Origin of the sequence: Streptomyces sp. Y7 (assembly GCF_043195415.1) — a bacterium.
Taxonomy (GTDB): Bacteria; Actinomycetota; Actinomycetes; order Streptomycetales; family Streptomycetaceae; genus Streptomyces.
Genome location: NZ_JBIDDQ010000005.1, coordinates 172337 through 230007, shown reverse-complemented (window position 1 = coordinate 230007; position 57671 = coordinate 172337). Strand labels below are relative to the sequence as shown.

Annotated in this window: 39 protein-coding genes (2 of these 39 running past the window's edge); 15 read left to right on the top strand and 24 right to left on the bottom strand. The window is 70.8% G+C overall.

Features of this window, described 5'->3' with window-relative positions; genetic code table 11:
• On the bottom strand, positions 1-3032 hold the start of the coding sequence (locus ACGFW6_RS16515; RefSeq protein WP_393509365.1) for a polymorphic toxin-type HINT domain-containing protein. Its footprint begins 3826 nt before the window's first position; 3032 of the gene's 6858 nt are visible here — the first part of the coding sequence; it begins with the start codon at positions 3030-3032; the stop codon falls past the left edge of the window.
• A 169-nt stretch (positions 3033-3201) separates the two neighbouring features.
• Positions 3202-7626: a LamG-like jellyroll fold domain-containing protein gene (locus ACGFW6_RS16510; RefSeq protein ID WP_393509363.1), complete on the bottom strand. Its 4425-nt coding sequence runs from the start codon at positions 7624-7626 to the stop codon at positions 3202-3204.
• 321 nt (positions 7627-7947) lie between these two features.
• Between ACGFW6_RS16510 and ACGFW6_RS16505 the strand changes: the two genes are divergently transcribed.
• Both ACGFW6_RS16505 and ACGFW6_RS16500 read left to right on the top strand, forming a co-directional pair.
• Positions 7948-8838, top strand: a complete 891-nt coding sequence (locus tag ACGFW6_RS16505) for an NAD(P)-dependent oxidoreductase (RefSeq protein ID WP_393509361.1) — start codon at positions 7948-7950, stop codon at positions 8836-8838.
• Positions 8839-8881: 43 nt separating this feature from the next.
• The gene (locus ACGFW6_RS16500) at positions 8882-9253 is read left to right on the top strand and encodes an NTP pyrophosphohydrolase (protein ID WP_393509359.1); all 372 of its coding nucleotides are present in this window, start codon (positions 8882-8884) and stop codon (positions 9251-9253) included.
• 226 nt (positions 9254-9479) lie between these two features.
• Here the strand turns inward: ACGFW6_RS16500 and ACGFW6_RS16495 are convergent, their stop codons facing one another.
• The 9 genes from ACGFW6_RS16495 to ngcE form a co-directional block, all read right to left on the bottom strand.
• A complete protein-coding gene (locus ACGFW6_RS16495) occupies positions 9480-11003 on the bottom strand; it encodes an amino acid permease (protein WP_393509357.1) in 1524 nt (507 codons plus the stop codon).
• 143 nt (positions 11004-11146) lie between these two features.
• Positions 11147-13075: a 1-deoxy-D-xylulose-5-phosphate synthase gene (gene dxs / locus ACGFW6_RS16490; protein ID WP_393509355.1), complete on the bottom strand. Its 1929-nt coding sequence runs from the start codon at positions 13073-13075 to the stop codon at positions 11147-11149.
• A gap of 223 nt (positions 13076-13298) precedes the next feature.
• Positions 13299-14591 (bottom strand): sugar ABC transporter permease, encoded by a 1293-nt coding sequence (locus ACGFW6_RS16485; RefSeq protein ID WP_393509353.1) that lies wholly within the window; start codon positions 14589-14591, stop codon positions 13299-13301.
• Positions 14588-15379 carry an ATP-binding cassette domain-containing protein gene (locus ACGFW6_RS16480; protein ID WP_393509351.1) on the bottom strand — a complete coding sequence of 264 codons (792 nt, stop codon included), beginning with the start codon at positions 15377-15379 and terminating at the stop codon, positions 14588-14590. Before ACGFW6_RS16480 ends, ACGFW6_RS16485 begins: the two co-directional genes overlap by 4 nt.
• Positions 15380-15576: 197 nt before the next feature.
• Positions 15577-16680: a substrate-binding domain-containing protein gene (locus ACGFW6_RS16475; RefSeq protein ID WP_393509889.1), complete on the bottom strand. Its 1104-nt coding sequence runs from the start codon at positions 16678-16680 to the stop codon at positions 15577-15579.
• 133 nt (positions 16681-16813) lie between these two features.
• A complete protein-coding gene (locus ACGFW6_RS16470) occupies positions 16814-18013 on the bottom strand; it encodes an ROK family protein (RefSeq protein ID WP_381465243.1) in 1200 nt (399 codons plus the stop codon).
• A gap of 217 nt (positions 18014-18230) precedes the next feature.
• A complete protein-coding gene (locus ACGFW6_RS16465; RefSeq protein ID WP_393509348.1) occupies positions 18231-19154 on the bottom strand; it encodes a carbohydrate ABC transporter permease in 924 nt (307 codons plus the stop codon).
• Between the two features lie 3 nt (positions 19155-19157).
• Positions 19158-20084: a carbohydrate ABC transporter permease gene (locus ACGFW6_RS16460; RefSeq protein ID WP_393509345.1), complete on the bottom strand. Its 927-nt coding sequence runs from the start codon at positions 20082-20084 to the stop codon at positions 19158-19160.
• 58 nt (positions 20085-20142) lie between these two features.
• Positions 20143-21606: an N-acetylglucosamine/diacetylchitobiose ABC transporter substrate-binding protein gene (gene ngcE / locus ACGFW6_RS16455; RefSeq protein ID WP_393509342.1), complete on the bottom strand. Its 1464-nt coding sequence runs from the start codon at positions 21604-21606 to the stop codon at positions 20143-20145.
• Positions 21607-21959: 353 nt separating this feature from the next.
• Here ngcE and ACGFW6_RS16450 point away from each other — a divergent pair, with 353 nt between their 5' ends.
• Entirely contained in the window at positions 21960-25760 is a 3801-nt protein-coding gene (locus ACGFW6_RS16450; RefSeq protein WP_393509339.1) for a GH92 family glycosyl hydrolase, read from the top strand.
• Between the two features lie 97 nt (positions 25761-25857).
• On the opposite strand, the gene ACGFW6_RS16445 is transcribed toward ACGFW6_RS16450, so the two are convergent.
• On the bottom strand, positions 25858-29124 hold the full coding sequence (locus ACGFW6_RS16445) for a GH92 family glycosyl hydrolase (RefSeq protein ID WP_393509337.1): 3267 nt from the start codon (positions 29122-29124) through the stop codon (positions 25858-25860).
• Positions 29125-29508: 384 nt separating this feature from the next.
• Positions 29509-30615: a lytic polysaccharide monooxygenase gene (locus ACGFW6_RS16440; RefSeq protein WP_393509334.1), complete on the bottom strand. Its 1107-nt coding sequence runs from the start codon at positions 30613-30615 to the stop codon at positions 29509-29511.
• 678 nt (positions 30616-31293) lie between these two features.
• On the opposite strand from ACGFW6_RS16440, the gene ACGFW6_RS16435 reads away from it, so the two are divergent.
• A complete protein-coding gene (locus ACGFW6_RS16435; RefSeq protein WP_393509331.1) occupies positions 31294-32088 on the top strand; it encodes a hypothetical protein in 795 nt (264 codons plus the stop codon).
• Positions 32081-32536: a GntR family transcriptional regulator gene (locus tag ACGFW6_RS16430; protein ID WP_393509328.1), complete on the top strand. Its 456-nt coding sequence runs from the start codon at positions 32081-32083 to the stop codon at positions 32534-32536. Before ACGFW6_RS16435 ends, ACGFW6_RS16430 begins: the two co-directional genes overlap by 8 nt.
• Positions 32537-32612: 76 nt before the next feature.
• Here the strand turns inward: ACGFW6_RS16430 and ACGFW6_RS16425 are convergent, their stop codons facing one another.
• Positions 32613-33155, bottom strand: coding sequence for a GNAT family N-acetyltransferase (locus ACGFW6_RS16425; RefSeq protein WP_393509325.1), 543 nt, complete (start codon positions 33153-33155; stop codon positions 32613-32615).
• Between the two features lie 291 nt (positions 33156-33446).
• Positions 33447-33821 carry a VOC family protein gene (locus tag ACGFW6_RS16420; RefSeq protein WP_393509322.1) on the bottom strand — a complete coding sequence of 125 codons (375 nt, stop codon included), beginning with the start codon at positions 33819-33821 and terminating at the stop codon, positions 33447-33449.
• Between the two features lie 143 nt (positions 33822-33964).
• On the opposite strand from ACGFW6_RS16420, the gene ACGFW6_RS16415 reads away from it, so the two are divergent.
• From ACGFW6_RS16415 to ACGFW6_RS16405, 3 genes are all read left to right on the top strand, one after another.
• Entirely contained in the window at positions 33965-34456 is a 492-nt protein-coding gene (locus tag ACGFW6_RS16415; RefSeq protein WP_393509319.1) for a GNAT family N-acetyltransferase, read from the top strand.
• 169 nt (positions 34457-34625) lie between these two features.
• Complete coding sequence (locus tag ACGFW6_RS16410) at positions 34626-35372, top strand: GntR family transcriptional regulator (protein WP_393509316.1); 747 nt, start codon at positions 34626-34628, stop codon at positions 35370-35372.
• On the top strand, positions 35373-36644 hold the full coding sequence (locus ACGFW6_RS16405) for an MFS transporter (protein WP_393509313.1): 1272 nt from the start codon (positions 35373-35375) through the stop codon (positions 36642-36644). It abuts the gene before it with no gap.
• Positions 36645-36665: 21 nt separating this feature from the next.
• Here the strand turns inward: ACGFW6_RS16405 and ACGFW6_RS16400 are convergent, their stop codons facing one another.
• The 3 genes from ACGFW6_RS16400 to acnA all read right to left on the bottom strand — a co-directional run bounded on the left by ACGFW6_RS16400 (position 36666) and on the right by acnA (position 41733).
• Positions 36666-38162, bottom strand: coding sequence for an ATP-binding protein (locus ACGFW6_RS16400; protein ID WP_393509310.1), 1497 nt, complete (start codon positions 38160-38162; stop codon positions 36666-36668).
• Entirely contained in the window at positions 38159-38884 is a 726-nt protein-coding gene (locus ACGFW6_RS16395) for a response regulator transcription factor (RefSeq protein ID WP_393509308.1), read from the bottom strand. The genes ACGFW6_RS16400 and ACGFW6_RS16395 overlap by 4 nt, the downstream gene beginning before the upstream one ends.
• A gap of 134 nt (positions 38885-39018) precedes the next feature.
• Positions 39019-41733 (bottom strand): aconitate hydratase AcnA, encoded by a 2715-nt coding sequence (gene acnA, locus ACGFW6_RS16390; protein ID WP_393509305.1) that lies wholly within the window; start codon positions 41731-41733, stop codon positions 39019-39021.
• 271 nt (positions 41734-42004) lie between these two features.
• Here acnA and argG point away from each other — a divergent pair, with 271 nt between their 5' ends.
• From argG to ACGFW6_RS16375, 3 genes are all read left to right on the top strand, one after another.
• Positions 42005-43459 carry an argininosuccinate synthase gene (gene argG, locus ACGFW6_RS16385; protein ID WP_393509302.1) on the top strand — a complete coding sequence of 485 codons (1455 nt, stop codon included), beginning with the start codon at positions 42005-42007 and terminating at the stop codon, positions 43457-43459.
• Between the two features lie 147 nt (positions 43460-43606).
• The gene (locus ACGFW6_RS16380) at positions 43607-43804 is read left to right on the top strand and encodes a DUF4236 domain-containing protein (RefSeq protein ID WP_093747609.1); all 198 of its coding nucleotides are present in this window, start codon (positions 43607-43609) and stop codon (positions 43802-43804) included.
• A 65-nt stretch (positions 43805-43869) separates the two neighbouring features.
• Positions 43870-45399, top strand: a complete 1530-nt coding sequence (locus ACGFW6_RS16375; protein ID WP_393509299.1) for a helix-turn-helix domain-containing protein — start codon at positions 43870-43872, stop codon at positions 45397-45399.
• 489 nt (positions 45400-45888) lie between these two features.
• Here ACGFW6_RS16375 and ACGFW6_RS16370 read toward each other — a convergent pair whose 3' ends face one another.
• Genes ACGFW6_RS16370 through ACGFW6_RS16360 form a run of 3 tightly spaced genes read right to left on the bottom strand, consistent with a single transcriptional unit; the run spans position 45889 to position 49474 of the window.
• Positions 45889-46902, bottom strand: coding sequence for a VOC family protein (locus tag ACGFW6_RS16370; protein WP_393509296.1), 1014 nt, complete (start codon positions 46900-46902; stop codon positions 45889-45891).
• A complete protein-coding gene (locus tag ACGFW6_RS16365; RefSeq protein ID WP_393509293.1) occupies positions 46899-47771 on the bottom strand; it encodes an alpha/beta fold hydrolase in 873 nt (290 codons plus the stop codon). Before ACGFW6_RS16365 ends, ACGFW6_RS16370 begins: the two co-directional genes overlap by 4 nt.
• Entirely contained in the window at positions 47768-49474 is a 1707-nt protein-coding gene (locus ACGFW6_RS16360) for a bifunctional 3-(3-hydroxy-phenyl)propionate/3-hydroxycinnamic acid hydroxylase (protein WP_393509291.1), read from the bottom strand. The genes ACGFW6_RS16365 and ACGFW6_RS16360 overlap by 4 nt, the downstream gene beginning before the upstream one ends.
• A 367-nt stretch (positions 49475-49841) precedes the next feature.
• Between ACGFW6_RS16360 and ACGFW6_RS16355 the strand changes: the two genes are divergently transcribed.
• Positions 49842-50888 (top strand): amidohydrolase family protein, encoded by a 1047-nt coding sequence (locus ACGFW6_RS16355; protein WP_393509288.1) that lies wholly within the window; start codon positions 49842-49844, stop codon positions 50886-50888.
• 35 nt (positions 50889-50923) lie between these two features.
• On the opposite strand, the gene ACGFW6_RS16350 is transcribed toward ACGFW6_RS16355, so the two are convergent.
• Complete coding sequence (locus tag ACGFW6_RS16350) at positions 50924-53254, bottom strand: SpoIIE family protein phosphatase (protein WP_393509285.1); 2331 nt, start codon at positions 53252-53254, stop codon at positions 50924-50926.
• A gap of 357 nt (positions 53255-53611) precedes the next feature.
• The gene (locus ACGFW6_RS16345) at positions 53612-54334 is read right to left on the bottom strand and encodes an IclR family transcriptional regulator (RefSeq protein ID WP_393509886.1); all 723 of its coding nucleotides are present in this window, start codon (positions 54332-54334) and stop codon (positions 53612-53614) included.
• A 205-nt stretch (positions 54335-54539) separates the two neighbouring features.
• Here ACGFW6_RS16345 and ACGFW6_RS16340 point away from each other — a divergent pair, with 205 nt between their 5' ends.
• From ACGFW6_RS16340 to dmpG, 3 genes are read left to right on the top strand one after another with little or no spacing between them, the layout of a single operon-like run.
• On the top strand, positions 54540-55382 hold the full coding sequence (locus tag ACGFW6_RS16340) for a 2-keto-4-pentenoate hydratase (RefSeq protein WP_393509282.1): 843 nt from the start codon (positions 54540-54542) through the stop codon (positions 55380-55382).
• Positions 55379-56353 (top strand): acetaldehyde dehydrogenase (acetylating), encoded by a 975-nt coding sequence (locus tag ACGFW6_RS16335; RefSeq protein WP_393509279.1) that lies wholly within the window; start codon positions 55379-55381, stop codon positions 56351-56353. Before ACGFW6_RS16340 ends, ACGFW6_RS16335 begins: the two co-directional genes overlap by 4 nt.
• A complete protein-coding gene (gene dmpG, locus ACGFW6_RS16330; protein ID WP_393509276.1) occupies positions 56350-57369 on the top strand; it encodes a 4-hydroxy-2-oxovalerate aldolase in 1020 nt (339 codons plus the stop codon). Before ACGFW6_RS16335 ends, dmpG begins: the two co-directional genes overlap by 4 nt.
• A gap of 135 nt (positions 57370-57504) precedes the next feature.
• Here dmpG and ACGFW6_RS16325 read toward each other — a convergent pair whose 3' ends face one another.
• A protein-coding gene (locus tag ACGFW6_RS16325; RefSeq protein ID WP_393509273.1) for a DUF6299 family protein crosses the window boundary here: on the bottom strand, positions 57505-57671 show its 3' portion. Its footprint extends 298 nt past the window's final position; 167 of the gene's 465 nt are visible here — the last part of the coding sequence; its start codon lies off the right edge, out of view; it ends in the stop codon at positions 57505-57507.

Sequence of the window (57671 nt, the reverse complement as noted above, 5' to 3'; positions counted from 1 at the left end):
CGTACGGGTGCGGCGGTGCCGGTGACCGTGACGTTCGCGGTGAGGTCGGTGCTGGTGAGGACCCGGCCGTAGGAGTCGAAGGTCGCTCCGGACTCCAGGTAGGTGGCCGTGGTGCCGTCGTGCTTCTTCAGCAGGGCCGTCGCCGTGACGTCGCCCTTGGTCGGGGCCGCGCCGTAGCCGCCGCCGTCGTAGGCCGAACGGACGTCGGAGATGACGTCCTTGGCACGGTCGACGGGGTCGTCGCACGCCTTGGCCACCGTCTCGACCCGGGCGGGCAGGTTGAGGATGTTGTCCGTGGTGTTGGTGGCGTACGTGGTGCGGGTGCAGCGGTTGTCGGCGGCGGTGGAGGTGTCGCCGAAGTCGTCGATCCGGGTGGCGCGGCCGGCCACTGTGTCGTACGAGGTGGCGGTGGAGGTGGTCCGCCAGGAGCTGCCCGCCCCGTCGTCCAGGGATGTCCAGGTCCTGGTGTCGGCGATGCCGGTGAAGTTGGCGGTGACGGTGCCCCAGTCGCGGGTCTTCTTGGCCGTCTGGTGGTACCAGGGGCGGTTCACGGTCTTCGTGAGGACGCGGCCGCCGTTGCCGGAGTAGCCGACCGTCTTGTACGCGGTCCCGGCGAGCGCCTCGTGGTCGGTGATCGGGTCACCCTCGCCCTCGCCGAGGGTGACGCTGACGTTCTTGGTGCCGCCGGTCGGGGACTCGCGGTCGCCGTCCATGCCGCGCAGGAAGTAGGTGTCGGACTGCGACTTCATCGCCGCGTCGCCACCCTGGCCGCCGGTCTTGACCCGCACGTGTCCGTAACCGCGCCACTGGGACCAGGTCTTGGTCTTCTCCTTGGTCAGACCGTCGTCATCGTCGTAGTGCCAGGCCGCGCCGCCCAGGTACTCGTACCGGGTGACCTGGTCCGGTGCCCCGCCGGTGCGGTCGGTGCCGGTGACGGAGGTGACGACGTACTTGTTGAACCAGTGCCGGTCGGGGTCGTCGGTGGCACTGCCGCCGATGTACTGCGGGAAGCAGCGGGTGGTGTTGGTCTGCACGGCGGGCAGCGCGGCCCAGTCGCAGGCCGGCGCCGAGTAGCCGACGTCGATCTGTCCGCCGTACTCGTCGGCGACCGTCGACAGCCGGTCCTTGATGAACGGGGCGAAGCCGTCACCGGTCCTGTCGAGCCGGTTCTCCAGCTGGGTGTAGCTGAAGGTGGTCTTCGGCAGGGTGATCGCCGGCGTGGAGCTGTGGCCGGTGTGCTGGATCGAGTCCAGCAGCAGCTGGTAGTCGATGTCCGCCATGCCCCAGCGGTGGGTCAGCTTCCAGGAGTCGACCTTCTGGTAGGCGCCGGCGGCGTCGATGACCTGCGTGGTCACCTCGCTGAGGCGCTTACGCGTCCAGAACGTGGGCGAGAGGCGGCCGTTGTCGCAGTCCTTGCCCTCGTCGCAGTTGAGGTCCCACGGTGTGTCGTACCAGTACGCCGAGTCCGTGGAGATGGACGAGCAGGTGGTCCGGGAGTCGGGCAGGCAGCGCTCGGCGTTGGTGAAGTTGACCTTCGCGAGTGCCGGAGTGCCGTACATCGAGGACGACTTGAGGCCGTACTGGATCTCGTCGAGGTAGCCGCCGCGGGTGTAGCGGGTGTCGTCGGCGGCCTTCAGGTTGCGGCCGTAGGAGTTCTTCTCCGGCGTGTAGTAGTAGGCGATCGCGTTGCCGCGCGGGTCGACGACGTAGTCGAGGTTCCAGCGCCAGGCCTGCTGGCACCAGGAGTCGGCGAAGGCGGACGCGTGGCAGGGCTCGCCCGAGTCGTCGCCGAACACCGGCGCGGCCCACGTGGAGTTGGTGGTCTTCTTGCCGTCGGCCCAGCCGGGCAGCCGGTGGTAGCCGAAGTAGTAGCGCACGCCGTCGGGGTCGGTGAGCCGCCAGTACTCGCCGTTGTCGTCACCGTTGCCCCGGTCGGTGGACGTCAGCCGCGCGATGCGGGTGCCGTCGTCCTGGCGGAGCTTGAACTCGCCCGCGGTGCCGGTGGGGACGAGCTCGCCGCCCTTGCCGTTGAAGCTGATGAAGGCGTTGTCGTAGCCCCAGCACAGGTCGCCCGGCTTGATGCCGTCGCCGTTCTCGACGCCGTCCTCGGCACACGGCTTGTAGCGGCGCTCGATGTAGCCCGGCCACATGTCGAAGCCGCTGCCGATCCAGGAGGACTGGTTGTTGGTCTCGCCGGTGCGGCCGTCGACCGAGCCGGAGGAGTAGCCGAGTCCGATGCTCGGCTTCAGCCCGCCGGGCACCTCGGGGACGCCCATGTCGTAGGACCAGGCGAAGTCACCGGTGTTGAGGTTGGTCTGCCAGGTCGAGGACGGGGCGAGCGTGGTCGCCTTGTAGTCACCGGTGGCCGCGCTGTCGTCCGCGACCGCCGCGAGCACCGTCGGCCGCGCGGCCGTCAACCGCACCGAGGAGGCGGTGAGCGCACCGCCCTCCGTGTCGTTCACGGCCTCGACCGGCTTCCGGGTACGGCACTCGGCCCGCTCCGGGGTCTTCAGGACACAGGCGGGCAGCTCGACCAGGGTGAGCCGGGCGCCGTAGCCGCCGCCGTACGCCTGGGCGAGTCCGCGGTAGTCGACCCGGACCCGGGCCGCGCCGGCGGCGAAGCCAGCGCGCTCGGGAGCGAGTGTCACGAGCAGCCCGTCGACCGCGGCCTTCTCGGTCTGTCCCCGCCCGGCGAGCTCGACCCGCACCGCACCGGCGGCGCCGCGCGCCTTGGCCGCGCCGACGGAGACCGGCAGCTTCCCGGCCCTCGCCGGAGCGGGAGCAGCGCTCTTCGCGCCCGCCGGGGTCCCGGTGAGTGTCACCCGGCCCGAACCCGCCTTCGGCCACGCGGACTTCGGAGCGGTGCGCGGGGTGCGCGGCCCGCGCTCCACCGTGCGTGGCTTCGTCCTCGTCACCGCGGCGCCGGCCACCGGCCGCTCCGCCTTCGGCAACGCCGGCCGTCCGCGGCCGTCGTCCGCCACGGCACCCGAGCCCGCGGGTGCGGTGACCCCTTGGAGCACGGTCGCGATCATGACGATCCCGGAAGCCAGCGCTGTCGTCCGTCTCCATCGGGCCGCGCGGCCCGCTCGTGCCGTATCCCTCATCGTTCCCCTCGGATTCACTCGCGGTGAGAGTGGTGCGAAAGTTCGCAGCGCGCTGCCGGCCCGCGCGCCGAAGGCGACGGGCCGGCAGCGTTCCCGGTCAGTCGGTGCCGGGGACCTCGGTGGCGACACCCGGCATGCCCAGCGACAGATGGCCGATCTGCGCGTCGCTGAGGGCGCCCTGGAACGTCCACACGTCCGAGAGGGCGCCCGGGAAGTAGGCGCCGGCCCGGTCGCGGCCGATGCGCAGGGACTGGACGGCCTTGAAGGTCAGCACGTTCTCGGAGTACGACACCTGCTCGGTGCAGCCGCTGACGTCGGGTTCGCCGTCGTCGTCGGCGTCCTGGCAGGCGACCTCCTCCAGCTCGCCGTTGACGTACAGCCGTATCTCGCGGGCGAAGCCGTCGTAGACGAGGGCCAGATGGGTCCAGTCCTCGGGGCCGTAGAACTGCCCGTTCTCCACCTCGACGGTTCCGGCGTCGGCCTTGTCCGCCTCGGCGGTGATGATCCGCCAGCGGCCGCCGTTGGTGTCGGGAGTGCTGCTCGGGACGTAGCGGACCGAGAAGGCGTCCTTGTTCGTGCCCGGCGCGCTCAGCAGCGCGACCTGGCCGGTGGGCCGGGCCGAGGCCTGGGCGAAGGCGGTGACGGTGAAGCTGGCCGCGGTGTCGAGGGGCACGGTGCCGCTCGCGGTGGTGGCGTAGTCGTCGACGCCGTCGAGGTTCAGGCCGCCGTCGACCCAGCCGGATCCCAGCCCGGCGCCGTTGTTGAGGCTCAGCCCCGCGCCGGCGGGACCGGCGTCCGGGGTGACCGGCGGGGTGGCCGTGGACGCGGTCTCGAACTTCCAGCGGCTGGTGACCAGCGGCCGCTGCTTGAACAGCTGACGCACCTCGTCGTCGGAGACCGCCCGGTCGTAGAGGCGTACGTCGTCCATGGCGCCCTTGAGCGGGCTGCCCAGGGTGCCGTCGGCGCGGTAGGTGCCGCCGAGGGTGACCCGGCCGACGGCGAGCCACGGCGTGGTGAAGGTGGCCGTGCCCTCCAGGACACCGTTGACGTACAGCAGGATCCTGCCCGCGTCGACGTCCTGGACGGCGACGACGTGGTTCCACTCGCCGAGGCGTGCCGCGGCGCAGTTGGTGTTGGCCGGGCAGGCGGACTGGGTGACGCGCACGACCGTGGAGGCGGTCGTGTCGCTCTGCTCGCGGATGAAGACCCAGCCGCCGAGCGCGGTGGAGTGGTACAGCTCGAAACCGGGGTTGACGGTGCCGGCCTGGGCGACGGCCGTCATCGCCTTGGCCTCCTTGTCCTTGGGCAGCTTCACCCAGGCGGAGACCGCGAAGCTCTGCGCCGTGTCCATGATCGGACGGCCGGTGGTGGCGTAGTCGTCGACGCCGTCGAACTGCACCGCCCGGCCGTTGACTCCGCCGATCCCGGTGGTGGCACCGCCGATGAGCTGGGCGGGGGCCTGCTGCGCACGGCCGGTCAGCGCGACGTCGGTCGCGGCCTCGTCCATCGGGAGGACCAGCTTGGCCGGGCGGGCGCTGCTCACCGGCTGCCGGTTGTGCAGCTGGGTCACCTGGGCGTCGGTGAGCTGGTAGTCGAAGAACTGCGCCTCGTCGAGGGAGCCCTTGAAGAAGCCCTCCACGGTCCCGTAGTGGGAGGCGGCGCCGAGGATCGTGCGGCCGCGGGCGTCCCAGGGCGTGGTGGTGTACGGGGCGGTGGCGACGAGCGTGCCGTTGACGTACAGCTTCAGCTGCTGGCTGGGGTAGTTGAAGGCGCCGACCAGGTGGGTCCAGGTGCCCGTGCGGGCCGACTGGCAGGCGGTGTCCCCGCTCGCGCAGGCAGGCTGCACGGCCCGTGCCACCGAGGTGCCGGAGGCGTCGGCGGTGTGCCGCAGGAAGACCCAGCCGCCGAGCGCGGTGGAGTAGTAGATCTCGTAGCCGCTGGTGCTGGAGCCGGCCTGGGCGACCGCGACGGGCGCGCCGGTCGGGTTGGCGGGCAGCTTCGCCCACACCGACACGGTGAAGCTCTTGGCGGTGTTCAGGACCGGGGAGTCGCTGGCCGCGTGGTCGTCGACGCCGTCCAGCTCCAGGCCGTGGCCGGCGACGCCTTCGCCGCCCGGCTGCAGACCGCCGTTCAGCGTGGCGGGCCACTCGCCGCCCGCGCCGTTGACCTGGCCCGCGCCGGCGCCCTCGTCCATCTGCCAGGCGAGCCGGTCGGGCTGGCCGGAGCGGACCCGGAAGTAGTAGGTGCGGGTCTCGGAGCCGTTGCCCGCGGCGTCGAAGGCCTGGGCGGTGATGAAGTTGACGCCGGGCTTGGTCGGCATGAACTTCATGGTCTTGGCGCCGCCGCCGGAGGTGGTCAGCGTGTGGGCGCTGCTGGGCGAGCCGTTGACGCCGAACCAGTACTTGGTGACGTCACCGGAGGAGGTGTCGATGGAGAAGGTGCCGTACCGGCCGACGCCGTCCCACCAGGGGTCGTTCGGGTCGGCGGGGTCGGAGCTCGGGTACTGCGACGAGGCGATGGACGGGCCGACGGGCACGGTCGTGTCGTAGACGAAGTGGCAGCTGTGGGCGTTCTGGTAGCTCCAGGCGGACCACTGGCCACCGTCCCACGCCCGCGCCTGCCAGCCGACGGTCTTGTTCTGCGGGATGGAGGTGGGCAGCTGGACGGAGAAGTCCGAACCGGATGCCTTGTCGGTGCTCTTGGCGGAGATCCAGTGCTGCTTCCAGCCGTCGCCCGCGTCCCACACCGCGCGGAACTGCACCTGGACGCGGTCCTTGTCGGGGTCGGTGACGTTGTTGGCGCGGACCGTGGCGCGGGAGCGCACGCGCACCCGCGTCTCGTTCGGTTCGCAGGTGCCGCCGGGGTCCATGGTGAGCTGCGAGGTGGAGATCCGCGGCGGCGGGCGGTTGTAGCGCACGCGCAGGAACGCGTCGTCGGAGAACCGCTTCCAGCTGTAGCGGTCGCTCTCGCCGGAGGCGCTGGCGCGCATGCCGAAGGTGATCTGCGGCCACTTCTTCGACGCGGCCATCGCCACCGCGTCCTTCACGTCGAACTCCGCGTCGGCGGCGGCACAGCCGTCATAGCCGTGGGCGAAGCTGCGGTTCTGCAGGTGGTCGATCCAGAAACCGGAGTCGTCCTGGGTGTTCCAGGTGGTGGAGGAGTTGATCCCCTTGGTCCGCCACAGCTGCACCTCGCGCGCCTCGCAGGAGGACGACCAGGTGTTCCGTACGACGAACTCGGCGGACAGGATGCTGCGGCCCGCGAACTTGGTGGTGGGGATCTGGTAGAAGAGCCGCTTCACGTCCTGCGGGCTGCAGTAGTTCCAGCCGCAGTAGCCGAGCCCGGCGTCCGAGTCGCCGTTGAACTTCCACTGGGGCGAGCCCGCCCAGTACCGCGAGGCCATGGTCCACGCGGTGGCCTTCGGCGAGTACCACTGGGGGTCGATGAAGACGGGGTACACGGTGTCGGACCCGGTGAGCAGGTCCTTGTCCGGGGTGAGGACGAGCTCGTCGCCGCCGGCGGGGATGTCGACGCCGATGGGTTCCACGCGGCCGGAGTCGGCGGCGGTGGGCTCGGCGTCGCCGGAGTCGGTACCGGCGGGCTCGGATCCGGCGGGCTCTGATCCGGCGGCCTCGGTGCCGGTCGACTCACTGCCGATCGGATGGGTGCCGGTCGGCTCGGTGCCGGTGGCTTCGCTGTCGGTGGCTCGCGTGCCGGTGGCTCCCGTGCCGGTGGCTTCGCCCGCCTCGGTGGCCGCGAAGGACGCGGGCTTCACCGCCGTCGCGGCCGGCTCCTGCTGCGCTCCCGCGGTGCTGGAGTCCCACATCACCGGCCGGGGCGCCTCGAACACGACCCCGCCCGACCCCTCGTCGACCGCGGCGAGGCCACCGTTCGCGGTCTCCCGTGTCACGAGCCCCTCGGTCCCCAACTTCAGCCGCAGCTCGGCGAGTTCGTCGCCGGCGGCGGCCTCGGCCGACTTGACGACGAGCAGCTGGGTGAAGCCTTCGGGCCGGGCGGCGAGGCGCAGATCGACGTCCGGGAGGATGTCGGCGTACGTCGCCGTGTCACCGTCGAGCCGGGGCGCCGGAACGCGGCCCGGCCAGGACAGCTCCAGGGTCCGGCCCGCCCGCTCCAGCCGCACCAGCGGCCCCTCGCCGCCACCGGAGAACGCCAGCCCGACCGAGGCAGCCTTCGGCGCGATCATGCCCCCATCGACCTCGGTGAGCGCGGTGTCGATCGACCGCCACTCCCCCTCGACCCGGGTCCGCACCGGACGCAGATACTCGCGCGACTCCAGATCACCGCCGGGCGTGGCGTACACGTCGGTGCTCTCACCACGCAGCGACAGCACCTCGACGTTCCTGCCCAGCCGCTTCGCCCGGGCGAACGCCTCCTCCTCGGTGGCCGCCACCGCGGCCTCCTCCGTCCCGGACGCCGGCCCGGTCGCAGCCGGTGCCTGGGCCGCCGCCCGCCCGGCGGCGACCGCCGGTGTCGCCCCCATCGGCAGCAGGCCGACGGTCACGGCGATCCCCATCCCCACCGCGACGGACGCGACGGATCTGCCCGCCCCCCTGCGGCCCCGCGCATGACGAACCCTCACGGCCCCTCCCCCACCCCGGTCACCATCCGACCAAGATCCGCTATGGACACGTCAAGCTATGGGGATTCGGGAAAGGAGCGGTGAATTCCGAATGCCCGAACGCTGAACTGCCCGACGCCTCGTCAGGTAACCCGCGCCCCACGCCAACTCCCCGGCCGGTTCAGGGGTCCGCGGTATCTCCACAAGTGCGAGGCAAGCTGGATCACAGCAGCAACGTCCGCACGAGAACAGGAAGTCGACGTCATGACCGACAAGCTCACCGTGAGCGTTCTGGGCACCGGCATCATGGGCGCCGCGATGGCCCGCAACCTCGCGAAGGCCGGGCACACCGTCCGCGCCTGGAACCGCACCCGGGCCAAGGCCGAGCCCCTGGCCGCCGACGGCGCCCTCGTCACCGGCACCCCCGCCGAGGCGGTCCAGGGCGCCGACGTCGTCCTGACCATGCTGTACGACGGTCCCGCGACGCTCGAAGTCATGCGGGAGGCGGCACCAGGACTGCGGTCGGGCGCCGTCTGGATGCAGTCGACGACCGCCGGGATCGACGCCGTCCCCGCCCTGGCCGCCTTCGCCGACGAACACGGCCTCGTCTTCTACGACGCCCCCGTCCTCGGCACCCGCCAGCCCGCCGAGGCCGGTCAGCTCACCGTCCTGGCGGCGGGGCCGGCCGAGGGCCGCGGGACGGTGACGCCGGTGTTCGACGCCGTCGGCGCCCGTACGGTGTGGACCGGGGAGGACGGCGGGGCGGGCACCGCGACCCGGCTGAAGCTGGTCGCCAACAGCTGGGTGCTCGCCGTGACGAACGCCGCCGGCGAGGTGCTGGCCCTGTCCAAGGCCCTCGACGTGGACCCGCAGCGCTTCTTCGAGGTGATCGTCGGCGGGCCGCTCGACATGGGCTACCTGCGGGCGAAGACGGGACTGGTGCTGGAGGGCAAGCTGTCCCCGGCCGCCTTCGCGGTGAGTACGGCGGCGAAGGACGCGCGGCTCATCGTGGAGGCCGGCGCACGGCACGGCGTACAGCTGGACGTGGCGGCGGCGAGCGCCGAGCGTTTCGAACGGGCCACGGCGCAGGGGCACGGCGACGAGGACATGGCGGCGGCGTACTTCGCGAGCTTCGAGGAGGGGGCCGCGGAGTGAGCGGGCCGGGCTCCTCCCCGGGCCGCCGTGCGACCCTTGCCGCATGAACGCTGACGTCCCCCTGCTCGTGATCGTCGACGCCGCGAACGTCATCGGGTCGGTGCCCGACGGGTGGTGGCGGGACCGGCGGGGGGCGGCGGAGCGGCTGCGGGACCGGCTGGCGGCGGACGGCGTGCCGGGGCACGCGGGGCCCGTGGAGATCGTGCTCGTCGTGGAGGGAGCCGCCCGGGGCGTGGAGAGCGTGCCGGGGGTGCAGGTGGAGTCCGCCGCAGGGAGCGGGGACGACCACATGGTCGAGCTGGTCGCGCGGGCGGCCGGGCGGTCCTGCCTGGTGGTGACCGCGGACCGGGAACTGCGACGGCGGGTGACGGAGTTGGGCGCGGACGTGGCGGGGCCACGCACGGTACGGCCGTGAGGGTGGCGGACGTGGGAGGGCCACGCACGGTACCGCCGTGACGGTGGCGGAGGGGGCACGGCCGCGCACAGTCCGGCCGATGGGCCGATGGGCCGATGGGCCGATGACGATGGCGGACGGGGCAGGGCCACGCACAGTCCGGCCGTGACGGTGGCGGACATGGCAGGGCCGCGTCCGGTCCGGCCGTAGCCGGCTGCCGTACGCGGCCCTGTGCCGTCGGTTCGGGCTAAGCGGTGCCCGAGCCCTCCCCCTTCTCGACCTCGGCCTCGGTCATCTCCTCGTGCAGTCCCAGGCGGCTGTGGGAGCGGCCGTAGACGAAGTACACGCCGAAGCCCACCACCATCCAGATGGCGAAGCGGACCCAGGTCTCGGCGGGCAGGTTGATCATCAGCCACAGCGAGGCGCACACCGACAGGATCGGGATGACCGGCACCCAGGGGGTGCGGAAGGCCCGGTGCAGGTCGGGGCGGGTCTTGCGGAGGATGATCACGCCGATCGCCACGACCACGAAGGCGAACAGGGTGCCGATGTTCACCAGCGCCGCGAGTTCGGTCAGCGGGGTGAAGCCGGCGAGGATCGCGATGATCACGCCGAGCAGGATGGTCGGCCGGTGCGGGGTCTTGAACCGCGGGTGGACGTGGGAGAAGAACCGCGGCAGCAGTCCGTCGCGGCTCATCGCGAAGAACACCCGGGTCTGGCCGAGCAGCAGGATCATGCACACCGTCGTCAGGCCGACCGCGGCGCCGAAGCTGATGAAGCCCGCGAACCAGGGATGCCCGGTGTCCTTGAACGCGTCGGCGAGCGGGGCGTCCACGGACAGTTTGGTGTAGTGCTGCATGCCCGTGACCACGATGGACACGAGGACGTACAACGTGGTGCAGATGATGAGCGAGCCGAGGATGCCGCGCGGCATGTCGCGCTGCGGGTTCTTGGTCTCCTCGGCGGCCGTCGCCACCACGTCGAAGCCGATGAAGGCGAAGAACACGACCGAGGCGGCGGTGAAGATGCCCATCACGCCGTAGTTGGAGGGGGCCCAGCCGAACATGAGCTGGATCAGCGGGGCGTCGAGATTGCTGGCGGCTTCCACCGTCTGGGTCTTGGGGATGAACGGGTCGTAGTTGTCGCCGTCGATCAGGAAGGCGCCGGCGATGATCACGGTCAGGACGACGGCCACCTTGATGGCGACGACCAGGGACGTGATCCGCGCGGACAGCTTCATGCCGAGTACGAGGATGAAGGTGAGGACCAGGACGAGCGCGGCGGCGAGGATGTCGAACCCGAAGGCGTCGGCGCCCTCCCGGCTGCCCAGCGCGTCCGGCATCGTCCAGCCCGCGTTGTCCATGAGGGACTGGATGTAGCCCGACCAGCCGACGGCCACCACCGCCGTCCCGAGTGCGAACTCCAGGACCAGGTCCCAGCCGATGATCCAGGCGGGCAGTTCACCCAGCGAGGCATAAGAGAACGTGTACGCGGACCCGGCCACCGGGACCGTGGAGGCGAACTCGGCATAACAGAGCGCGGCCAGCGCGCAGGCGACGCCGGACACGACGAACGCCAGGGCCACGGCGGGTCCGGCGTTGTCCTTCGCGACGGTGCCGGTGAGCACGAAGATGCCGGTGCCGATGATGACACCGACGCCGAAGACGGTCAGGTCCAGCGCGGACAAGGACTTCTTGAGCGCGTGCTCCGGCTCCTCGGTATCGAGGATGGACTGCTCGACTCTCTTCGTCCGGAAGAGTGTGCTGCTCACGGTCGTACCTCCCACTTGTCGTCCTCGACATGATCGAGAGGGGGCGTGGTACGCCTGCCCCGGCGTGGGCGGATTCACACAGATGGGCCGGTTTCGCCACCGTCATGGGTGGTGAAACCGGCCCATCCGGCCGTCAGCGGAGGTCAGTCGCGCGCGGGTTCGACCGAGTCGACCTCGGCGGCCGTACGGTCGAACCGGCCGTCCAGCTTGGAGACGAGACCGGTGACCTGGCGGGCGATGTCGGGTGCGGTGAGCCCGATCTCGGCCATGACCTCGGCGCGGGAGGCATGGTCGAGGAAGCGCGGCGGGATGCCGAAGTCGCGCAGCGGGACGTCCACGCCCGCGTCGCGCAGGGCCTGGGCGACCGCCGAGCCGACGCCGCCGACGCGGGAGTTGTCCTCGACGGTGACGACGACGCGGTGGCGCTCGGCGAGCGGGGCCATGGCCTCGTCGACGGGCTTGACCCAGCGCGGGTCGACGACGGTGGTGGAGATGCCCTGCTTGTCGAGCAGAGCGGCGATCTCCAGGCACATGGGCGCGAGGGCACCCACGGAGACCAGCAGCACGTCCGGCGTGTCCGTACCCGGCTCGCGCAGGACGTCCATGCCGCCCACCCGGCCCACGGCGGGCACGGCGGGGCCGACGGCGCCCTTGGAGAAGCGGACGACGGTCGGCGCGTCCTTCACCTGGACGGCCTCGCGCAGCTGCGCCCGCACCTGGTCGGCGTCGCGCGGTGCGGCGAGCCGGAGTCCGGGGACGACCTGGAGGATCGACATGTCCCACATGCCGTTGTGGGAGGCGCCGTCGGTGCCGGTGACGCCGGCACGGTCCAGCACGAAGGTGACGCCGCACTTGTGCAGCGCCACGTCCATGAGGACCTGGTCGAAGGCCCGGTTGAGGAAGGTGGCGTACACGGCGAAGACGGGGTGCACGCCGCCGGTCGCGAGGCCCGCCGCGGAGACGGCGCCGTGCTGCTCGGCGATGCCGACGTCGTAGATCCGGTCCGGGAAGGTGTCCGCGAACTTCTTCAGGCCGACGGGCTGGAGCATCGCCGCGGTGATCGCCACGATGTCCTCGCGCTCGTGGCCGAGCTCGACCATCTCGTCGCCGAAGACGGACGTCCAGTCGGCGCCCGAGGCCTTGATGGGCAGGCCGGTGTCGGGGTGGATGGGGCCGATGCCGTGGAAGCGGTCGGCCTCGTCCTGGAGGGCGGGCTGGTAGCCGCGGCCCTTCTCGGTGAGGCAGTGCACGATGACCGGGCCGCCGAAGCGCTTGGCCCGCGCGAGCGCGGACTCCAGGGCCTCGATGTCGTGTCCGTCGATCGGGCCGACGTACTTCAGGCCGAGGTCCTCGAACATGCCCTGCGGCGCGATGAAGTCCTTCAGGCCCTTCTTGGCCCCGTGCAGGGTCTCGTAGAGGGGCTTGCCGACCACCGGGGTGCGGTCGAGGATCTCCTTGGTGCGGGTGAGGAAGCGCTCGTACCCGTCGGTCGTCCGCAGCGTCGCGAGGTGGTTGGCGAGGCCGCCGATGGTGGGCGCGTACGACCGCTCGTTGTCGTTGACGACGATGACCAGGGGGCGGTCCTTGGCCTCGGCGATGTTGTTCAGCGCCTCCCAGGCCATGCCGCCGGTCAGCGCGCCGTCACCGATGACGGCGACGACGTGGTCGTCGCGTTTGCGCAGCTGGTTGGCTTTCGCGAGGCCGTCGGCCCAGCCGAGGACCGTCGAGGCGTGCGAGTTCTCGATGACGTCGTGCTCGGACTCGGCCTGCGAGGGGTAGCCCGACAGGCCGCCCTTCATCTTCAGCCTGCCGAAGTCCTGACGGCCGGTGAGCAGCTTGTGGACGTAGGACTGGTGGCCGGTGTCCCAGAGCACCTTGTCCTTCGGCGACTCGAAGACCCGGTGCAGGGCGATGGTCAGCTCCACCACACCGAGGTTGGGGCCGAGGTGGCCGCCGGTCTTGGAAACCGCCTCGACGAGGAAGGTCCGGATCTCCTCGGCCAGCTGGTCCAGCTGCTCAGGGCTGAGCCGGTCCAGATCGCGCGGTCCCGTGATGCGGGTCAGCAGCGGCACCCGTGCCTCCTTGCAGTAGAGCTGTTCGAGCTGTTGCCGGGCTTGTCGAGTCTAATGTTCCGCTCAGGCGGAAGGTTCCCGGCCCCGGCGACGTACATCACGCATTCGGCTCTACCCGGTGACGCCCTGTACTACAACACCGGAAAGGGGCGCGGGGAACTGCGCGACCGGCCACAACGGACCGGCACTCGCCAGTTCACCCACGCCCCTACGGCGCTCCGCGCTATGCGCGACCCGCGGTCTTCTGCGTCTTCCGGGTGATCGAGTCGATCACCACGGTCGTCAGCAGAACACCGGCGGTGATCATGTACTTCACCGGCTCGGCGATGGACTCCAGCTGGAGGCCGTACTGGATCGAGACGATCACCAGCACACCGAGCAGCGCGTTCCAGGTACGGCCGCGCCCACCGAACAGCGACGTACCACCGATGACGGCCGCCGCGATGGCGTTCATCAGCAGGTCACCGGTACCGGCGCTCTGGTTCGCGGAGGCGATCTTCGACGCCAGGAACAGACCACCGATGGCGGCGAAGCCACCCGAGATCGCGAACACGGAGATGCGCACCGCGGTCACGTTGATACCGGCACGACGCGAGGCCTCGACGCTGCCACCGAGGGCGAAGATCTTGCGGCCGTACGCGGTACGCCGGAGCACGAAGTCCGTGAGGACCAGGAACACCAGGAAGATCACCGTGGCCAGCGGCAGGCCCTTGTACTGGTTGTACATGATCGCCGCGGCGAAGGAGACGACGGCCAGCAGGCCCGTACGCAGCAGGGTGTCGCTCAGCGGCCGGAACGGGATGCCGGCGGCCTCGCGGCGGCGGTTGCCGAGGAACGAGGTGATGAAGAACACCGCGGTGATCACGGCCGCCAGGCCGTACGCGGCCGCCACGTCCGTGAAGAAGTACGTCGTCAGCTTGCCGATCAGGCCGTCGCTGTCGAGGTTGATCGTGCCGTTCTCGCCCAGTGTCTGGAGCATGAAGCCGAGCCAGAACAGCAGACCGGCCAGCGTCACGGCGAACGCCGGGGCGCCGAGCACCGCGAAGAAGAAGCCGTGCGCCGCGCCGATGACGGCACCCGCCGCGACGGCGACGAGTACGGCCGCCCACTCGGGCCAGCCCTGGTTCACCGCGAGGACGGCCGCGAGGGCGCTGGAGGCGCCGCTGACCGAGCCGACGGAGAGGTCGATCTCGCCGAGCAGCAGCACGAAGACGATGCCGACCGAGATCATGCCCGTGCCGACCATCGTGACGGTGATGTCACTGATGTTCTGCGCGGAGAGGAACGCGGAGTTCAGGCTCTGGAAGATGACGCAGATGACGACCAGGCCGAGGATGACCGGCAGGGAGCCCAGTTCACCGGCCTTCAGCTTGCGCCGGAACTCGGTGACGTAGCCGGCCAGGCCCTGCTCCTGCACCAGCAGGCGCGGGTCGACCGCGGTGACCGCGGCCGAAGCGGCCTCGGTGTTGAGTACCTCGTGGTCCTGCGCCGTGGCGGAGGTCTTGTCGATGCTCACTTGGAAACCTCCCCGTTCGTGCGCGCCGCACGGCGGGTCACGGCGTTCTCGGTGGCGCCGGTGATGGCGGAGATGATCTCCTCCTGCGAGGTCGTCTTGACCTCGAAGACGCCGTTGTTGCGGCCGAGGCGCAGCACGGCGACCTTGTCCGCGACGGCCTTCACGTCGGCCATGTTGTGGCTGATGAGGATCACGGCGTGCCCGCGCTCGCGCAGCCGCTCGACCAGGTCGAGGACCTGGGCGGTCTGCTCGACGCCGAGGGCGGCGGTGGGCTCGTCGAGGATGACCAGCTTGGGCTCGCCGAGCATGGAGCGGGCGATGGCCACGGTCTGGCGCTGACCGCCGGAGAGCGAGGCGATCGGGATGCGCACGCTGGGGATGCGGATCGACAGCGTCTGGAGCAGTTCGCGCGAGCGGCGCTCCATCTCGACCTCGTCGAGGATGCCGCGCTTCTTCAGCTCGCGGCCCAGGAAGAGGTTGCCGACGACGTCGATGTTGTCGCACAGCGCGAGGTCCTGGTAGACCGTCGCGATGCCCAGGCTCTGGGCGTCGTGCGGCCGGTTGATCGAGACGGCCTTGCCGTCCCATTCGATGACGCCCTCATCGATGGGGTGCACGCCGGCGATCGTCTTGACCAGCGTGGACTTTCCGGCACCGTTGTCGCCGACCAGGGCGACCACTTCACCGGCGTGGACCTCAAGCTCTACGTCGGTGAGCGCCTGAACGGCACCGAACCGCTTGGAGACCCCGCGCAACGCCAGCACGGGCGTAGCGGACACGTGAACCATCTCCTTCGCCGCCTGACCCGGCGGAAGGGTTGTGCAAGGAAAAATTGGGGGGTTCCGTCCGGCGCCCCGCGCCGAGCTTGCGGGGCTGACGTATACGCGAGGCGCCGGAGGAGTCTTGTGCAGTCATGTCCCGTGCGGGAATTCAAGGACGAATTCCCGCACTTGGAAAGGGACCTGGGGCTGCGGTACCGCTACGGTCAGCCGGTGACGCCGGCCTTGTCGCAGGCGGCCTTGTACTTGCCGGTGCAGATCTCGTCGGCCGTGTAGACGCCGTCCTTGATGACGGTGTCGTTGATGTTGTCCTTCGTCAGCGAGGTGACGGGGACGAGGACCGCCGGGATGCCCTTCTCGCTGCCGCTGTCGACCTTGTCCTTGGCGATGGAGTCGAGCGACTTGCCCTGGGCGAGCGCGACGGCCATCTCGGCGGCGGCGTCGGCCTCGGGGGCGTACGGCTTGTAGACGCTCATGTACTGCTCGTCGGCGACGATGCGCTGCACGGCGGCCAGCTCGGCGTCCTGACCGGTGACCGGGACGTTGATGCCCGCGGCCTTGAGCGCGGTGATGATACCGCCGGCCATGCCGTCGTTGGCGGAGTAGACGCCGGCGATGTTGTTCTTGCCGACGGCCGAGATCGCGGCCTCCATCTCGGAGTTGGCGTTCTCCGGCTTCCACTCCTTGGTGTCGTACTCCTTGGCGATGGTGACCTTGCCGTCAAGGGCGGAGTGCGCGCCCTCCTTGAACATGGCGGCGTTGGGGTCGGTCACCGAACCGTTGATCATGACGATCTTCGAGTCCTTGGTGGCCTTGTCGCCCAGGGCCTTCAGCAGGGCCTCACCCTGCGTCTTGCCGACCGCCACGTTGTCGAAGGACGTGTAGGCGCTGATGGGGCCCTCGGCCAGGCGGTCGTACGCGACGACCTTGATGCCGGCGTCGACGGCCTTCTGGACCGAGTTCTTGATCGCCTTGGCGTCGACGGCGTCCAGGATCAGGACGTCCACCTTGTTGGTGATCATGGTGTCGACCTGCTGCGCCTGCAGGTTCGCGTCCTGCTTGGCGTTGTTGTAGTCGATCGTGGCCTTGCCGTTCGTCAGCTCCTTGATCTTCTTCTCGATCAGGGGCCGGTCGAACTTCTCGTAGCGGGCCGTCTGGTTCTCCGGGAGCAGGAGACCGACCTTGATGTCGTCGCCCTTGGCCGCGGAGGCGGTGGAGTCGTTGTCGCCGCCCGCTTCCTCGGCGCTGCCGCAGGCAGCCAGCGAGATGGCCATCGCACCGGCGGCAATGGCAACGGCGGCACGACGCATGCGCGTGTTCACTTCAGAAACCTCCCTGACGAGGCCGCGTCCTTGCGGCCGAGGTGGCTGGAAGTCAACTCGGCCGCACGTGCGACGTCAAGAAGTAAATCCTTAACGGGTTGGCAACGGTGCCATCCGTTCTCTAAGTGAAGGCAGGGGCAGCGGCATGCAGGGTGCTGTCCAAAAGGGTCGAATCACCCATCTCGCTGAGCGCGAGCGCGAGTGCGCCGAGCACCTCGGCGCGGCCGCCAAGTGCCCCGGGAAGAACGGACAGTTGACGCGCGGCACTGGGGATGGCGTAGCGGCCGACGGACTCCCGGATGGGCCCGAGGACCAGCTCACCGGCCTCGGCGAGATCACCGCCCAGGACCACGCGGCTCGGGTTCAGGAGGTTGCACAGATTGGCGACTCCGCTGCCGATGTGACGGCCGACGTCGGCGATCACCCGACGGCAGCCCGGATCTCCGTCCCTGGCCAGCCGTACGACGCCTTCCATGGTCAGATCGGTGCCGTGGCTGGACTGGAGCAGCGGGAGCACATAGCGCGCGGCCGCGAAGGTCTCCAGGCAGCCCCGGTTTCCGCAGCGGCAGACCGGGCCGGATTCATCAAGAGTAATATGCCCGATTTCTCCCGCCGTGCCACCCGGGCCGCGGTAGATCTTGCCGTTGATCACCAGGCCGGCGCCGACACCGCTGGCCACCTTGATGTACGCGAGGTCCCGCACGCCCCGCCCGCTGCCCCAGACCAGCTCGCCGAGGGCGCCCAGGTTGGCGTCGTTGTCGACGTGCACGGGCACGCCCAGGCGGCCGCCCAGCTCCTCGGCGGGCTTGGTGCCGGTCCAGCCCGGCAGGATGGCCGTGGAGCCCAGCGTGCCGGACTCCACGTCGATCGGGCCGGGCACACCGAGACCGACCCCGGCGATCTTGGAACGGTCGACGCCGGTCGCCGCGATCAGCCGGTTGACCAGCTGTTCGGCGCGGTCGAACCCTTGCGTCGAGGACGCGTCCACGTCCAGCGGCTCGGACTCCTCGGCCAGTACCTGATGGGCGAGGTTCCCGACCGCGACGCGCAAATGCGTATGGCCGAAGTCGACCCCTATGACGATGCCGGCGTCCCCGCTCAGCGACACGCTGCGGGCCCGGCGGCCACCCGCCGAGGTGGGGGTGACCTCGACCGTTCCGCCGTCCTTGAGTTCACGGACGATATTGGAGACCGTGGCCGCGGACAGACCGGTGGTCCTCGCGATCTCGGCCTGGGTGAGAGATCCGGCCAGCCGTACGGCCCGCACGACCCGCTCCAGATTGGCTCGGTGCAGCGACGACTGCGACCCCGGAGTCTCCACGACGACCTCCTGCGCGCGGGACCGCATCGATGAGGCCCCGTTCGTGTCCAACTAGTGAACTCTAAGCTGAGCCGTTCGGGTTGCCTCCCGTCAAGAGGTTGAACCGGATCCGGGTACGTGCACACACCTGTGCACGCCGCTCCCAGGGAGGGGAACGGCGTGCACGCGAGCGGTTTCGGAGCGCTACGTTCGACTTACGTCACATCGCGGCCCCGGACTACTTCAGAGCTCCCGCCGTCAGCCCCGCCACCACCTGGCGCTGGAAGATGATGTAGGCCGCGAGCACCGGCAGCATCGCCATCACCAGACCGGCGAAGAGGCCGGACCAATCGCCCTTGTAGCCCTGGCTGACGGCCAGCTGCACCAGGCCCTGGGTGAGGACGCGCTTGTCGGGATCGGTGTTGAGGACCGTGGGCAGCATGTACTGGTTCCACTGGCCCAGGAAGTTGAAGATGCCCACGCTGATCAGCCCCGGCTTGGCCATCGGAAGCATGATCTGGAAGAACGTGCGGCTGTGCGAGGCACCGTCGACGAAGGCCGCCTCGGCCACCGATGTCGGCAGCGTGCGGAAGAACGCCGTGAGGAAGAACACGGTGAACGGCAGCGAGTACGCGATGTAGACCAGGATCAGCCCGTGGATCGTGTTGAGCAGTCCCATGTTGTTCACGACGTAGAAGAGCGGGACCAGCGCGAGCATGATCGGGAAGCTCATGCCGCCGATGAACAGGAAGTAGATGAAGCGGTTGCCCGGGAAGTCGAACCGGGCGAGGACATAGGCCGCCATCGAACCGAGCACCAGGGTGCCGATCAGCGAACCTCCCACCACCAGGATGGTGTTGAGGAAGTAGTCGCTCATGTTGGCCTGGGTCCATGCCCGCGACCAGTTCGAGAAGTGCAGTTTGTCCGGCAGTGACCAGGGGGAGCCGAAGATCGAGGCGTCGTCCTTGAAGGACGTCATCACCGCCCACAGCAGCGGCATGGCGACCATGAACGCCCAGATGACGAGGACGCCGTGGGAGAAGACATTGAGGACGGAGCCCTCTTTCTTCTCCTTGGCGGGCGCCTTCGCCGGCACCCCGGTCTTGGTGATCGGCATCCCGGACTCGGCCGGTACGGGAGCGGTGGTCTCGGTCGTCTTCATCTGTCAGAACTCCAGCCGCTCGCGCCGCCCGAGCCGCATGACGATCGCGGCGAAGGCCAGCGTGACGACGAGCAGGGCCACACCGATCGTGGTGGCGTAGGCGGCCTGCCCGTCCCGGAACGCTTTCTGGTACACGTACAGGACCATGACCGTGGTCGAGTAGTCGGGGCCACCGGGTCCGGTCGTCATGATGTGTACGACCGCGAACGACTCGGCGCCGAGGGCGAGGATGCCCATGTAGACCCAGCCGGACTGCACGGTGTCCCACAGCAGCGGCAGGGTGATCCGGAAGAACGTACTGGCGCGGCCGGCTCCGTCGAGCAGTGCGGCCTCGTACAGATCCGCCGGGATGGAGGCCATACCGGCGGAGAACAGGACCACGAAGAAGCCGACCGTGGACCAGACGATCACGCCCATCACGGCCCACAGCGCGAGATTCGGGTCGCCCAGCCAGAGCGGCTGGACGCTGTCGAGTCCGATCCCGCGCAGGATCGAGTTGATCGCTCCGCTGTCCGGGTTGTACGCGAAGGCGAACAGCAGCGCGACGATCGCGATCGACAGCACCTGCGGGAAGAAATAGACGATCTTGTAGAACGAGGACCCGCGGACACCGGTGACGGCCGGGCCGCCCTTTCTGCGCCGGCCGCCCACATTGATCATGAAGGCGAGGAACAACGCGAAACTGAGTGTCACCAGCGGCAGCAACAACGCGAACAAAAGGCTGTGCTGCAACGACTTCCAGAAGATGTCGTCGTCGAGCATCCTTTCGTAGTTGTCGAAGCCGACCATCTTGAATTCGGGGCTCAGCCCCGTCCAGTCCGTGAACGAGTAGTAGATGGACTGGATGAACGGCCAGACGACGAAGAGCGCGTACAGCCCCAGGGGCACCGCGAGGAACCCCACGATGAACTTGTACTTGCCGTGCTGCATTGCTATCGACCCCGATCTGCGCGCGGGTGCAGCCGCTGGTGACGGGTCCTCATGGGACCTACTGGTGCTTGTAGTGCTTGATCGACGTGTCCTTGGCCGCCTCGTCGGCGAAGCCCTGGATCTTCTTGATGGCCTCGGCCGGGGTGAGGCGTCCGGCCATCATCTCGCCGAGACCGGAGACACCGATCTTCTCCTTCTGGAGCTGGACGTACCAGTCCTGCAGGCGCGGGTTCACCACGTTCTGGCCGGCCTTGTCCAGCGCCGCGACGCCGGACTTCAGACCGGGCGTGAGGGTGATGCCGTCGGTGCCGCCGTTGTAGGCGGTGAGCGACTTGACCTTGCTGGTGAAGTTCTTCGAGCTCGCCTCGCTCAGCATGATGCGCAGCTGCTCCATGCCGCCGGCGGTGTTCTTCGCCTTGGCCGGGACGATGAAGGGCTCACCGCCGGAGGCCCAGATCGTGCCGAAGGGCATCTTGTCGGAGGAGTCGATGCCGGTCGGCGCGGACACCGCGAGGTCGAAGTCCTTGGGGATGACGTTCGCCGACTCGTTCTCCACCCAGGAGCCGTTCGGGATGAACAGCGCCTTGCCCTGGGCCCACGCGGTCTGCGACTGGATGTGGTCCAGGCCCGGGGTGCCCTTGAGGACGTAGCCCTTCTTGTAGAGCTCGTAGTAGGCCTCGAAGCAGGCCTTGACCGCCGGGTGCTTCCAGGCGTTCGGCTCCAGGTTGTCGATGGCGTCGAGGACCTCGACCCCGCCGACCTTGCCGATCATGGGGTAGAGCGAGAAGGGGAGGTAGTACGGGTACTTGCCCGCGTACGTCCAGCCCGCCATGCCCTTCTTCTTGGCCTTCTCGCAGACCGCGAGCATCTGGTCCCAGGTCTCGGGGTACTGCTCGTCGAGCGAGTCCAGGGCCTTCTGCGAGTACCAGACGCCGTACACCGTGTAGGCGTAGTACATGATCCAGACCTTCTCGCCGTCGAACTGGCCCATCTCGACGATGCCGGGCCGCAGCGTGTCGCGGACCTTCTTGCTCGGGTCGTCGTAGGACGGGGCGTCCAGCAGCGGCGTGAGGTCGGCGAGCTGGTCCTTGCCGACCAGGACGCCCATGTCCATCTGCTCGGCGCCGGAGTTGTCGATGAGGTCCGGCGGGGTGCCCTGGTTGAAGCGGGGCTGGAGGGTGGACTGGATCTTCTGGGTGGCGGAGAACTTGACCGTCACCTCGGGGAAGTTCTTCTCGTAGATCTTGACGGCGTCCTCGGCGTACTCCTTGCCGAAGCCGCCGTCGAACAGCACGAACTCCATCTGCGCGGTGTCATTGACCGCGAGCGGGTTCTTCGCGGTCTTCTTGCCCTCTTTGGCCTTGTCCCCGTTGCCGCCGCCCCCGCCGCTGGCACACGCGGAAAGGAAGCTCATGGTGGGTACGGAGATCAGGCCGAGCGCGGCGGACCGCTTGATCAGATCGCGACGTCCGACACGTGCGGAGCCGTTGTTCTCGGGGTTCTGGGCGGAAGTGGATCCCATGCTCAAGTCCTCGCCTTCTCCAGGACTCAGGCGGTGCACCGGATCACCGCCGGCACCGCGATCGGGTCAAGCTGGGGTCGTGCAGGAAGTGCGGAATCATGTGAAGTGCCGACAGGTATAGTCCACTTCCCGCCAGCGGAGCAAGATCGAATGCAAGGTTGGCCGGTGGTCTTTTCCGAGTTGAGACCTCACGGAAATATGAGGGGCCTGTGCGCCGCTTGCCCGAAAAATCCGCGACATAAGCCCCGAATGCCACAGCCAACACCCTTGACAATACTTGGCACTTGAGCCACAACTGATCCTTGCGCAGCGAATTGACAACGTTGTCCCGTGCGCAGGGAGGGTACCGGCTTATGCAGCAGAGAGCTCGGCACAGATGGGGTACGGCGGTCGTGTCGGCGACCGCCTTTTGTTTGGCCGTGGGCTCGCAGGGCGCGGCGGTCGCCCTGCCCCAAGCGCCCGCCGCGGCGGACCGGGAGTTCGCGTCGTCCTTCGAGGCGGACGACCCGGCACCCGACTGGCTCAACACCGTCGACACCGCACCGGACGGCGGCAAGCGCGCCTCCGGCGTGGACGGCGGCTACAGCAGTGGCATCCCGGGCAATGTGACCGACCATGTCACGGACGTGCGGGCGAACGGGGAGAACTCCGGCGGCGGCGAGGTGAAGGAGAACCTCGTCGACGGGGAGCCCAGCAGCAAGTGGCTGGTTTTCGAGACCACCGGATGGGTCGAGTTCGACCTGGACAAGCCGGTGAAGATCGCCAAGTACGCGCTCACGTCCGCCAATGACTACGCGGAGCGCGACCCGCGGGACTGGACCCTGAAGGGCTCCTCCGACGGCAAGGACTGGAAGACCGTCGACACCCGCTCGGGTGAGACGTTCTCCGAGCGGTTCCAGACGAAGACGTACGACCTCGCGGAATCGGCCGAATACCAGCACTTCCGCCTGGAGGTGACCGCGAACAACGGCGCCTCCGGCATCCTCCAGCTCGCCGACGTCCAGTTCTCCACGGGCGGCGGCGACGCACCGATACCCCAGGACATGCTCTCCCTGGTCGACCGCGGCCCGAGCGGCTCGCCGACCGCGAAGGCGGGCGCCGGCTTCACCGGCAAGCGGGCCCTCAGGTACGCCGGCCGGCACACCGCGGACGGGCGGGCGTACTCGTACAACAAGGTCTACGACGTGGACGTCGCCGTCGGCCGGGACACCCGGCTGTCCTACCGGGTCTTCCCGTCGATGGCGGACGGCGACCTCGACTACGACGCCACGAACGTCTCCGTCGACCTCGCCTTCACCGACGGCACCTATCTGAGCGACCTCGGCGCCGCCGACCAGCACGGCTTCCCGCTGACGCCGCGCGGGCAGGGCGCGGCCAAGGTGCTCTACGTCAACCAGTGGAACAACGTGGCCTCGCGCATCGGGTCGGTCGCCGCGGGCAAGACCGTCGACCGGATACTCGTGGCCTACGACTCCCCCAAGGGCCCGGCGAAGTTCCGGGGCTGGCTGGACGACATCGCGCTGAAGCAGGTGGCTCCCGAGAAGCCCAAGGCGCATCTGTCCGACTACGCGCTCACCACCCGCGGGACCCTCTCCAGCGGCGGGTTCTCGCGCGGCAACAACTTCCCGGCGACGGCCGTGCCGCACGGCTTCAACTTCTGGACGCCGGTGACGAACGCGGGCTCGCTGAGCTGGCTGTACGACTACGCCCGCTCGAACAACGCCGACAACCTGCCGACGATCCAGGCGTTCAGCGCCAGCCACGAACCCAGCCCCTGGATGGGTGACCGGCAGACCTTCCAGGTGATGCCGTCGGCCGCCGCCGGCACCCCGGACACCGGGCGTGAGGCGCGCGAGCTGGCCTTCCGGCACGAGAACGAGACCGCGCGGCCGTACTACTACGGGGTGCGGTTCGAGAACGGGCTCAAGGCGGAGATGGCCCCGACCGACCACGCGGCGGTGCTGCGCTTCACCTACCCGGGTGACGACGCGAGCGTCCTCTTCGACAACGTGACGGACCAGGCGGGGCTCACGCTCGACAAGGAGAGCGGCACCTTCACCGGCTACTCGGACGTGAAGTCCGGGCTGTCGACGGGTGCGACCCGGCTGTTCGTGTACGGCACCTTCGACAAGCCGGTGACCGAGGGTTCCTCCAGTGGGGTGAAGGGGCACCTGCGCTTCGACGCCGGGGACGACCGGACCGTCACGCTCCGCCTCGCCACCTCGCTGATCAGCGTCGACCAGGCGAAGGACAACCTGCGCCAGGAGGTCGACGGCGCCTCCTTCGAGACGGTGAAGTCGCGCGCCCAGCGCCAGTGGGACAAGCTCCTCGGCAAGGTCGAGGTCGAGGGCGCCACGCAGGACCAGCTGACCACGCTGTACTCCAGCCTGTACCGGCTGTACCTGTACCCCAACTCGGGCTTCGAGAAGGTCGGTTCGAAGTACCAGTACGCGTCGCCGTTCTCGCCGATGCCGAACCCGGACACCCCGACGCACACCGGCGCCAAGATCGTGGACGGCAAGGTGTACGTGAACAACGGCTTCTGGGACACCTACCGCACCACCTGGCCGGCGTACTCGCTGCTCACGCCGAGCCAGGCGGGCGAGATGGTCGACGGCTTCGTGCAGCAGTACAAGGACGGCGGCTGGACCTCCCGCTGGTCCTCCCCCGGCTACGCGGACCTGATGACCGGCACGTCCTCGGACGTCGCCTTCGCGGACGCCTACGTCAAGGGCGTCGACTTCGACGCGAAGTCGGCGTACGACGCGGCCGTGAAGAACGCGACCGTGGTGCCCCCGTCGTCCGGCGTGGGCCGCAAGGGCATGGCGACCTCGCCCTTCCTCGGCTACACGAACACCGAGACGCACGAGGGCCTGTCGTGGGCGCTGGAGGGCTACCTCAACGACTACGGCATCGCGAAGATGGGCCAGGCCCTGTACAAGAAGACCGGCGACAAGCGGTACCAGGAGGAGTCGGCGTACTTCCTCAACCGCGCGCAGGACTACGTCAACCTCTTCGACTCCAAGGCCGGCTTCTTCCAGGGCCGCGACGAGAAGGGCGACTGGCGCGTCGAGTCCTCGAAGTACGACCCGCGGGTGTGGGGCTACGACTACACCGAGACCAACGGCTGGGGCTACGCCTTCACCGCCCCGCAGGACAGCCGCGGTCTGGCGAACCTCTACGGCGGCCGCAGCGGTCTCGCGGACAAGCTGGACGAGTACTTCGCCACCCCGGAGACGGCCTCGCCCGACTTCGTCGGCTCCTACGGCGGCGTCATCCACGAGATGACCGAGGCGCGGGACGTCCGGATGGGCATGTACGGCCACTCCAACCAGGTCGCCCACCACGCGAACTACATGTACAACGCGGCGGGTCAGCCCTGGAAGACCCAGAAGAACGTCCGTGAGGTGCTGTCGCGGCTGTACGTCGGCAGCGAGATCGGGCAGGGCTACCACGGCGACGAGGACAACGGCGAGCAGTCGGCCTGGTACCTGTTCTCCGCGCTGGGCTTCTACCCGCTGGTGATGGGCAGCGGCGAGTACGCCATCGGCTCGCCCCTGTTCACGAAGGCGACGGTCCACCTGGAGAACGGCCGGGAGCTGGTCGTCAGGGCGCCGAAGAACAGCGCCCGCAATGTGTACGTCCAGGGCCTCAAGGTCAACGGGGTGCCGTGGAAGTCGACGGCGCTGCCGCACTCGCTGCTCGCGAAGGGCGGCGTGCTGGACTTCGACATGGGGTCGCGGCCCTCCTCGTGGGGCACCGGCAAGAACGCGGCGCCCGTGTCGATCGCCCAGGACGACGAGGTGCCGACGCCCCGTGCGGACGTGCTGAAGGGTGACGGGGCGCTGTTCGACAACACCTCGGCGACCCAGGCGAGCGTCACGTCGGTGGATCTGCCGGTGTCCGAGGGCGCCAGGGCGGTGCAGTACACGCTGACGTCGCCGTCGGACCGTACGAAGGCGCCGACCGGCTGGAAGCTGCAGGCGTCGAAGGACGGCACCACATGGCGGACGCTGGACGAGCGCTCCGGGCAGTCCTTCGCCTGGGACCGGCAGACACGGGCGTTCTCCGTGGCGTCACCGGGCACGTACGGGAAGTACCGCCTGGTCCTCGACGGTGAGGCGACCGTGGCGGAGGTCGAACTGCTGGGCTGAGCAGTCGGGTGGGACGTGACGGAAGCCGTCGCCCGGTCCGGTGTCGCATGTGACCCCGGGCCGGGCGACGGCGTTTCGTACGACCTGGTTCAGGAGGTCAGCCCAGCGCCAGGGTGAACACGTGAAGGTCGGTGTCGTCCGGCAGTTTCACCCGCGCGATGGTCCTGCCGTCGGGCGCCGTGAACGGCTCGGTGGCGAAGACGTAGGTGTCGACCGGGTCCCGGTCCGCGCCCGCGACGTTCCGGTAGGCGGCCCTGGCGACGACCTCGTTGCCGTACTGGACCGTTCCGGCGCCGCCGCCCACGGTCCAGTCGGTGAAGGCGAGGTCGATCGTGTCGGTGCCGCCGTCGGTGTAGGTGACGGTGGCCTTGGCCTGCTGGTTGCCGTTGACACCGCTGCCGAGGAAGGACAACCGGGCGGCTGGCTCGGCGAGTTCGACGGTCTGCCCCGCCGCCGAGACGTTGTCCGGGCGGCCGTTCGGCGAGTCGGGCCAGGTGAAGGCGAGGCCGCCCACCGTGCCCTGCCCGCCGGGCGTCAGACCGGCGGCGGCGAGGGCCTGCCGGGAGTAGCTCCAGCCGCCCCCGTCGAAGTCGGCCTCGTCATGGTCACCGGCGTCGTCGGAGACCCCCGTGTTGTTGTAGGCGGCGAGGAGCGTGCCCGGTGCCGCGACCGTCAGGGACACCGGCTGGGCGTACGAGGTGCCGTCCGAGGTCACGGTGATCTCGGCGGAGTAGAAACCCTGTTTCGTGCCCTTCGCTGCCCTCAGCTCGATCTTCCGCGAGCCGTCGGTCACCGTGCCCTCGGCGGGCGTCGCGGTGATTCCGTCGGGCGCGTCGACCCGGAAGCGCACCTCGGGGCCCGCTCCCCCGCTCATCGACAGGGCACGGATGCCGACCTCGGCGCTCCCGCCCGGCGCGACGGTCGCGGTGGTCGGGCCGACACCGATCTGGTACGGCTGCTCGCCCGCCCGGAAGGACGGCGGCGCCTCGGAGGCGCCCCAGGCGGGGTCGGGCGTGGCGGACAGGGTGTAGTCCAGCCGGCCGCCGTCGCGCACGAAGGACGCCGGGAGCCAGGGTCGCTCGCCGGCACGGCCGTTGACCGTCAGGGAGCGCACGTACGGGGCGTCCGCCGCGGCGCCCCGTGCCCGCACGGAGATGTCGCCGCCGCCCGGTCGGTCGATCTCGATGCGCGGGAACAGCGGTGAGGCGAGGACCAGTTCGGCACGGGAGGGCACCTGGGGGTACATGCCGAGCGCGGAGAAGACGTACCAGGACGACATGGCGCCCAGGTCGTCGTTGCCGGGGATGCCGCCGGGCTCGGTGGACCACAGCGCGCGCATCGCCGCGCGGACCGTCTCCTGCGTCTTGGACGGGGCGCCGGCGTAGGCGTACAGGTAGGGCACGTTGATGGACGGCTCGTTGTCCATCTCGGACTTGTCGCCACCGCTGCCGGTGAAGGCCCAGCCGCCGTCGGCGTCGTGGAAGAAGGCGTCGAGTCGCCGCACGGCCGCGTCACGGCCGCCCATGGCCGCGAAGAGTCCGGCGGGGTTGTGCTGGACCATCCACGTGTACTGGGCCGCCGTCCCCTCCACGAACCCGTTGCCGGTGGCGGGGGTGAAGCCGGTGACCCAGCTCCCGTCGGCCTTGCGGTTGGCGATGTAGCCGCCGTTCTCCGTGGCGGCGACGTTGAAGTTGTTCTGCCACCACTGGGAGCGGTCGGCGAACGTCTTCGCCGTGTCCTGCTGCCCCGCCTCGGCCGCCAGCCGGGACAGAGCGTAGTCGGCGCCGGACATCTCCAGCGTCTCGGCGGCCCCGCCCCACGCGTTCGACACGGACGGCATGTAGTGGTGCTTCAGGTACTTGTCCAGGGAGGGACGCTGACCGACCGACAGCACCGGCTTCCCGGCCGCCGACAGGTCCTTCTCGGTCGGCACGGTCGCCGCCCTCACCAGGGATCGCAGGGCTCCGCGCAGATCGAAGTCCGTGCCGCCGAAGGCGTGGATACCGGCCAGGGCGATGGGTGAGGGGTCGCCGTTCATGACGTGCGTGCCGCTCGCGCCGTGCAGCCAGCGGTCCCAGACACCGCCGTTCTGCTCGGCCAGCTCGTACAGCGACTGCGCGATGTCCGAGCCGACGCGCGGATCGAGGAGCGTGAGCAGCTGCACCTGGTCGCGGTAGACGTCCCAGCCGGAGAAGGTGCCGTACTGGGCCCGGTGGCCGCGGCCGACGGAGTGGACCCGGCCGTCGGAGCCCCGGTACCGGCCGTCGGCGTCGCTGATGACGTTCGGATGGAGGAGGGCGTGGTACAGCGCCGTGTAGAAGGTGGTGCGCTCGGCGTCGGTGCCGCCGCCGACCCGGATCGCGGACAGGCGGTCGCGCCAGGCGCGCCGCGCGGCGTCCGCGACGGCGTCGAAGGAGCGGTGCGGCGGGTTCTCCGCCGCGAGGTTGGCCTCGGCGCCGGCCTGGCTGACGTACGAGATGCCGACCTTGACGTTCACCGGTCCGGTGCCGGGCGCGAACTCGACGTATCCGCCCGCGCCCTTGCCCGCGACGGGCCGTCCGCCGGTGCCGAACCCGCCCGTGCCGCCGCTCGCCGCGGTGGAACCCGGGCTGAGCTGCTCGTCCTTCCAGGTGCCGGTGGTCTTGAAGGCACGGTCGAAGCGGGCGGTGAAGTGGACCGTGTAGTAGGAGCGTCGGCCTTCCGGGTCGAGGTAGCCGCAGAAGTTGCCGGAGGTCACGGATCCGGAGATCGTCCGCTTCGCCGGGTCGATCCGGACCGTCGAATCGGTCGATCCGACCTCGGAGTTGGCGGTGCGCACGAGCAGCGAGGCGGGCTTGTCGGCCGGGAAGCCGAAGCGGGCCGAGCCGGTACGGGCGGTCGCGGTGAGGTCGGCGGTGACACCGGACGCGAGACGTACGCGGTAGCGGCCGGGCTCGGCGCGCTCGTCGGCATGGCTGAAGTCGGAGGCGTAGACGGCGTCCTTGGTGTCGCTCGCGGGCGACGAGGTGACCTCACCGGCATACGGGAAGAGGGGGATGTCACCGCTGCCGCCCGCGCAGCCGGTGCCGGACATGTGGGTCAGGCTGAAGCCACGGACGCGGGTGGCGTCGTAGTGATAGCCGCCGGGCGCGGCGGTGCGGGTGGCGTCACCTCTGGTGTTCTCGGGGCTGAACGACAGCATGCCGAACGGGGTGACGGCACCCGGGAAGACATTGCCGCCGTTCCTGGTGCCGATCAGCGGATCGACGTACGGCGTCGGGTCCTTGAGCAGATCCGGGGGCGCCGCCGGCGCCGCGAGGGCGGGAGTGGCGCTGCCGACCGCCAGCACGGCGGCGAGCAGCAGGGACATGGGACGGAAACGCATGACGCGGCCCCTCCTCCTTCGGACGGGTCGCGCACCACAGGTCGCACAAGCCGCAGGGACAGTAGCGTGTGACACCGGTACCACGGAAGGGCGCGTCGACGGGCCGGCCACGAGGGGCCGTCACCTGGATGGGGCAGCGGAAGGTCCTGCTCAGGTCCTGATCTGCGGGATGCCGAAGGTCACTTGACGTCCAACTGGCTTGACATCGTTGTCCGTTGAAGCGGTAGAGTCATGCGACAGACCATTTGACAACGTTGTCGCACCGCGACCTCGCACAAGCCACTCCCCCACCGGACGATCCCACTTCCCCCCCCTCGGGCTCGTCCGGCTCGCGGACCCGGTGGACGTCGGCTCACGCCCACCGGGTCCGCCCGGAGCGACGGTTCAGCCCACTCGACAGGGCAGCGCCGTCGCGCTGTCGCCGCCCGATCCGGTGACGACATAGCCGAAGGTCGCGCTCTCCCCCGGATCGAGGGAGCCGTTCCAGTCGGCGTTGTGGACCATCACGTCCTGGCCGGTGTAGGTGGCGTTGCCACTCCAGAGACTGTCGACCTTCTGGCCGGCCGGGAGCGTCCAGTCGACCATCCAGCCGAGCATCGGGACGTCGCCGGTGTTGGTGACGGTCACCTCGGACTGGTAGCCGCCGGACCAACTGCCGGTCGTGCGGCGGCCGGCGGAGCACTGGCCGGGCACCGGGTCGGTCGGGTTGCCGGGCTCCTTGATGCCGGTGACCTCGCCGTTGCCGCCGTCGAAGACGACATCGGAGCACGAGTAGAAGGTCTCCGCGCTGTCCGAGCGCTGCCAGACCATGTAGACGATGTGGCGGCCGGACTTGTTCGCGGGCAGCCGGCCGCTCCAGGAGTAGTTGGCCTCGACCGTGCCCGGGGAGCCGTTCAGCGGCGGGTGGTCGACACTCAGGAAGGGCTGGGCCTCCATGTCGTCCCAGGTGAGGGTGCGGGTCGGGTCGAAGCCGTCCTTGGTGATGTAAACGTGGAACCAACCCGGGTGCGCCGCCCAGGCGTTGTAGGAGAAGTCGACGGTCGCACCCGAGGTCAGATGGGTGAGCGGCCAGTCCTTGCCGGGGGTGTTGAAGCCGGTGAAGTTGGTGTTGCCGCCGCTGCACAGCTCGCCGTCGGGCACGAAGCCGCGGGTGCGGCCGGCGCCGTCGGAGCGCAGCACGGAGAACCAGTTGTAGAACGGCGTGGTCCCGCTGACCTGCTGGGCCGCCTTGCAGGCCGGGTTGACCGGCTTGATCTCACCGGTGTCGGTGAGGCCGTCCTGCCAGCACAGGAAGGTCCGGCTGCCGGGCTTCATGGGGGTGCCGTGCGCCTCCGCCTCGCCACCGGCGGTCATGACGAGGGCGACGGCGGGAATGGTCGCGAGCAGGGAGATCAGAACGAGGAAGAGTGCTCTGGTGCGGGTGGCGAGGGTTAATCGGCGGGGCGGGGGTGTGGGGGCGCCCCCGCGGGACGGCGGTGTTGTCAGGATCATGACAGGAGAGTCCGTTCCTTCGGGTACGGGCCGTACGGCTGCGGGTATGGGTGGTGTGCGTGCGGGCGCGCGAGCCGGCCTTCCGGACTGCGGCCCGCGGAAGGGGCGGGGTGGGAGCGGTTCGAGGTGGCGGGTTCCGGTCCGCCACGGATGGGAGCGCTCCCACCCCGTCTGTTGCGGAAGGTAGCGCCGTGGAGCGTGGTTGTAAACGCCTGGCGCGGGAGCGAGTCGGGCGCGCGGGCTCAAGGGCGTCGCCTTCCCCGGGGTCCAAGGAGGGTGCCGCCACCGCGGGGGTCCAAGGAGGGCGTCATCGCCCCGCGGGCCCATGGGGTGTCATCGCCCCGCGGGCCCATGGGGTGTCATCACCCCGCGGACCCATAGGGCGTCACCACCCCGCGGACCCATAGGGCGTCACCACCCCGCGGACCCATAGGGCGTCACCACCCCGCGGACCCATAGGGCGTCACCACCCCGCGGACCCATAGGGCGTCACCACCCCGCGGACCCACGGGGCGTCACCACCCCGCGGGCCCATGGGGTGTCAGGGCTCCTGGGGTGTCACCACCGGCCCGCCCGAGCCGTTGGCGTTCCGCTTGTATCGAGCGATTGACACAAGATTCCCGGGCAGGGCATCTTGTACCCACCGTTTGGTACAAGATGGCCCTGGGGGATCTCCACGTGCTCGACACCGTCCCGCTCCAGTCCCGGTTGCTCGACCACGCCGACCACTACGCGCGCTGGTCCGGACTGGCCATCGGCATCGTGGCCGCACAGCAGTTGCTCACCATCGAGAGCGGCGACATCACGATCCCCCTCGTGTTCGCCATCACCGCGTTCGGCCTGTGCGCCGTGGGCGGTGTCCTGGTCGGCGACGCCCTGACCCTGCGTCCCCAGGAAGCGGTGCGCACCGCGAGTCTCGCCCCGCGTCTGGTCCGGGACCACGTGCCGCCCCGCATGGCGCCCCTGCTCCTGCTGCAGGCCGGCTCCCTCGTCGCGCTGCTGCTCATGGGCGCCGTCACGGCCTCCTCCGGCCCCGACCGGGCCGGCGGGGCGGGACGTGCCATCGACGTCGTCTGCGAAGGGGTGCGCACGTCCCTCGGGCCGTGGCCCGGCCTGTACTACAGCGGCCCGATGTTCGCCGCCCTCGCGGTCGGAACTCCCGCCTGCGTCTGGGCCCTGCGCCGTATCGCCTTCGGACCCGGCGATCAGCAGCAGCGCCGCGACCGCGCCTGGGCGATCATGGGAGCCTGGGGGCTGCTGGTGTCGAGCCAGGTGCTCCTCGTCGTGCTGATGCTTCTCATCTCGCTCATGGAGGGAGCCTGCGCCGGCCTGCTGGGCGCGGCCACCATAGTGGTGATCTGCCCCCTGGGGCTGCTGAGCGTGTTCACCTTCGGGTGGTCGCTGGTGACCGTGGTGGCGCCGCGAGCGGTGGACGACGACGTGGCCGACGAGGGGAGCTTCGACGATGAGTGACCGCGCCGTCCGCGTCGACACCACCAGCCAGGTGCCCCCGTACGAGCAGATCCGTGCCCAGCTGGCCGCGCTGATCCGCACCGGCCGGCTGACCGAGGGCGAGCGACTGCCGACCGTGCGGCAACTCGCTGCCGACCTCGGTCTGGCACCGGGCACCGTGGCCCGCGCCTACCGCGAGCTGGAGGCCGCCGAACTGATCCGCACCCGCCGTGGCGCCGGCACCCGGGTGGCGGGGCTCCCGTCCGGTCCGCACGCCCACGACGCCCACCGACTCGGCACGCTCGCCCGGGACTTCACCTCCGCGGCCCGGGCCCTGGGCGCCGGCACCGAGGACATCCTGGCCGCCGTCCGCGACGCCCTGAACTCGGATTCCGGCCACGCCGCGGCCACCGACGACAGCGCGGCGGCTGATCCCAGGACGACCGAGGCGACGGTGACCGGACGGTGATCGGTCGGACGGCCCGGCCGCCGTGCAGGCGGACCGGCGGTGTTCGGCCGGGGCGCCCGCAACCGGGCCGCGGGGCCTAGCCCTTCGCGTCGGGCTTCCAGTCCTGGACGAGGAGCCCGAGCAGGACCTCGTCCAGGAACTCGCCCATCACCCAGGCCGAGGAGCGCAGCACGCCCTCGCGGGCGAAGCCGTTGCGCTCGGCGGCGCGCAGCATCGCGGCGTTGTCCGCCAGCGTCTCGATCTGCAGCCGCTGCAGACCGCGCACGACGAACCCGTAGTGGCACAGCACCGCGACCACGTCGGTGCCGTAGCCCTTGCCGCGCGAGGACGGCAGCAGCCCCAGCCCGATGTGCGCGTTCCGGTTGTGGTTGTCGATGCCCCACAGCGTCGCGGTGCCGACCAGCGTGCCGCCGTCCAGTTCCACCACGGAGAACGGGACGTGCCCCTGCTCCTTGTCGTCCACCACGAGGCGCGGGTCCTTCGAACCGGGGCTGATCGGCCGCCACGGCCCGCTCTCGGCCCGCGCGGAGTTGACGACGTCGTCGTAGAGCTCGGCCAGCAGGACCGGTATGTCGTCCTCGTGCCGGGCCCGGAGCCCGACCTTGTTCCCCTTCAGCATGCAGGCTTCCTATCCGACCGGGCCGACCTGCGGCAACCGAATAGCGGGCCGGGGCAACGGCGGCGGTGAACTGGCCCGGAGCAGGCCGGAAGTGTCCTGCTCGGGGCCCGGGCGGACGGTTCGGCGGCGGCCGTGGGGAGGGGGCGGCGGCCGCAGGGAGGGTCTGCGGCCGTACAAAGCCGTCGGCGCCCGTGCGGGAGGGGTCGGTGGCCGTGCCGCGGCCTCGGCGGCTGGTGCGCCGGGGTGGTGGGGCGCCGGGGTGGTGGGGCGCCGTCGTGGTGGGGCGCCGGCTCAGTGGAAGCAGAGGCAGAACGGGTGGCCGGCCGGGTCCGCGTAGACGCGCCAGTTGGCCTCGGGGCGGAGCTGGTCCGTGCGCTCCAGCACGGTCGCGCCCAGGGCGAGCGCCCGCTTTTCCTCTCCGTCGAGGTCGTCCACGTCGAAGTCCAGGTGCAGTTGCTGCGGCCGTTCCTGGCCCGGCCACTGGGGCGGCCGGTAGCCGTCCACCCGCTGGCAGGCCAGCGGTGTCCCCTCGAACCCGTGCACTTCGACCCAGTCGGCGTCATCGGGGTCCGCGACCACCCGGCCGCCGAGCAGTTCCGCGTAGAACTGGGCCAGCCGTACCGGATCGGCACAGTCCAGCGCGACCGCCTGCAGCTTTCGAATCACGTCCGGCACTCCTCGCTCTTCGGGCCCTTTCCCACCCCACTCCCCGAACCGGGCCCATGGAAACGTCCACTCCCGTCCCACGCACCCGTCGTGCCCCTCAAAACCAGTTGGTGGCGGCGTCGCACCCGGGCTATAGCACTCCCATGACCTCCTGGCACCTGGCTCCCGAACCCGTCGGCACAGCGGACGCGACCGGCCTGCGCCGCGACTACTACGACGAGGTCGCCAGCCGCTACTGGAAGCGGCCCGCGACCTCCGAGGAGATCGACGCGGGCCTGCGGGATGACGGTGCCGAACTGCTCACCCCGCCCACGGGTCAGTTCGTCGTGGGCCGTCTCGACGGCACGGCGGCGGCCTGCGGCGGGCTGCTGATGCTGGATCCCGGGCGCGCCGAGCTCACCCGCGTCTATCTGCGCCCCGCCTTCCGCGGCCGGAAGGGCGCCGGTCTCCTGCTGGAGCTGCTGGAAGCCGAGGCACGCCGGCTCGGCGCCTCGCGGATGGTCCTCAACACCCGCCTCGACCTGATCGAGGCCCGCTCGCTCTACGTGCGCAACGGCTACCGCGAGATCCCCGCGTACTGCGCGGGCCCGTACGTGGAGATCTGTTACGGCAAGGACCTCGTCGGGGCCGGCTGATCCGACCTGCCGGTGACTTTTCGGAGCCTCGGCGGAGACGGCCGCCCGCCGCACCGGACCGCGGACGCCGAGCGTAGTGCTGCTCCAGTAGCCTCCGCGCGGTGCAGTAGCTTCCCAACTCCGCCCGCAATCACCAGCTGCCGTGCAGCGGAGCAACGGAGAGTCGCGCATGCCCCGAGAGGCCCCCTACCTGGCAGTGGCCGACGCCCTGCACGCCCGGATCGTCGCGGGCGAGTGGGCGACCGGGGAGCGCCTGCCGTCGCGGGCGATGCTCGCCGAGGCGTACGGGGTCGGGCGGAACGTCACTCAGCGGGCCGTGGACCAACTGATCGCGGAGGGCCTCCTCGAAGGGCGCGCGGGCTCGGGGACCTACGTCCGGGTGCCACGTGAGCGTCTGCGGATGGTCCGCTCGCGACACGGCGCTCACTCGCTCGCCGCCCTGAAGGAGCGGGGCAGGGCCGGGGCCTGGGACGCGCACAGCGAGGTGCGGGTTGCCGCTCCCCCGGCGATCGCCGAGCGGCTCGCGATCGGTCCCGGTGACCTCTGTGTCCGCACCCGGTACGAGTTCCTCGCCGACGGTCAGCCGGTCCAGCTCTCGAACTCCTGGGAGCCGATGGCCATCACCGCGGGAACCCCGGTGATGCTGCCCGAGAAGGGGCCGCTCGCGGGAAGGGGAGTGGTCGAGCGGCTGCGCTCCGTCGGCGTGGACGTCGAGAGGGTCGTCGAGCTGCCACGCCCGGCGCGTGCCACGCGGGAACAGGCGAACCTCCTGGGGATCGGGGTCGGCGATCTGGTGCTCCGGATCGAGCGCACCCTCTACGACGTGGACGGGCGCCCGGTGGAGACCGCCGACATGGTCATCCCGGACGTACGGCGGGAAGTGGCCTACGAGTTCGCGGTGGACCGGGAGCGTTAGATGACGCGCAGCGCGATCTCCTCGCGGCTGGGTCTGCTGGGCGACCGGGACTTCCGTCGGCTGTTCGCGGCCACCGCCCTCGGGCAGCTCGGCGACCGCATCGCCTTTCTCGCTCTGCCGCTGGTCGCCATCACGGCGTTGCACGCCGACGAGTTCCAGGTCGGGCTGCTGACCACGATGACCACCGCGGGCTCGCTGCTGGTCGGGCTGCCGGCCGGGGCGTGGGTGGACCGGATGCGGAAGCAATCGGTGATGATCAGCACCGATCTGGCGCGAGCGCTGGTCCTGCTCACGCTGCCCTTGGCCTGGTGGGCGGATCTGCTGACCATCGGGTGGCTGTACACGGCCGCCCTGGCGCATGGAGTGCTGACCGTCTTCTTCGACGTCGCCCATGTCAGTTACCTGCCGCATCTGGTGGGGCGCGGCAATCTCCTGGAGGGCAACTCGAAACTCTCGGCGATCCGCTCGGTGACCAGTATCGGCGGGCCGGGGCTGGCGGGACCGATGGCCGGCTGGGTCGGAGCCCCCGCGACGGTGCTGGCGAGTTCGGTCGGGATGGCTCTGTCGGGAGTGCTGGCGCTCGGCATCCGCGGACGCGAGCCGGAACCGGCGCCGGGCGGGCGCCCCCGGCTCGGGCGGGACATCAGGGAAGGGCTGAGCTTCGTGCTGGGGCATCCCGGCCTGCGCGCGATCATGCTGGGTGACGCGATCTTCAACCTCTTCCTGATCGTGTATCAGGCCATGCTGCTGGTCTTCCTGGACCGGGAGATCGGCCTCGGGCCCTTCGGTATCGGCGTCGTCCTGTCGGGCATGGGGTGTGGTGCCCTGGTGGGCGCGCTGGTGGCGGCCAGGGTGTCGAGGTGGGTCGGGCAGGGGCGGGTCATCTGGCTCGCGCCGCTCGTGACCTGTCCGCCGACGGCCGTGATGGCGGTGGCCCGACCGGGGTGGAGCGTGTGCCTGGCGGGCGTCGGGCTCGCCGCCCTCTCGCTGGGCGGAGTCGTCCGCGTGATCGCCCAGTCGAGCTTCCAGCAGGCACTCGCGCCGGACCGGCTCCTGGGCCGGGTGAGCGCGACGGCCCGGTTCGTCTCCTGGGGCGGCATTCCGCTGGGCGGGGTGCTGGGCGGCACGCTCGGCTCGGTGTTCGGCGCGGCGGGCACCCTGTCGATCGGCGCGGCCGGCATGACGCTGAGCGCCGTCCCCGCCTTCCTGTCGCCGCTTCGCACGACGCGCACGGTGCCGAAGGAGGAGGCCGCCGTTCCGCTCTCACGCTGAGACCTCCGGGGCACCGGCTCCTCACACCCGCTGCCCCGCGGTCGCCGCGTCCGGTGACAGGGCTGTCGGCAGCGAGTCCGCTAGGGGCAGTCCCACGGTGAACTCCGTGCGGCCCGGGGCGCTCTCGACCTCGATGTGCCCGGCGTGCGCCGCGACGATCGCCGCGACGATGGCGAGGCCCAGTCCGGAGCCGCCGTCGCGCGGGGTGCCTCGGGTGCGGGAGGTGTCGGCGCGGGTGAAGCGGTCGAAGACCGTCGGGACCAGGGCGGGTGGGATGCCGGGGCCGTCGTCACGGACGCGTACGACGCACCGGTCGTCCCCCGCCTCCACGACCACGACGACCCTCGTGCCGGCGGGCGTGTGCACCCGCGCGTTGGCCAGCAGGTTGGCCACCACCTGGTGCAGCCGGGCTGCGTCGCCGAGGACCAGCGGGGTGCCGTCCAGGCGGAGTTCGAGCTGCCAGTCGTGTCCGCTCCCGGCGGCCCGCGCGTCCCAGACCGCCTCCGCGACGAGCGCCGCCATGTCCACCTCGGCGGCGTGCAGGGGCCTGCCCTCGTCGAGCCGGGCCAGCAGCAGCAGATCCTCGACCAGGCCCGTCATGCGCGCGGACTCCGCGGAGACCCGGCGCCAGGCCAGTACCGGCTCGATGCGGTCGGTGCCCCGGTTCATGAGCTCGGCGTAGCCCGCGATCGAGGCGAGCGGTGTACGCAGTTCATGGCTGGCGTCGGCGAGGAAGCGGCGCATGCGTTCCTCGGTGCGCCGGCGTGCGGTGAGGGAGGACTCGACGTGGTCGATCATGCGGTTGAGGGCGGCACCGACCTGGCCTGCCTCGCTGGCGGGGTCGGTGTCCGGGGCCGGGACACGGGTGAGGGCGCTGACCTCGCCCCGGTCGAGGGGGGCACGGGAGACTTCGGCGGCGGTGGCGGCGACCCGGCCGAGGGGCCGCAGCTGGCGTCGTATGACCACGCCGCACAGGCCGCCCGCGACGGCGAGGCCGGCCGCCGCGACGACCGCCTCGACCACGACCATGCCGCTGATCATGTCCTGCACGTCGTCCATCGGGAGGCCCGTCAGGACGCGGATCCCGCCGCTGCGGGCGACGGTGACCCGGTAGGTGCCGAGGCCGGGCACGGTCGCGGTGTGCATCGCGCCGTCCGTTCCGACACCCGCGAGGGCCGTGCGCTGGGCTGCGGTCAGGGCGCGCGGTGGGGCGTCCTGGCGGACGACCTCGGCGCTGCTCACGTCCCCGTCGGCGTCGAGCCGGGCGGCGAGCATGCCGGTCGGATGGCCGCTCTCCATGAGGAAGCTCAGGTCGTCCGACAGCTCGGGGTGGAGGCGCGCGCCGCCCAGGCTGCGCTCGGCGGCGTTGCCGACCCTCTCGTCCAGGTTGCCCAGCAGATAGGCGCGTTGGACGAACACGGTGGTCAGCGCCATCGCGGCGCACACGGCGGCGAGGGTCAGGCCGATGAACACGAGCAGGCGCGTGCGCAGGGAGCGAAGGCGCCGGCGGGCGCTCATCTGCCGTCCTCCACGGGCCTGATGGTGTAGCCGAGGCCGCGCACGGTGTGGATCATCGGCGCCCGGCCCCTGTCGATCTTGCGGCGGAGGCCGGAGATGTAGACCTCCACCAGGTTGCCGCCGCCGTCGAAGGACGCGCTCCACACGCGGTCGAGGATCTGCGTCTTGCTCAGCACCTGCCGCGGGTGGTCCATCAGCAGGCTGAGTAGGTCGAACTCCTTGGCGGTGAGCGGGATCGGTTCGCCCGCGCGGTGCACCTCGCGGCTGTCCGCGGCGAGCACCAGGTCGCCGAGGACGTGCACGGACTCGTCGCCGCGGGCCCGTTGCGCGCCGGCTCGGCGCAGCAGCCCGCGCAGCCGCAGCACGACCTCCTCCAGGGAGAACGGCTTCGTGACGTAGTCGTCGGCGCCGGCGCCGAGTCCGTCGAGCCGGTGTTCCAGGGCGTCGCGGGCGGTGAGCATCAGGACGGGCAGCCGCGGGTCGTCGTACCGCAGGCGGCGCAGCACCTGGAGGCCGTCGAGGTCGGGCAGCATCCCGTCGAGCACGACGGCGTGCGGCGGGCAGCCGCGCGCGCTCCGCAGCGCGCTGTGTCCGTCGGGCGCCGGACAGGCCAGCCAGCCCGCCTCCTCGACGGCCGCGCGGAGGATGTCGAGGAGCGCGGGTTCGTCGTCGACGATGAGCACACGGACGCGTCCGGTGCGGAACCCAGCGGTGCCAGTCATGTCCCGATCCTGTCCCGGCAGGCTGGGGGAACCCTGTGTTCCGGCTGAGCCCCGGCGATGTCACGGGACGGGAACGACGAGGGCCGTATCCCCGGCGCTCGGGGATACGGCCCTCAACTGCCGTGCCGTACCGCTTACTTGCGGATCAGGCTGCGCAGCACGTACTGCATGATGCCGCCGTTGCGGTAGTAGTCGGCCTCACCGGGGGTGTCGATGCGGACGACCGCGTCGAACTCGACGCCCGTGTCGGTGGTGACCTTGACCGTGCTCGGGGTGGTGCCCTCGTTCAGCTCGGTCACGCCGGTGATGGAGAAGGTCTCCTCGCCGGTCAGGCCGAGCGAGTCGGCCGACTGGCCGGCCGGGAACTGCAGCGGCAGGACGCCCATGCCGATGAGGTTCGAGCGGTGGATGCGCTCGTACGACTCGGTGATGACGGCCTTGACGCCGAGGAGGGCCGTGCCCTTGGCCGCCCAGTCGCGGGACGAGCCGGAGCCGTACTCCTTGCCGCCCAGGATGACCAGCGGGACGCCGGCGGCCTGGTAGTTCTGCGAGGCGTCGTAGATGAACGACACCGGCGCGTCGGCCTGGGTGAAGTCGCGGGTGTAGCCGCCCTCGGTGCCCGGCGCGATCTGGTTGCGCAGGCGGATGTTGGCGAACGTGCCGCGGATCATGACCTCGTGGTTGCCTCGGCGCGAGCCGTAGGAGTTGAAGTCACGACGCTCCACACCGTGGTCGGTGAGGTACTTGCCGGCCGGGGTGTCGGCCTTGATGGCGCCGGCGGGCGAGATGTGGTCGGTGGTGACCGAGTCGCCGAGCTTGGCCAGGACGCGGGCGCCGGCGATGTCGGAGACCGGGGTGGTCTCCATCGTCATGCCCTCGAAGTAGGGGGGCTTGCGGACGTACGTCGACTCGGCGTCCCACTCGAAGGTGTTGCCGGTCGGGATCGGCAGGGCCTGCCACTGGGCGTCGCCCGCGAAGACGTCGGAGTAGGACTTGGAGAACATGTCCTCGCCGATGGCGTTCGCCACGACGTCGTTGACCTCGGCCTCGGAGGGCCAGATGTCCTTCAGGAAGACCGGGTTGCCGTCCTGGTCGGCGCCCAGGGCGTCACGGGTGATGTCCACCTTCATGGAGCCCGCGAGGGCGTACGCGACGACCAGCGGCGGGGAGGCCAGGTAGTTCATCTTGACGTCGGGGTTGATACGGCCCTCGAAGTTCCGGTTGCCGGAGAGGACCGAGGTGACCGCGAGGTCGTGGTCGTTGACGGCCTTGGAGACCTCCTCCGGCAGCGGGCCGGAGTTGCCGATGCAGGTGGTGCAGCCGTAGCCGACGAGGTTGAAGCCGACCTTGTCGAGGTACGGGGTCAGGCCCGCCTTGTCGAAGTAGTCGGTGACGACCTTGGAGCCCGGGGCGAGGGTGGTCTTGACCCACGGCTTGCGGGTCAGGCCCTTCTCGACCGCCTTCTTGGCCACCAGCGCGGCGGCGACCATGACGTACGGGTTCGAGGTGTTGGTGCAGGAGGTGATGGCCGCGACGGTGACCGCGCCGTGGTCGATCTCGTAGGTCGAGCCGTCGGGGGCGGTGACGGTGACCGGGTTGCTCGGGACGCCGTTGGTGGCGGCCGGGGCGTCGGAGGCCGGGAAGGACTCCTCGCCCGCCTCGTCGGCGGTGGCGACGTAGTTCAGGACGTCCGTCTTGAACTGCTCGGCGGCGTTCGCGAGGACGATGCGGTCCTGCGGGCGCTTCGGGCCGGCGATGGAGGGGACGACCGTGGAGAGGTCCAGCTCGAGCTTCTCGGAGAAGTCGGGCTCGGCCTTCGGGTCCAGCCAGAGGCCCTGCTCCTTGGCGTACGCCTCGACGAGCGCGACCTGCTGGGCGTCACGGCCGGTCAGGCGCAGGTAGTTCAGGGTCTCGTCGTCGATCGGGAAGATCGCGGCGGTGGAGCCGAACTCCGGCGACATGTTGCCGATGGTGGCGCGGTTGGCGAGGGAGGTGGCGGCCACGCCCTCGCCGTAGAACTCGACGAACTTGCCGACGACGCCGTGCTTGCGGAGCATCTCGGTGATGGTCAGCACGAGGTCGGTGGCGGTGGTGCCGGGCTGGAGCTCACCGGTCAGCTTGAAGCCGACGACGCGCGGGATGAGCATGGAGACCGGCTGGCCGAGCATGGCGGCCTCGGCCTCGATGCCGCCGACGCCCCAGCCGAGGACGCCGAGGCCGTTGACCATGGTGGTGTGCGAGTCGGTGCCGACGAGGGTGTCGGGGTAGGCCTGGCCGTTGCGGACCATGACCGTACGCGCGAGGTGCTCGATGTTCACCTGGTGGACGATGCCGGTGCCGGGCGGGACGACCTTGAAGTCGTCGAAGGCGGTCTGGCCCCAGCGCAGGAACTGGTAGCGCTCCTTGTTGCGGCCGTACTCCAGCTCGACGTTCTGGGCGAAGGCCTCGTGGGTGCCGAACTTGTCGGCGATGACGGAGTGGTCGATGACCAGCTCGGCCGGGGAGAGCGGGTTGACCTTGGCCGGGTCGCCGCCGAGCTCCTTGACGGCCTCACGCATGGTCGCGAGGTCCACGACACAGGGCACGCCGGTGAAGTCCTGCATGATCACGCGGGCCGGCGTGAACTGGATCTCCTGCGACGGCTGGGCCTGGGAGTCCCAGCCGCCGAGGGCGCGGATGTGGTCGGCGGTGATGTTCGCGCCGTCCTCGGTGCGGAGGAGGTTCTCCAGCAGCACCTTCAGGCTGTAAGGGAGGCGCGCGGCGCCCTCGACCTTGTCCAGCCGGAAGATCTCGTACGACTCGTCGCCCACGCGCAGCGTGCTGCGGGCGTCGAAGCTGTTCGCCGACACGACAGTCTCCTTCATTGATGTGCGCGTACCACCACGATCCTGCCGCCACGGCATCTTGGCCGATCCGCTAAGGTAAGGCTAAGTTAGGTAACCCTTACCGCGAGACCGGTGATGCCGCGCGGCTGCGGTGCACCTCGGCAGATATCTCGATGTCGAGATAACTCTAGTACATGGGGCCGGGCTGGTCATGCCCGGGGCTTCGACATGCCCTCATTCCTGGATTCCGCATACCCCCATTGCATGACCATGCGTTCTGATGCATACTCTTCCTATGAGCAAGGTCCTCACCTCCCTCCCGTCCGGCGAGCGCGTCGGCATCGCCTTCTCGGGCGGTCTCGACACCTCGGTCGCGGTCGCCTGGATGCGCGACAAGGGCGCCGTCCCGTGCACCTACACCGCCGACATCGGCCAGTACGACGAGCCCGACATCGCCTCGGTGCCCGGCCGCGCCAAGGCCTACGGCGCCGAGGTCGCGCGCCTGGTCGACTGCCGCGCCGCCCTCGTCGAGGAGGGCCTGGCCGCGCTGACCTGCGGCGCCTTCCACATCCGCTCCGGCGGGCGGGCGTACTTCAACACCACGCCGCTGGGCCGTGCCGTCACCGGCACGCTGCTGGTGCGCGCGATGCTCGAGGACAACGTCCAGATCTGGGGCGACGGCTCGACCTTCAAGGGCAACGACATCGAGCGGTTCTACCGCTACGGCCTGCTCGCCAACCCGAACCTGCGGATCTACAAGCCCTGGCTGGACGCGGACTTCGTGACCGAGCTGGGCGGCCGCAAGGAGATGTCGGAGTGGCTGCTCGCCCACGGGCTGCCCTACCGGGACTCCACGGAGAAGGCGTACTCCACGGACGCCAACATCTGGGGCGCCACCCACGAGGCCAAGACCCTGGAGCACCTGGACACCGGCGTCGAGACCGTCGAGCCGATCATGGGCGTGAAGTTCTGGGACCCCTCCATCGAGATCGCCCCCGAGGACGTCACGATCGGCTTCGAGCAGGGCCGGCCGGTCACGATCAACGGCAAGGACTTCGCCTCCCCCGTCGACCTGGTGATGGAGGCCAACGCCATCGGCGGCCGCCACGGCCTGGGCATGTCCGACCAGATCGAGAACCGGATCATCGAGGCCAAGAGCCGCGGCATCTACGAGGCGCCGGGCATGGCCCTGCTGCACGCCGCGTACGAGCGTCTGGTCAACGCGATCCACAACGAGGACACCCTCGCCCAGTACCACAACGAGGGCCGGCGGCTCGGCCGGCTGATGTACGAGGGCCGCTGGCTGGACCCGCAGGCGCTGATGATCCGCGAGTCGCTCCAGCGCTGGGTCGGCGCCGCGGTCACCGGCGAGGTGACGCTGCGGCTGCGGCGCGGCGAGGACTACTCGGTCCTCGACACGACCGGCCCGGCGTTCAGCTACCACCCGGACAAGCTGTCCATGGAGCGCACCGAGGACTCCGCGTTCGGCCCGGTGGACCGGATCGGCCAGCTCACCATGCGCAACCTCGACATCGCCGACTCCCGCGCCAAGCTGGAGCAGTACGTCGGTCTCGGCCTGATCGGCACCGGCAGCCCCACCGTCGGCGCCTCCCAGGCCGCCGCGACCGGGCTGATCGGCACCATGCCGGAGCTGCCCGAGGGCGGCGCCGAGGCCATCGCCTCGCGCGGCGAGGTCTCCGAGGAGGACGCGCTCCTGGACCGCGCCGCGATGGAGTCCGGCACGGACTGACCCACCGGACCAAGGACCTGCCGGAAGGGCCGGCACGACGCTCACGGCGTCGTGCCCGCCCTTCCGGCATTCCGACATGCCATCAGTTCGCCGAGTCGGGGTAACCGAGGGATACGCACTCGACTCCGGACTCCGGAAGGAGCATCCATGCCTCTGACATTTCGTAAGAGTTTTCGCATCCTGCCCGGCGTGCGCCTGAACATCAACCGGCGCTCCTGGTCCATCACCACGGGCGGCAGGAACGGCCCGCGACACACCCACAGCAGCACCGGACGTCGTACGACATCGATGGATTTGCCCGGACCTTTCGGGTGGCGTCGCACCCGTACCGCCAGGCGGCGTTGACGGCACGTCACCCGAATGGCCCCCCTGAGAATGTGCCATCTCATATCTGAGATAGCCTCAACCTCATGGCAGACGATTACCTCGTACGCATCGGCAAGCTCATCCGTGACGCCCGGCAACACCGTGGCTGGACACAGGCGCAGCTGGCCGAGGCGCTCGGCACCTCTCAGAGCGCCGTCAATCGCATCGAGCGCGGCAACCAGAACATCAGCCTTGAGATGATCGCCCGAATCGGTGAAGCCCTCGACAGTGAGATCGTGTCGCTGGGCTACGCCGGTCCGATGCATCTGAGGGTCGTCGGCGGACGTCGACTGTCCGGTTCGATCGACGTCAAGACCAGCAAGAACGCCTGCGTGGCACTGCTGTGCGCCTCACTGCTCAACAAGGGGCGCACAGTGCTGCGCCGGGTCGCCCGCATCGAAGAGGTGTACCGCCTGCTGGAGGTGCTCAACTCCATCGGCGTGCGCACCCGTTGGGTCAACGACGGCGTCGACCTGGAGCTCGTGCCGCCGGCCGAGCTGGACATGGGGGCGATCGACGCGGAGGCCGCCGTGCGCACCCGCTCGATCATCATGTTCCTCGGCCCGCTGCTGCACCGCATGACGCACTTCAAGCTGCCGTACGCCGGCGGCTGCGACCTCGGTACGCGCACCATCGAGCCGCACATGATCGCGCTGCGCCGCTTCGGCCTGGACGTCGCGGCGACCGAGGGCCAGTACCACGCCGTGGTGGACCGCGGCGTACGTCCCGACCGGCCGATCGTGCTGACCGAGCGCGGCGACACCGTGACCGAGAACGCGCTGCTGGCCGCCGCGCGGCACGACGGCGTCACCGTCATCCGCAACGCCTCCTCCAACTACATGGTCCAGGACCTCTGCTTCTTCCTGGAGGCGCTCGGCGTGCGGGTCGAGGGCATCGGCACGACGACGCTCACGGTCCACGGCGTCCCGAACATCGACGTCGACGTCGACTACTCCCCCTCCGAGGACCCGGTCGAGGCGATGAGCCTGCTGGCCGCCGCCGTGGTGACGGAGTCGGAACTGACGGTGCGTCGCGTGCCGATCGAGTTCCTGGAGATCGAGCTGGCGGTGCTGGAGGAGATGGGCCTCGACCACGACCGCACGCCCGAGTACTTCGCCGACAACGGCCGTACCCGGCTGGTGGACCTCACCGTCCGGCCCTCCAAGCTGGAGGCGCCGATCGACAAGATCCACCCGATGCCGTTCCCGGGCCTGAACATCGACAACGTCCCGTTCTTCGCGGCGATCGCCGCCGTCGCCTCGGGCAAGACCCTGATCCACGACTGGGTCTACGACAACCGCGCGATCTACCTCACCGACCTCAACCGCCTCGGCGGCCGCCTCCAGTTGCTGGACCCCCACCGCGTCCTGGTCGAGGGCCCCACCCGCTGGCGCGCCGCGGAGATGATGTGCCCGCCGGCCCTGCGCCCCGCCGTGGTCGTCCTGCTGGCGATGATGGCGGCGGAGGGCACGTCCGTCCTGCGCAACGTGTACGTCATCAACCGGGGTTACGAGGACCTCGCCGAGCGCCTGAACTCCATCGGGGCGCAGATCGAGATCTTCCGGGACATCTGATGCGCGGATGCCGCCGCATGCTGTCCGACGTGCCGCTTGGCGGGGCGGACAGGGTGCGGCGGCACCTCTGGGACTTCCCTGGGACTTCGGGCATGCACCGCTGACGGGGCTTCGATTCGCAAAAGGACACGTAGCAGAGGATCCTCAGAGCCCTCGGAGGGCCCAATCCGGGGCGACCGCGAGAATGGATTCAAGGTCGGCAGGAGACAGCGACGGCCCCCGATCAGGATTTCCTCGCCGACAAGGCCACCTCGTACCCAGTCGTCCTCGACCCTCCCAGGGGGTGTGCGAGGCACTCGGCCATATGGGTTAGAGTTCTCTCAGAGCTGGTCGCCGGAACTTCGGTTGGCTGGTGTTGCGTTGGTGGTCCAAGGAAAGACGTCCCACTTCCTGTGGGGAGATGCAGGTGCAAGGCCTGCCCGGCGCTCGATCACGGGCCCCGTCGAAAGACGGGGCCCGTTGTGTTGCCCGCACACGGGTCGGCGTGGATCAGTCGTCGGGGATGCCCGGGCCGCTGAGGGCCGGGACCGTCTGCTCGGGGCGGGTCAGGGAGCGGGCCGCGAGGCGGAACTGCTCGAGTCGGTCGACGATGGTCTGCCCCACGGGAGTGTGGCCCCAGACGCTGATGCCCTGGTGGGTGCCGGGTTCCCAGGTGGACTCGTCGACGACGACGGGGTTCCAGCCGACCTCCCACTCGAATCCGGACGGGGTGCGGGCGTAGTAGGAGAGCTCCCTGTCGTTGGTGTGCTGTCCCACGGACAGGGCCATCTCGAAGCCGAGTTCGTGGACGCGCCGGTAGCTGCGGGCGACGTCGTCGAGCGTGGCGGCCTGGACGTTGAGGTGCTGGACGCGGGTGCGGATCGGGTCGATCGGCAGGCCACGGACGGCGGCTATGGCGATGGAGTGGTGGCGTTCGTTGACGCGCAGGAAGCGGATCTTGAGCTTGACTCCGCTGATCGTCTCGTCGATGTAGTCGGTGAGGCGGGCGTCGAAGACCGTGTCGAAGTAGCCGCGCATCAGGGCCGGTCTGGTGGAGGTGAGGGCGATGTGGCCCATGCCCGAGTCGCCCGTCACCCAGCCGGAGGCCAGCATGTTCAGGGGCCGCGGCGAGATCAGCGGGGTCGTGTAGATCTCCTGGGTGATGCCCTTGGGGCCGGGGAAGCGCAGCAGGCGTTCGACCCCGCGCGTCTCCGCCTCCTCCGCGCTGCCCTCGGCACACGGCACGCCGTGGGCCCGCACGCGGGCCTCGATCTGCTCGAAGGTGGTGTGGTCGTCGACGTGCCAGCCCGTGGCGACGACGTCCTCGGCCGGCCCGCGCCGCAGCAGGAACCGGCACTCCTGGTCGTCGAGGCGGAAGCGCATCAGGCCGGTGTCGAGGTCGTCGTGGTGCATGCCGACGGCGTCGGTCCCGAAGCGGCGCCAGTCGGCGAACCGGTCGGTCTCGATGACGACGTAACCCAGGTGCACCGCGCCGAAGACGGACGGGGAGACGTACGGGGTCATCGGCGGCCCGCCAGGAAGTCGGCGCAGAGCCGGTTGAACAGCTCGGCGCGTTCGAACTGCACCCAGTGCCCGGTGTTGGCGACCTCGTACAGGTCGCAGTCGGGCATGCGGTCGGCCAGCATCCGGCCGCCGGACGGGCGGTTGACCTTGTCGGCCGCGCCCCACAGGACCAGCGTCGGCACCGGCAGACGGGCGAGCCGGTGGTCGCGGGTGAAGTCCATCCGCCACAACGTGCGCAGCGCCTTCGGGCCGGACGGGCGGCGCAGCGGCGGGGCCGCGATCACCTCCGGGTCGACGCTGTCGCGGTAGCGCGCGTCGATGACGCTGTCGGGGACGTCGGCGGCGTTGAAGACGAGGTAGGTGCGGATGAACTTCTCCAGCTTCAGCCGCGAAGGACCGTCCCCGGAGTAGTAGTCGAGCAGGCTGTTGAGGCCCGGCGTCGGCAGGGCGCGGGTGGTGCCGACACCGCCCGGGCCCATCAGGACCATCCGGTCGACCCGGTCGGGGGTGTCCAGGGCGAGGCGCAGGGCGCAGGCACCGCCGTAGGAGTTGCCGACCAGGTGGGCCTTGTCCAGGCCGAGTTCGTCGAGCAGGCCGCGGATGCCGGTGGCGAGGTGGCCGAAGGGGTCGGCGCCGTCGACACCCTTGCTGCTGCGGCCGTAGCCGGGCAGGTCGGGGACGATGACCCGGTACTCCTTGGCCAGGTCGGCGATGTTGCGGGCGTAGTTGGCGACGCCGGACGCGCCGGGGCCGCCGCCGTGCAGCAGCAGGACGGGCGGGCCGTCGCCGGTCTCCGCGACGAAGATCTTCCGGCCGAGGACGTCGACCAGCGACTCGCGCATCGGCGGCGGTGGGGTGTGCGTGCTCATGGCGTTCCTTGAGTCGCGTGCGAAACGGTGGCGGTCGGGGCCGGCGCGGCGTTCGCGCGAGGGGCCGGCGCGGCGTTCGCGCGAGGGGCCGGGGCGAATCCGGCCGGGGGCGGCGGCAGCGGCGCGCCGTCGGGGGCGGCCGCGTAGACGTAGGCGTCGGGGCGCAGGGCGAGGGTGGCGGCGCGGTGCCGGGTCATCCAGACCCGCAGCACGTCGTCGCTGTCGACGACCGCGCCCTCGGCGGGACTTGAGCCGGCCGGCAGGACGGTCAGGGAGGGCACGCCGCAGCGTTCCCACGCGGGCTGCGGGGTGGGCGGTGCGGTGTGCAGGAGGAGCCAGCGGCCGCCGAGCACGTCGTCGAGGCGGACCCGGGTGCCGTCGGGGGCGGTGACCCGGGGCTGGGGGATCTGGTGGCCGGGGGCCGTGGTGCGGGAGGCCGCCGTACGGGGCCTGGCGCGGGGGCGGGCCAGGAAGCCGTCGGAGTAGCGGGCGACGGGGATCCACTGGGAGTCCTGGAGCCGGCCGCCGAGGGACGGGACGTGGTTCAGCAGCGGCAGTACCGAGTCCCGGACCCGGGTGACCGCGAGGCGCCGCTCGGTGATGATCCGGCCGACGAAGACCGCCCGTCGGGTGACCTCCTTGACGTGCGGCTTGCGTTCGGTCTCGTAGCTGTCGAGCAGCGACTCGGGCAGCTCTCCGCGCAGTACCGCGTCGAGTTTCCAGCACAGGTTCGCCACGTCACGCACGCCGGCGGCCATGCCCTGACCGATCCACGGCGGCATCGCGTGGGCGGCGTCACCGGCGAGGAAGACCCGGCCCACCCGGAAACGGGCGGCGAAGCGGACGTGGTGGCTGTAGACGGTGGCGCGCAGGATCTCGATCTGGTCCGCGCCGATGCCGTACCGGGACACCAGCGCGTGGATCGCCTCGTCGGTCGTCAGACGCCGCTCGTCGTCGCCGGGCAGGATCGGGAACTCCCAGCGGTGGTGCCCGAGCGGGGTGGGGCAGTCGACCGCGGGGCGTGCCGGGTCGCAGCGGAAGCGCAGCCGGTCGTGGTCGGGCCAGGGCTCGATCATCCTGGTGTCGATGACGACCCAGCGGTCCTCGTACGTCCGGCCCTCGTAACCCACGTTGAGCTGTGCGCGGGTGAGGCTGGAGCCGCCGTCGGCCGCGATGACGTACCGGGCGCGCAGGCGTCGTACGGAGTCGTCGGCGGTGCCCACGACGGTCAGTTCCACCGCGTCGGCGTCCTGTCGCAGCCGCAGGCACTCGTGCCCCAGCCGCACCTCCACACCGGGGTAGCGGTCGACTCCGTCGCGCAGGACCTGCTCCAGCGCGGGCTGGTAGAGGAACATCTGCGGCGGATGGCCGTGGCCGCGCGGGGTGGGGTGCGCGCTGAGGAAGGCGCGGCCGCGTGCGTCGACGAAGTCGAGCGGCCGGTCGGCGAGCATGTCCTGCTTCAGCCGGTCGGCCAGGCCGGTGCGCTGCCAGATCCGCAGGACCTCCTCGTCGGTGGAGATCGCCCGGGCCCGGGAGTAGATCTCGGCGTCGCGCTCCAGCACGACGACCCGCAGGCCCGCCGCGCCGAGCAGGTTCGCGGCGGTCACTCCCGTGGGGCCGTACCCGATCACCACCACGTCGTACACGGCGTCGCCGTCCTCGTCGTCGGCCCCGGCTCCGGTCCCGGCGCTGATCTCGCTCATCAGGCCACCTCACTGTCGTCCCTGGCGTGGTTCTTCGCTGCTTCTCGTGGCTCTGCGCGGCTCGTCGCAGCACGTCACGGCTCATTGCTGTAGCGTTCACTCCAATTGGAATGGACGCTACGGTAAGCTCGACGCCAGGGCCGGTCAAGTGCCGGTACGACGGGAAGGGCAGCCCTCATGACCAGGCCACGGACGGCGCGCAGAAAGCGCGCATCACCCGCATGACCCTGACCTGCGTACACCCGGCCGTTGCGGCCGTCGGGCCGGCCGTCGGCCTCGCCGCGTTCGGCAAGGCCCTGGAAGCGGGCCCGGAATCCGCGCAAGCCGTCGTACGCCCGCTCCCCCGAGACCGCCGAGAGGCCGCGCCATGACCACCGCACCCCGCCGGATCGACGTCCACCAGCACCTCGTTCCGCCCCTGTACCGCGAGGCCCTCGCCAGGTCCGGCATCGTCGAGGCGGGCGGGCGCGCGCTGCCCGACTGGAGTCCCGGGGCGGCGCTGGAGCAGATGGACCTGCTGGGCACCGAGACGGCGATCCTGTCGGTCTCCACCCCCGGTACCGGTTTCCTCACCGATCCGGCCGAGGCAGCCGATCTGGCCCGGCGGCTCAACGAACACTCCGCCGCCCTGACCGCGCGACACCCGTCCCGCTTCGGCTGGTTCGCCACCCTGCCCATGCCCGACGTCACCGCGTCGGCGCGGGAGGCCGAACGGGCGCTGACCGAGCTGGGCGCCGACGGTGTCACCCTGCTTGCCAACAACCAGGGCCCGTATCTGGGCGCCGAGGGGCAGGACGCGCTGTGGCGGGTCCTCGACGACCACGGCGCCGTCGTGTTCGTCCACCCGGCCGACCTCCCCGCGCCCGCCGTCGAGGGCATCCCGCCGTTCGCCGCGGACTTCCTCCTCGACACCACCCGCGCCGCCTACCTGCTGGTCCGCAACGGCGTCCCGCGCCGCCACCCGAACATCCGGTTCGTCCTCAGTCACGGCGGCGGGTTCCTGCCGTACGCCTCCCACCGCATGGCCGTCGCCATCGCCGCCGACATCGGACGCGGCCCGCGGGACGTCCTGGAGGACTTCCGGCGCTTCTACTTCGACACCGCGCTGTCCTCCAGCCCGGCCGCCCTGCCCACGCTGCTCGCCTTCGCCCGGCCGGGGCACGTGCTGTTCGGCAGCGACTGGCCGTTCGCGCCGGCCGCGGCGGGCCAGTACTTCGCCAACGGACTGGACGACGGCGTCGGCCCCGGCACCCTCGCGGCCGTCAACCGCGGCAACGCCGAGGCACTCTTCCCCCGCCTGGCCCAGGGCACCCCGGCACCGGCCGTGTCCCGGCCGCTGCCGGTACGGCTGCGTCAGTCCGCGCAGCGGGCGGGTGCCCGGTTGTTCTTCAGACTCGTCCAGCCCGGCGACTAGTGACACCGCCGCGGTCCGCCGCGGTCGGTCCCGCCCTATTCGAAGGCCATCACGGGGATCTCCGCGTCCTCGCTCAGTTCGGCCCAGACCGTCTTGCCGCGCCGGGCGTGGCGGGTGCCCCACTGCCCGGCGAGCTGGGCGACCAGCAGCAGCCCGCGTCCGCCCTCGTCGAAGACGCGCGCCCGGCGCAGATGCGGGGTCGTGCTGCTGGCGTCGGAGACCTCGCACAGGAGGGAGCGGTCATGGATCAGGCGCAGCCGGATCGGGGAACTGCCGTAGCGGATGGCGTTGGTGACCAGCTCGCTCACCACCAGCTCGGCGACGAAGGCGAGTTCCCCGAGCCCCCAGTCGGTCAGCTTCCGGGACACGTCCGAACGGGCCTTCGCCACGACCGACGGGTCGGCCTCCAACTCCCAGGTGGCGACCCGGTCGGCGCCGAGCGCGCGGGTGCGGGCGAGCAGCAGGGCGATGTCGTCGTCCGGCCGGGTGGGCAGCAGGGCCTCCAGCACGGCGTCGCAGGCCGCCTCGAGGGAGGGGGCCGGCCGGGCGAGGACCTGCCGCAGCGTCGCGAGACCGGCGTCGATGTCTGGGGCTCGGTCGGGAGTGCGGCCTGGGGCGCGGTCGGGGGTGCAGTCTGCGGTGCGGTCGGGGGTGCGGTGTGCGGTGCGGTCGGGGGTGCGGTGTGCGGTGCGGTCGGGGGTGCGGTCCGGGGTTCGCGTGCCGGGCTCGGTGGAGGGGGCCGGTGCTCCGGTGGCGTCCCCGGAGGCCGTCCTGGGGCCGCGCGCCTGGACCAGGCCGTCGGTGCACAGCGCGATCAGGCTGCCCTCGGGCAGGTCGACCTCCAACGTCTCGAACGGCAGGCCCCCTCGCCCGAGCGGCGGGCCGGGAGGCAGCTCCAAGACGTCCGCGGTGCCGTCACGGACCAGCACGGCCGGCGGCACATGCCCCGCGCGGGCCAGGGTGCAGCAGCGCGCGACGGGGTCGTAGACGGCGTAGAGGCAGGTGGCGCCGTTGTCCCGGCCGACGTCGGCATCGGGGTCGGCGTCCGGGTCCGTGCACGCCTCGGTGGCCAGTCGCAGCACGACGTCGTCGAGGTGGGTGAGGAGTTCGTCGGGGGGCAGATCGATGTCGGCCAGGGTGCGTACGGCGGTCCGCAGCCGTCCCATGGTGGCCGCGGCGCGGATGCCGTGCCCGACCACGTCGCCCACCACGAGGGCCACCCTCGCACCGGACAGCGGGATGACGTCGTACCAGTCGCCACCCACCCCCGCCTCGGAGCCGGCCGGCCGGTACCGGTAGGCGACGTCGACGGCCGACTGCTGCGGCGCCTCCCGGGGCAGCAGGCTGCGCTGCAGGGTGACCGCGGTGGCGCGCGCGTGGGTGTAGTGGCGGGCGTTGTCGACGGCGACGGCGGCCCGCACGACGATCTCCTGGGCGAGGAGCAGATCCTCGTCGTCGTAGGGCGTGGCGGTGCCGTAGCGGTGGAACTGGGCGACGCCCAGCGTGGTGCCCCGGGCGCGCAACGGCACGACCAGGGTGGAGAGCCCTCGCGGTCCGCCGGAGTACCTGTCGGGCTGCGGGCGACTGGGCCGCCCGCTGCTCAGGGCGTCCGCGCACGGCGATCCCTCCGGGCAGGCGTACAGCTCCCGCAGCTCGACCCGCGGCTCCGGCCCGGCCTCGTCCGCGTCCGGTCCCTGGGCCATCCGGCGCAGCATCGTCGGGCCCTCGTCCGCGGCGTCCTGTCCGCGCAGCGCGGTGTCGAGCAGGTCGACGGTGACCAGGTCGGCGAACTGCTCGGTGGCGAAGTCCGCCAGCTCCTGGGTGGTACGGGCGATGTCCAGCGTGGTGCCGATGCACATGCTGGCCTCGTTCACCATCGCCGACCGCCACCGCAGTCGCTTGTCCCGCTCCGCCTGGAAGGTGAGGACGCCCTGCTCGGACACCCGGTCCACGTACTTCGTCGAGATGACGTTGAGCTGCCGGGCCGCGGCGCTGACCTGCTCGGCGTCCTGGCTGAGCCGGGGCAGTTCCTCGACCAGCCGGTCGATGACGACCTCCTCCGCCAGCCGGAAGGCGCGCAGCATGGTGCTGAGGGGTGTGCCGTGCCGGGCGAGCACCCGGGCGCGTTCCACGTCGGCGGGCGGCAGTTCGATCAGATCCGGCTCCACGGCCTGCTCCAGCCCGGACAGGGCGGCGACGACGTGCTCGACGACGTTCTCGGCGGCCGTCCGGGCCACGTCCGGGTCCTCCCACAGCTCGGGCAGCTCCCACCGCAGGCGTTGCTCCACCTCGGCGGAGAGCTCGTCGGTCCGCGCGCCGAGCTCGTGCGCCGCGCGCGAGAGAAGACCGGCGGCCGTGGGCTCCACACAGTCGACGGTACGCCGCTCTCGCGGATGCCTCAGTGCGTACGGCTCCGGCTGCCCTGGCCGTCTTGGCCCGCTGCGCGCTCCCGGCCCGTTCGGCCTCCCCGGCGCGTTCGCCCTTCCCGGCGCGTTCGCCCTTCCCGGCGCGTTCGGCCTTCCCGGCCCGTTCCGTCTCTGTGGTCCGCTCAGCCCGGTCGGCTCGCGCCGCCTTCCCGGCCCACTCCGCCCACTCCGCCCGCTCGGCTCGCGCCGCCTCGCCCGCCCGCTCAGCCGTCCCGACCCGCCTGGCCGTCCCGGTCCACTCGGCCGTCCCCGCCCACTCGGCCTTCCCCGGGGCAGGCGTGCGGGTGGCGGGCTCCGTCAGGGCGTTCCGCGCAGGACCCGCGACAGGCCCAGCGCGGCGGTCCGTACCGCGGGCGCCAGCTGGGCGGGGCTGAAGCGGGAGCGTGGGACCGCGACCGAGAGCGCGGCGACCGCGGTGCCGCCCTCGAAGACCGGTGCCGCGATGCAGCTGACGCCGGCTGCCGCCTCCTGCTCCTCGTAGGCGAGGCCAGAGACCCGGGTCTTCTCCAGGGCCATGCGCAGCCGGTCCGGGTCGGTGATCGAGTGGGGCGTCAGGCTCGGCAGCGGACCGGCGAGCACCTCCTCGGTCAGCTCGGCGCCGGAGAACGCCAGAAGGGCCTTGCCCACGCCGGTGCAGGTCAGCGGCAGGCTGCCGCCGATACGCGAGGGCAGCTGGAGCGCCTCGTGGCCGTGGATGCGCTCCAGGTAGACCACCTCCATGCCGTCGCGGATCCCCAGGTGAACGGTCTCGCGGGTGGCCTCGAACAGGTCCTGCAGGAATGGCAGGGCCGCCTCGCGCAGATCGAGCCGGTGCGGGACGAGCGAGCCGAGCTCGAACAGTTTCGCCCCGAGCCGGTACCGGGCACCCGAGCGCTCCAGCCAGCCCAGCCGGACCAGGTCCGCCGCCAGCCGGTGCACCGTGGGCTTGGGCAGACCGGTGCGCACCGAGAGTTCCGACAGACGGTACGGACCACCGCTCGGACGGAAGGAGTCGAGGATGACCGCAGCTTTGTCCAGCATGCTGCCGCCCGTGTTGTTCCGTGTCACGGAACAAAGTTTGGCTTCCTCGGGGAGGGCCTGTCTATATCGAGGGCAGCCGCGACCGCGGGCGAGCCGTCATCGATGGCTCACCCGGTCGTGCACGGCCCGGCAGTCGACGAGGGCTCGCCGGCCGTCGAGGCCGGCCCCGTCGCCCACCGCCCCTTCCCCCTCCCTGGAGGCCCCCATGCCGATACCACCTGCCGACGGCCACCTCCCGCCGGGCGTCACCCCGCCCGCCGTCGTCAAGGCCGCCGATCTGCTCGCGGAGGCCGCCCGCACCGGGGCCCCGTGCCCTCCGGTACGTGGGCTGTTCGAGGGCGGTGGCGACCTGGAGGCGGCGTACGCCGTGCAGCAGCTGGGCGTCCGGCGCGCACTGGACGCCGGCCGCCGTGTCGTGGGCCGCAAGATCGGCCTGACCTCCGTGGCCGTACAGCGCCAACTCGGCGTGGATCAGCCGGACTTCGGGGCGCTGTTCGCGGACATGGCCGTGCCGGACGGGGGTGAGGTGGCGGTCGGGCGGCTGCTCCAGCCCAAGGTGGAGGCCGAGGTGGCGCTCGTGCTCGGACGGGATCTGCCGCACCGCGCGTGCACGGTCGTCGACGTGCTGCGGGCCGCCGACTTCGCACTGCCCGCACTGGAGATCGTCGACAGCCGGGTGCGGGGCTGGGACATCTCCCTGCTCGACACGGTCGCGGACAACGCCTCCTGCGGCCTGTACGTCCTGGGCGCGACCCCCGTACCGCTGACCGCCCTCGACCTGCGGACGGTGTCGATGGCCATGACGCGGGGCGGCGAGACCGTCTCCGAGGGCACGGGCGCGGACTGTCTCGGCGGCCCCCTCAACGCGGCGGTGTGGCTGGCCTCCACGCTCGCCGAACGGGGCGATCCGCTGCGCGCGGGCGACCTGGTGCTGACCGGCGCGCTCGGCCCGATGGCGCCCGCAGCACCGGGGGATGTGTTCGAGGCACATGTCTCGGGGCTGGGCTCTGTGCGGGTCGGCTTCGCCAAGGAAGGAGCCACGCTGTGAGCACCAAGGTCGCCGTCATGGGTTCCGGCAACATAGGAACCGACCTCATGATCAAGATCCTGCGGCTGTCGGAGTCGCTGGACCTCGTGGCCATGGCCGGGATCGACCCGGCCTCCGACGGCCTCGCCCGCGCCCGCCGGCTGAAGGTCGCCACGACCCACGACGGCGTCGAAGGGCTCGTCGCACTGGCCGAGTTCGCCGACGTGGAGATCGTCTTCGACGCGACCTCGGCCCGCGCCCACCGCCGTCACGACGCGGTGCTGCGCCCGCTCGGCCGCACCCTGGTCGACCTCACCCCGGCCGCCCTCGGCCCGTACGTCGTCCCGCCGGTCAACGGCGACGCCCATCTCGACGCCCCGAACGTCAACATGGTCACCTGCGGCGGCCAGGCCACCATCCCGGTCGTCGCCGCGGTGAACGCCGTGACCCCGGTCCACTACGCCGAGATCGTGGCGTCCCTCGCCTCCCGTTCCGCAGGCCCCGGCACCCGCGCCAACATCGACGAGTTCACCGAGACGACGTCCGCCGCCGTCGAACGGGTCGGCGGCGCCACCCGCGGCAAGGCGGTCATCGTCCTCAACCCGGCCGACCCTCCGCTGATCATGCGGGACACCGTGCACTGCCTGGTCTCCGACTGCGCCACCGAGGCGGTCACCGCTTCGGTCGAGGAGATGGTCGGACGGGTGCGGGAGTACGTCCCCGGCTACCGGCTCAAGCAGCGGGTGCAGTTCGAGCGGGTGCGGTCCGACGACCCCCTTCGCGCGCTCGCGCCGGGCGCGGGCGAGGCCCTGAAGGTCACCGTCCTGCTGGAGGTCGAGGGCGCGGGGCACTACCTGCCGGCGTACGCCGGGAACCTCGACATCATGACGTCGGCCGCGCTGCGCACCGCGGAACGCATGGCCGCCCTCCCCCACTCCCGGCTCCGGTCGAGCGGGGGAACCCCCAGCGCCCCGGAGGTGGCGGCCCCATGACCCGTCTGTACGTGCAGGACGTGACCCTGCGGGACGGCATGCACGCCGTCCGGCACCGCTACACCCTTGCCCAGGCCCGCGCCATCGCCGCCGCGCTCGACGCCGCCGGCGTGGCCGCGATCGAGGTCGCCCACGGCGACGGCCTGTCCGGCTCCAGCATCAACTACGGCGTCGGCGCCCACACCGACTGGGAGTGGATCGAGTCCGTCGTCGACGCCACACGGCAGGCCGTGCCCACGACCTTGCTGCTGCCGGGCATCGGCACCCTGCACGACCTGCGGCAGGCACACAGCCTGGGCATCCGCTCGGTACGCGTGGCCACGCACTGCACCGAGGCCGACATAGCCGCCCAGCACATAGCCGCAGCGCGGGAGTTGGGTATGGACGTCGCCGGGTTCCTGATGATGTCCCACATGGCCGAACCCGCGGAGCTGGGCCGTCAGGCCCAACTGATGGAGTCGTACGGTGCCCACTGCGTCTACGTCACCGACTCCGGCGGCCGTCTCACCATGGACGGCGTCCGCGACCGCTTCCGCGCCTACCGCGATGCCCTCGACCCGGACACCGAACTCGGCATCCACGCCCACCACAACCTCGGCCTAGGAGTGGCCAACACCGTCGTCGCCGTCGAGAGCGGCGCGGTACGGGTGGACGCCTCACTGGCCGGGCAGGGCGCGGGCGCGGGCAACTGCCCCCTGGAAGCGTTCATAGCCGTCGCCGACCTCATGGGGTGGGACCACATGTGTGATCTGTTCCCCCTCATGGACGCGGCCGACGATCTCGTACGGCCCTTGCAGGACCGTGAGGTCAGAGTGGACCGCGAGACCCTCACCCTCGGCTACGCGGGGGTCTACTCCAGCTTCCTGCGCCACGCCGAGGCGGCCGCCGCCCGCCACGGCCTCGACACCCGCGCCCTCCTCGTCGAGGCGGGGCGCAGGCGGATGGTCGGCGGGCAGGAGGACATGCTCACGGACATCGCGCTGGACCTGGCCACCCGTGCCCGGGCCGGGTCCTGAACCGCACGCACCACGCGCCGCGCCCTTCCGGTCGGGAAGGGCGCGGCGCGTGGTGTCCGCCATGTGCGCGACGCGCGGGTGAATGGCCCGTACGGCGGGGAGCAGCGCGGCCGGTGACGACGCGGTGGGCCGCCGTCACGCCTTCGACAGGGCGACGTTCTTCTTCAGCAGCGCGTGGAAGTGGGGCAGCGGCAGACCGCCCAGGCCCTCGGTGGGGCGCAGTTCCACGATGGTGGCCTCGACATCGGCCTTGCCGTGCTTGAGGGTGGACGCGGCGGGCTTGCTCTTGTTCTCCCAGCGGT

What these genes read in the sequence shown, in the direction of transcription:
- ACGFW6_RS16505 (WP_393509361.1), top strand. Translation starts at nt 7,948, where the DNA reads ATGACCGACAAGCTCACCGTGAGCGTTCTGGGCACCGGCATCATGGGC.
- ACGFW6_RS16500 (WP_393509359.1), top strand. Translation starts at nt 8,882, where the DNA reads ATGAACGCTGACGTCCCCCTGCTCGTGATCGTCGACGCCGCGAACGTC.
- ACGFW6_RS16480 (WP_393509351.1), bottom strand. Translation starts at nt 15,379, where the DNA reads ATGGTTCACGTGTCCGCTACGCCCGTGCTGGCGTTGCGCGGGGTCTCC.
- ACGFW6_RS16475 (WP_393509889.1), bottom strand. Translation starts at nt 16,680, where the DNA reads ATGCGTCGTGCCGCCGTTGCCATTGCCGCCGGTGCGATGGCCATCTCG.
- ACGFW6_RS16465 (WP_393509348.1), bottom strand. Translation starts at nt 19,154, where the DNA reads ATGAAGACGACCGAGACCACCGCTCCCGTACCGGCCGAGTCCGGGATG.
- ACGFW6_RS16460 (WP_393509345.1), bottom strand. Translation starts at nt 20,084, where the DNA reads ATGCAGCACGGCAAGTACAAGTTCATCGTGGGGTTCCTCGCGGTGCCC.
- ngcE (WP_393509342.1), bottom strand. Translation starts at nt 21,606, where the DNA reads ATGGGATCCACTTCCGCCCAGAACCCCGAGAACAACGGCTCCGCACGT.
- ACGFW6_RS16450 (WP_393509339.1), top strand. Translation starts at nt 21,960, where the DNA reads ATGCAGCAGAGAGCTCGGCACAGATGGGGTACGGCGGTCGTGTCGGCG.
- ACGFW6_RS16445 (WP_393509337.1), bottom strand. Translation starts at nt 29,124, where the DNA reads ATGCGTTTCCGTCCCATGTCCCTGCTGCTCGCCGCCGTGCTGGCGGTC.
- ACGFW6_RS16440 (WP_393509334.1), bottom strand. Translation starts at nt 30,615, where the DNA reads ATGATCCTGACAACACCGCCGTCCCGCGGGGGCGCCCCCACACCCCCG.
- ACGFW6_RS16430 (WP_393509328.1), top strand. Translation starts at nt 32,081, where the DNA reads ATGAGTGACCGCGCCGTCCGCGTCGACACCACCAGCCAGGTGCCCCCG.
- ACGFW6_RS16425 (WP_393509325.1), bottom strand. Translation starts at nt 33,155, where the DNA reads ATGCTGAAGGGGAACAAGGTCGGGCTCCGGGCCCGGCACGAGGACGAC.
- ACGFW6_RS16415 (WP_393509319.1), top strand. Translation starts at nt 33,965, where the DNA reads ATGACCTCCTGGCACCTGGCTCCCGAACCCGTCGGCACAGCGGACGCG.
- ACGFW6_RS16410 (WP_393509316.1), top strand. Translation starts at nt 34,626, where the DNA reads ATGCCCCGAGAGGCCCCCTACCTGGCAGTGGCCGACGCCCTGCACGCC.
- ACGFW6_RS16405 (WP_393509313.1), top strand. Translation starts at nt 35,373, where the DNA reads ATGACGCGCAGCGCGATCTCCTCGCGGCTGGGTCTGCTGGGCGACCGG.
- ACGFW6_RS16400 (WP_393509310.1), bottom strand. Translation starts at nt 38,162, where the DNA reads ATGAGCGCCCGCCGGCGCCTTCGCTCCCTGCGCACGCGCCTGCTCGTG.
- ACGFW6_RS16395 (WP_393509308.1), bottom strand. Translation starts at nt 38,884, where the DNA reads ATGACTGGCACCGCTGGGTTCCGCACCGGACGCGTCCGTGTGCTCATC.
- argG (WP_393509302.1), top strand. Translation starts at nt 42,005, where the DNA reads ATGAGCAAGGTCCTCACCTCCCTCCCGTCCGGCGAGCGCGTCGGCATC.
- ACGFW6_RS16380 (WP_093747609.1), top strand. Translation starts at nt 43,607, where the DNA reads ATGCCTCTGACATTTCGTAAGAGTTTTCGCATCCTGCCCGGCGTGCGC.
- ACGFW6_RS16375 (WP_393509299.1), top strand. Translation starts at nt 43,870, where the DNA reads ATGGCAGACGATTACCTCGTACGCATCGGCAAGCTCATCCGTGACGCC.
- ACGFW6_RS16370 (WP_393509296.1), bottom strand. Translation starts at nt 46,902, where the DNA reads ATGACCCCGTACGTCTCCCCGTCCGTCTTCGGCGCGGTGCACCTGGGT.
- ACGFW6_RS16365 (WP_393509293.1), bottom strand. Translation starts at nt 47,771, where the DNA reads ATGAGCACGCACACCCCACCGCCGCCGATGCGCGAGTCGCTGGTCGAC.
- ACGFW6_RS16360 (WP_393509291.1), bottom strand. Translation starts at nt 49,474, where the DNA reads ATGAGCGAGATCAGCGCCGGGACCGGAGCCGGGGCCGACGACGAGGAC.
- ACGFW6_RS16355 (WP_393509288.1), top strand. Translation starts at nt 49,842, where the DNA reads ATGACCACCGCACCCCGCCGGATCGACGTCCACCAGCACCTCGTTCCG.
- ACGFW6_RS16345 (WP_393509886.1), bottom strand. Translation starts at nt 54,334, where the DNA reads ATGCTGGACAAAGCTGCGGTCATCCTCGACTCCTTCCGTCCGAGCGGT.
- ACGFW6_RS16340 (WP_393509282.1), top strand. Translation starts at nt 54,540, where the DNA reads ATGCCGATACCACCTGCCGACGGCCACCTCCCGCCGGGCGTCACCCCG.
- dmpG (WP_393509276.1), top strand. Translation starts at nt 56,350, where the DNA reads ATGACCCGTCTGTACGTGCAGGACGTGACCCTGCGGGACGGCATGCAC.